The sequence below is a fragment of the Enterobacter cloacae complex sp. ECC445 genome (genome assembly GCF_021892025.1).
Classification (GTDB): Bacteria; Pseudomonadota; Gammaproteobacteria; order Enterobacterales; family Enterobacteriaceae; genus Enterobacter; species Enterobacter chengduensis.
This window is the reverse complement of sequence record NZ_JAKLRZ010000005.1, coordinates 55602-113007: the sequence shown is the minus strand read 5'-3', so window position 1 is coordinate 113007 and position 57406 is coordinate 55602. Positions and strand designations below refer to the sequence as shown.

The window sequence follows — 57406 nt, the reverse complement described above, 5'->3', positions numbered from 1 at the left end:
TATTTGAATCTCTCTGAATGAAAGCCCTCGCCGGACGGTGAGGGCATCGTATCATCCCAGGTCCGCCATCAGCACTTTTGAACGACGCTGATAGTTGTACATCTCTTTCTTCGTTTCAGGCAGAGAATCGATATCCACCGGCGTGAACCCGCGCTCCTGGAACCAGTGAATGCTGCGCGTCGTCAGCACGAACAGCTTGCTCAGCCCCATCTGGCGCGCCTGTGCCGCTACGCGCTCCAGCAGCATTTCGCCGCGGGAAGAGCTGCGGTAATCAGGATGCACCGCCACGCAGGCCATTTCACCAATCTTCTCTTCCGGGAAGGGATAGAGCGCGGCGCAGGCGATGGTCAGGTTATCGCGCTGAATAATGGTGAATTTGTCGATCTCCATCTCCAGCTGCTCGCGCGAGCGACGCACCAGAATGCCCTGCTGTTCCAGCGGGCGGATCAGCTCCAGAATACCGCCGATGTCGTTGATGGTGGCGCGGCGGATCTGCTCCGCGCTCTCCATCACAATCTGCGTACCGATACCGTCGCGGGAGAACAGCTCCTGCAGCAGGGCGCCGTCTTCCTGATAGCTGATCAGGTGGCTACGGCGTACGCCGCTGCGGCAGGCCTTCACCGCGCCACGCAGAAAACGCACGGTGCCGGAGTGGTAATCCCCTTCGGCTTCCAGCGCCTCCACGCGAGCCTGGGCTTCATTCGGGAAGAGTTCCGGCACAATCACACCTTCATCGTTTACGACGCCCTGGGAGGAGCAAAACCCAATCATTTTTTCTGCCTTCAGCTTGATCGCCAGCTGCGTGGCAATCTCTTCTGACGTCAGGTTAAAGCTTTCGCCGGTGACGGAAACGGCAACCGGGCCCATCAGCACGATGGCGCCGCTGTCCAGCTGGCGGTGTATGGCCTCTTCATCAATGCGACGAATGCGGCCGCTGTGGCAGTAATCCACGCCGTCGTCCACGCCCAGCGGCTGGGCAATGATAAAGTTGCCGCTCACGACGTTGATATGCGCCCCCTGCAGCGGCGTATTGTTCAGGCTCATGGAGAGGCGAGCGGTAATATCCAGCTGCAGCAGACCCGCCGCCTGTTTTACCAGCTCCAGGGTTTTCGCATCGGTGACGCGGGTATGCTTATGGTAGATAGGCTCGTGGTGATGAGCGGCCAGGTTGGCGTCGATCTGCGGACGCGCGCCATACACCACCACCAGGCGGATACCGAGGCTGTGCAGCAGGCCAATGTCATTGACGATGCTGGAAAAATTTTCATGCTCAATGGCTTCGCCGCCAAGCATGATGACAAACGTTTTTCCCCGATGGGCGTTGATATAGGGAACAGAATGGCGGAATCCCTGGACCAGTTCGGTTCTACGTTCCTTCACCATGGCACAACCCTTAATGAATGTTTATTCGTAATTTCTGTATTTTTATTCGATTGTGGCCGCGTGTGCAAGCGCAAATTTTCCGCGACCCACAGAAATTGATAAGTAATCCGTGCGTTAGCGTATGATTGTTTACCCTTTTATAGATGACAGTTTATGCGTCATTCGTTAAAGTTTTCGGTCAATCTGGACATTTTGTATATCAGTCAGTGTTCTTGCTCGGGAGAAGCATGTCGGGATCCAATTCAGCAATAAGCCGCCGCCGTTTGTTAAAAGGGGCCGGGGCAATGTGGTTGCTTAGCGTCAGTCAGGTCGGTCTTGCCGCCACCAGCCAGGTCGTGGCGGTGCGCGTCTGGCCGTCGTCGACCTATACGCGCGTGACGGTAGAATCCAATCGCGTGCTGAAATATAAGCAATTTGCCCTCAGTAACCCTGAACGCGTGGTGGTGGATCTCGAAGGCGTTAACCTCAACTCCGTGCTGAAGGGAATGGCGGCGCAGATCCGCGGTGACGATCCGTTTATTAAGTCGGCGCGCGTCGGGCAGTTCGATCCGCAAACCGTGCGCATGGTGTTTGAGCTTAAGCAGAACGTAAAGCCGCAGCTGTTTGCCCTCGCGCCCGTTGCGACGTTTAAAGAGCGTCTGGTGATGGATCTCTATCCGGCCAATGCGACGGATATTCAGGATCCGCTTCTTGCCCTGCTGGAGGACTACAACAAGGGCGATCTTCAGCGTCAGGTGCCGCCTGCGCAAAGTGGTCCGCAGCCCGGAAAAGCAGGGCGGGATCGTCCGATTGTGATCATGCTCGATCCCGGTCACGGCGGCGAAGACTCCGGCGCGGTGGGGAAATACCGCACGCGTGAAAAAGACGTGGTGCTGCAAATCGCCCGTCGCCTGAAGGCGTTGATTGATAAAGAGGGCAATATGCGCGCCTATATGACGCGCAATGAGGATATCTTTATTCCGCTGAAGGTCCGGGTGGCGAAAGCGCAGAAGCAGCGCGCCGATTTATTCGTCTCGATCCATGCGGATGCCTTTACCAGCCGCCAGCCAAGCGGCTCGTCGGTATTTGCGCTCTCAACCAAAGGCGCGACCAGTACCGCCGCCAGATACCTCGCGGATACCCAGAACGCCTCGGACCTGATCGGTGGCGTAAGCAAAAGCGGCGACCGCTACGTCGACCACACCATGTTTGATATGGTGCAGTCGCTGACCATCAACGACAGCCTGAAGTTTGGTAAAGCGGTGCTGGGCAAGCTCGGCAACATCAATAAGCTGCATAAAAACAGCGTTGAGCAGGCCGGGTTTGCGGTGCTGAAGGCGCCGGATATCCCGTCCATCCTGGTTGAAACCGCGTTTATCAGTAACGTGGAAGAGGAGCGTAAGCTCAAGACCGCTAAATTCCAGCAGGAAGTGGCGGAGTCGATTCTGGCGGGGATACGGGCGTATTTCTCTGACGGGGCGACGCTGGCGCGACGCGGGTAAATCTTTTTGCCGGGTCATTGCCCGGCACATTCACAAACGACAGATACAAAAAAACACCCTTGAGGGTGTTTAGTGTTTTCAGAAGTGTTGGTTGCGGGGGCCGGATTTGAACCGACGACCTTCGGGTTATGAGCCCGACGAGCTACCAGGCTGCTCCACCCCGCGTCACCGTACTGCTTTTACTTCTTCACATTGTGTTGGTTGCGGGGGCCGGATTTGAACCGACGACCTTCGGGTTATGAGCCCGACGAGCTACCAGGCTGCTCCACCCCGCGTCACCGTACTGCTTTTACTTCTTCACATTGTGTTGGTTGCGGGGGCCGGATTTGAACCGACGACCTTCGGGTTATGAGCCCGACGAGCTACCAGGCTGCTCCACCCCGCGTCCGTGGATGCGCACTATACTCGGATAGGTTTGTGATGCAACCCCTTTTTCACATAAATCATGATTTTGTATGCAAATTGAACGACATGGCCCTGTTTGGGCTATTTTTTGCGCAAAATTTGCCAAAGGGCATGCGATCGCATTTCATTAGCCCTGGCGGTTTGTTATCTTCATCACGCGGAAATGGGCAACTTAAAGACGAGATAGAATGAAAGGACGTTGGGCGAAGTATCTGATGGCGGGCGCAATGGTAGCGATTCTTGCGGCCTGTTCTTCCAAACCGACCGATCGCGGTCAACAGTATAAAGACGGGAAGTTATCCCAGCCTTTCTCTTTAGTTAATCAGCCTGATGCCGTCGGCGCACCGATTAATGCCGGTGATTTCTCCGAGCAGGTCTACCAGATCCGCAACGCGTCGCCGCGTCTGTATGGCTCCCAGAGTAGCGTCTATAACGCGGTCCAGGACTGGCTGAAAGCGGGCGGCGATACGCGCAATATGCGCCAGTTTGGTATTGACGCCTGGCAGATGGAAGGGGCCGATAACTACGGCAACGTCCAGTTTACCGGCTATTACACCCCGGTTATCCAGGCGCGACACTCGCGTCAGGGCGAGTTCCAGTATCCTATCTACCGCATGCCGCCGAAACGCGGTCGTCTGCCGTCTCGTGCCGAGATCTACGCCGGGGCGCTGAGCGAAAACTACGTTCTGGCCTACAGCAACTCCCTGATGGATAACTTCATCATGGACGTTCAGGGCAGCGGCTACATTGATTTTGGCGACGGCTCACCGCTTAACTTCTTTAGTTATTCCGGTAAAAACGGCCACGCCTACCGCAGTATTGGCAAGGTGCTAATCGACCGCGGCGAAGTGAAGAAAGAAGACATGTCGATGCAGGCGATCCGCGAGTGGGGCGAGAAGCACAGCGAAGCCGAGGTGCGTGAGCTGCTTGAGCAGAACCCGTCGTTCGTCTTCTTCAAACCGCAAAACTTTGCGCCGGTGAAAGGGGCGAGTGCGGTACCGCTGATTGGCCGCGCGTCGGTGGCATCGGATCGTTCTATTATCCCTGCGGGTACCACGCTGCTGGCGGAAGTGCCTCTGCTGGACAACAACGGCAAGTTTAACGGCCAGTACGAGCTGCGTCTGATGGTGGCGCTGGACGTCGGTGGGGCGATTAAAGGCCAGCACTTCGATATCTATCAGGGTATCGGTCCTGACGCGGGCCATCGCGCGGGCTGGTATAACCACTACGGACGCGTGTGGGTACTGAAGGCGGCACCGGGTGCCGGAAACGTATTCAGCGGCTGATTGTGGTATTCTGAGCGCAATACGGATTACTGTTCAGGGTGAGGAAAACCTCACCCTTTTTACATCTGAGGTTTTATGTCTGTGGTAATCAGCGACGCCTGGCGCCAGCGCTTTGGCGGTACGGCACGTTTATATGGTGAAAAAGCCCTGCAGCTGTTTGCGGATGCGCACGTCTGCGTCGTGGGCATTGGTGGTGTCGGGTCGTGGGCGGCTGAGGCGCTGGCGAGAACCGGTATTGGCGCAATCACGCTGATTGACATGGATGACGTCTGCGTCACCAATACCAACCGTCAGATCCATGCCCTGCGCGATAGCGTCGGCCTGGCGAAGTCTGAGGTCATGGCGGAGCGCATCCGCCTGATCAACCCGGAATGTCAGGTTACGGTGATCGACGACTTTGTGACGGCAGATAACGTCGCGGAGTACATGAGCAAAGGCTACAGCTACGTGATTGACGCCATCGACAGCGTGCGGCCAAAAGCGGCGCTGATCGCATACTGCCGTCGCTACAAGGTGCCGCTGGTCACGACGGGCGGCGCGGGCGGGCAAATCGATCCGACGCAGATCCAGGTGGCCGATCTGGCGAAAACCATTCAGGATCCGCTGGCGGCCAAGCTGCGCGAACGCCTGAAAAGCGACTTCAACGTGGTGAAGAACAGTAAAGGCAAGCTGGGCGTCGAGTGCGTGTTCTCGACCGAAGCGCTGGTCTACCCGCAGGCGGATGGCTCTGTGTGTGCAATGAAGAGTACGGCGGAAGGGCCAAAACGAATGGATTGCGCCTCCGGGTTTGGGGCGGCCACCATGGTGACCGCCTCCTTTGGCTTTGTGGCGGTATCTCACGCCCTGAAGAAGATGATGGCGAAGGCGGAACGTCAGGCCTGAGCCTGCCGTGCGGCGTCCAGTACCGCTTCGCTAAGCGCGATCAGCCCCTGACCGCGCGAGGCGCTGAGCTGCGCGCGCAGCCCAAGCTCGTCAAATAACGCCAGCGGCGAATGCGCCAGCAGCTCCGCCGCGCTTTTCCCTTCAACCGCGGTCAACAATACGGCCAGCAGGCCCCGGACGATGCGGCCTTCGCTGTCGCCGAAGAAGTGAATCTTCTCCCCGGATACGCTAAACCCGAGCCAGACGCGGTTTTCACAGCCCGCGATTTCTCTCGCCTGCGCTTTGAGATCGTCTGAAAGGGCAGGGAGCTGTTTACCCAGCAGGATCAGCTGGCGATATTTATCTTCCCACTGCGAGAGCGGGGCGAAGGTCTGTTTTAAGGTCTCTTCCGTGATGACCGTGCCAAACGGATGTCCGGCTAAAGCAGCGTGAGTCATTAATCCACCAGTATTTCAAGGGCGCGGTCAACGGCGCTCACCAGCGCGTCAACGTCGCTTTGGTTATTGTACGGCGCAAACGAGGCGCGCAGCGTGCCGCTCACGCCGAGCGCCGCCAGCAGCGGCTGGGCGCAGTGCTGTCCGGCACGCAGGGCGATGCCATACCCGGCCAGCAGCGTCACCATGTCGCTATGGTGCACGCCCGCAAAATCAAAGGCGAGCAGGCTGGAGTCCTGAACGCGGAACGAGCGAAAGCCGGGGCGTTTTTTAAGTTCTTCCTCTGCCAGCGTCGCCAGCCCCCGGCTCCAGCTTTCAGCCTGAACAATGTCTGTCTCAGCCAGCCACTCCAGCGCCGCGCTCAGGCCAATCACCCCCGCCACGTTCGGCGTACCGGCTTCCAGGCGATAGGGGACATCCTGCGTTTTGAAGCCATCGAACGACACTTCGGTAATCATTTTGCCGCCACCGAGCCATGGCGTCATTTTTGCCAGCAGTTCCGGCTTACCGTACAGCGCCCCTATGCCGGTTGGCCCGTAGAGCTTATGTCCTGAGAAGGCATAGAAGTCGATATCCAGCGCCTGCACGTCGGCGGGGAAGTGCACCACGCCCTGCGCGCCGTCAACCATCACCACCATCCCGCTGGCATGGGCTATACGAATAGCCTGAACCAGATCCGGGCAACCTCCCGTGACGTTCGACATCTGTCCGAGCGCCAGAATGCGGCTGCGGGGGGTAATCAGCTCGGGTAAACGCGCCACGTCGGGCAGCAGGTCTGCACCCAGCGGGAGCTTCACCACGCGCGCACCCGTTTGTTCGGCCACCATCAGCCACGGCACCAGGTTGGCGTGATGCTCCGCTTCGCTGACGACGATCTCATCGCCCGGCTGCAGCAGCGGGCGCGCGTAGCACTGGGCCACCATATTGATGGCCTCGGTCGTGCCGCGCGTCCAGACGATGTTTTTCCCGCTTTCGGCGTTGATCAGCTGCGCCACCCGATCGCGTGCGGCTTCATAGCGCGCGGTTAACCGCTGCGCTTCGGCGAACTGGCTGCGATGCACGTTCCCGGCGCTCAGGCCGTAGAACTGCTGGGTAGCCTCAATCACCGCCTGCGGCTTCAGGGCGGTGGCGGCGCTATCCAGGTAAATACCGGCATCTGCCAGCGACGGAAACTGTGCGCGGAACTGCGCGGGACTGAAAGCGTTCATGGGATTCCTCATGTCAATACAGCGATCGTCGCGCAATTTACGCGGCAGGGCAAGGAGGTTGATATCTATCAGAATTGTCTGTTTATCCTTACGACCTCAAAAAAGCAGGTTATGCTAAATAGTGTTAGGCGGATGTTTTAGCCTGTTATAAATCGAGGTTTGAATAGCATTAATTGCTAAAGGAGAATAATCATGAATAAGACAGCTGCAATCATTTCTGCCTGTGCGTTTACTTTTGCCCTGAGCGCCTGTTCTGGTAACAACTACGTGATGCACACTAACGATGGTCGTTCTATCGTTTCGGAAGGGAAACCGACTACCGATAATGATACCGGGATGATTTCGTATAAAGATGCTAACGGGAACAAGCAGCAGATCAACCGCACGGACGTGAAAGAGATGAAAGAGATCGCGCGTTAACAGATCGTAAGCGAAAAAAAAGCACCGCAAATTGGCGGTGCTACATTAATCACTATGGACAGACAGGGTAAATGTACAGGAAGTGAAAAATTGGTAGCGTTGCTACCGTGGTCTGAATCGCAGACCAATTGCAAACACAACAACACAACATCACAACCGTAAGCCAAAAGCCCTTCAGAACACGCATTCCGAAAAAAGCTCTTCGTTCCGGCTCAGGAAGTGCCGCCACTATAGGTATTTGCTGGTAGTTCCTCAACGGACAAATTATAATGGCTCAGATAAAAAAAACTAATAGGTTAAACGTTGTTTCCTGTTTGTTAAAATCCGTTAACATCTAAGCCAGATAACCATGTCAAAGCGATTGCCACCCCTCAATGCATTACGTGTTTTTGATGCAGCAGCACGTCACCTGAGCTTTACCCGCGCAGCAGATGAGCTTTTTGTGACACAGGCCGCAGTAAGTCACCAAATCAAGTCTCTGGAGGATTTTCTGGGCCTTAAGCTGTTTCGTCGACGCAACCGTTCGTTGCTGTTGACCGAAGAGGGGCAGAGCTATTTTCAGGATATTAAAGAGATTTTTTCCCAGCTTACGGAAGCCACGCGTAAGCTACAGGCTCGCAGTGCAAAAGGTGCTCTGACCGTCAGTTTATTGCCCAGTTTTGCCATTCAATGGCTGGTTCCCAGACTCTCAAGCTTTAACTCAGCTTATCCGGGGATCGACGTTCGAATCCAGGCGGTCGACCGTCAGGAGGACAAGCTTGCCGATGATGTCGACGTCGCCATTTTTTATGGTCGCGGTAACTGGCCGGGCTTGCGCGTTGAAAAATTATACGCAGAATATCTCCTGCCGGTCTGTTCTCCTCTGCTGTTAACGGGAGATAAGGCGCTGAAGTCACCCGCTGACCTGGCTCAGCATACGCTTTTGCATGATGCCTCTCGCCGCGACTGGCAAACTTATACCCGTCAATTAGGTCTTACACATATAAACGTGCAGCAGGGACCCATTTTTAGCCACAGTGCAATGGTGTTACAGGCTGCCATTCACGGGCAGGGCGTGGCGTTGGCGAACAACGTCATGGCGCAGTCCGAAATTGAGGCAGGCCGCCTGGTTTGCCCTTTTAATGATGTTCTGGTCAGCAAGAATGCATTTTATCTGGTTTGTCATGACAGTCAGGCAGAACTGGGTAAAATAGCCGCCTTCCGGCAGTGGATACTGGCGAAAGCGGCAACCGAGCAAGAAAAATTCCGCTTCAGGTATGAACAATAACGTTTGTGTGCCGGGCACGCATCAATTCAGGACGTAAACATGACCAGCCGATTCATGCTGATTTTTGCCGCGGTAAGTGGCTTTATTTTTGTCGCACTGGGCGCCTTTGGCGCACATGTATTAAGCAAGTCTTTGGGCGCAGTAGAGATGGGCTGGATCCAGACCGGCCTTGAGTATCAGGCATTCCATACGCTGGCTATTTTTGGGCTGGCGGTGGCGATGCAGCGCCGTATCAGTATCTGGTTTTACTGGAGCAGCGTGTTTATGGCGCTGGGTACCGTGTTGTTTAGCGGTAGCCTGTACTGCCTTGCGCTCTCGCATTTGCGCCTGTGGGCGTTCGTTACACCTGTCGGCGGCTTCAGCTTCCTGGCGGGGTGGGTATTAATGTTTATCGGAGCTATCCGTCTGAAACGCAAGGGCGTTGTTCATGAATAAGGTTGTTTTATATTGTCGCCCGGGGTTTGAGAAAGAGTGCGCCGCGGAAATTACCGATAAAGCGGCGAAGCGCGAGGTCTTCGGCTTTGCCCGCGTAAAAGAGAACGCGGGCTATGTGGTCTTCGAGTGCTATCAGCCTGAAGATGCAGACAGGCTGGCGCGCGAGCTGCCGTTCAGTTCGCTGATCTTTGCTCGCCAGATGTTTGTCGCGGGTGAGCTGCTGAAGGATCTGCCACCGGAAGACCGCATCACGCCCATCGTCGGCATGCTGCAGGGCGTGGTGGAGAAGGGCGGCGATCTGCGCGTTGAGGTAGCGGATACCAACGAAAGTAAAGAGCTGATGAAGTTCTGCCGTAAGTTCACCGTGCCGCTGCGCGCGGCGCTGCGTGATGCGGGCGTGCTGACGAACTACGAAACGCCGAAGCGTCCGGTGGTGCATATCTTCTTCATCGCGCCGGGCTGCTGCTATACGGGCTATTCGTACACCACCAACAACTCTCCTTTCTTTATGGGCATCCCGCGTTTGCGCTTCCCGGCCGATGCGCCAAGCCGTTCCACGCTGAAGCTGGAAGAGGCGTTCCACGTCTTCATTCCGGCGGACGAGTGGGACGAGCGTCTGGCAAACGGCATGTACGCCGTCGACCTTGGCGCGTGCCCGGGCGGCTGGACCTATCAGCTGGTGAAACGCAACATGTGGGTATCGTCCGTTGATAATGGCCCAATGGCGCAAAGCCTGATGGACACCGGGCAGGTTACCTGGCTGCGCGAGGACGGCTTCCGCTATCGTCCGAACCGTAACAACATCTCCTGGATGGTGTGCGACATGGTCGAAAAGCCGGCAAAAGTGGCCGCGCTGATGGCCTCCTGGCTGGTGAACGGCTGGTGCCGTGAGACCATTTTCAATCTCAAGCTGCCGATGAAAAAGCGCTATGAGGAGGTGTCGCAGAACCTGGCGTACATTCAGGAGCAGATGGATGAACACGGGATTAACGTGGAGATCCAGGCGCGTCAGCTGTATCACGACCGCGAAGAGGTGACGGTGCATATTCGTCGCTGGTGGGCAGCGGTGGGCGGGCGTCGCGACGAGCGATAGTGCGCTGATTGCCCCTCACCCCGGCCCTCTCCCCAAAGGGGCGAGCGGGAAAAGACCGCACCGAGAGCTCCCTCTCCCCTATGGGGAGAGGGTTAGGGTGAGGGGGTATTAACGTTCTAGACGCAGCTGCTGCAAATTCCCGTCCAGCCGTAAATCCGTCTGTAGCGTTGCGATTTCACGGCAGATAAACGCCATCTCTTTATGCGCCTCCAGCTTTTTGCGCCACTTTTCCGGCACCTCATCGAGACGGGCGTAAATTCCTTCCAGATTCTGAAAATCGGTCAGCAGCTGCGCGGCGCTCTTCGGTCCAATACCGGCGACGCCCGGAACCTTTGAACTGCTGATGCCCGCCAGCCCCCAGTAATCCGGCAGCTGCTCAGGCGATACGCCAAACTCGCTGGCGATGAACGGCGCGTCCAGCCAGCGTTTTTGAAAGTAGTCGCGGATGCGGATAGTCGGGGAGAGCAGCTGGCAGTAGCCTTTGTCCGTTGAAACGATCGTGGCCTGATGCCCGGCTCCCGCCACCTTTACGGCCAGGGTGGCTGCAAGATCGTCAGCTTCATTTCCCTGCGCGCCCCAGCAGGGGACGCCCCGCTGTTCAAATGCGGCGCGCAGCATGGGTAATTCGGCGTGAAGGTCGTCCGGCATCGGCGCGCGTCCGGCTTTGTAGTCCGGCAGACGCTGGTGTCGCCAGCCCGTGTTGCGGGCTTCGTCATCAAATACCGCGACCGCGTGGGTAGGCTCACTGTGGCGGATAAGCTGTTCCAGCGCGTGCAGGCAGGTGTCTTTACAAGGCGTCCCCTGTACCGCATGGATACGGCGAATCAGGTTAAGAGCATCGACGATAAGTAAATGAACGGCCACAGATAATCTCCCTTCTATCTCATGCGTGAAGGGTAACACTGTCAGCAGCGTGAAACTATGAATGGTGGGGAAAACAGGAAGAAGCCTCGCAAAACGAGGCTTCCTGAGTGGCTTAATCGCAGGTCACGATCTTCATCGCCAGGCCGCCGCGAGAGGTTTCACGGTATTTGGCGTTCATATCTTTACCGGTTTCGTACATGGTTTCGATAACCTTATCGAGACAGACGCGCGGTTCGCTGGTGCGGCGCAGCGCCATGCGTGCCGCGTTCACCGCCTTCACGGAGGCAATCGCGTTACGCTCGATGCACGGTACCTGTACCTGCCCGGCAACGGGGTCGCAGGTCAGCCCCAGGTTATGCTCCATGCCGATTTCCGCCGCAATGCACACCTGCGTCGGGCTGGCACCCAACAGTTCGGCCAGGCCCGCCGCCGCCATGGAGCAGGCCACGCCGACTTCGCCCTGACAGCCTACTTCCGCACCGGAAATCGACGCGTTCATCTTATACAGCGAACCAATCGCGCTTGCGACCAGCAGGTAGCGCGCCAGAGAGTTAGCGTTCACTTCACGGATAAACTTGTCGTAGTAGGCCAGCACCGCCGGAACGATACCGCAGGCGCCGTTAGTCGGCGCGGTGACCACGCGGCCTCCGGCGGCGTTCTCTTCGTTCACCGCCAGGGCGAACATGTTGATCCAGTCTACGACGGCCATCGGGTCGGTAGTCGTTTTATCGGTGCTCACCAGCATACGGCGCAGCGCCGCCGCACGACGCGGGACGCGAAGCTTGCCCGGCAGAACGCCTTCGGTGGTGATCCCGCGCTCAATGCCGCCGCGCATCACTTCCCAGACGCTGGTGAAGTGCTGTTCAAGCTCTTCTTTGCTGTGGAGCGCCAGCTCGTTTTTCATCATCAGGCCGGAGAGGGAAAGGCCCGTCTCCTGGCAGTGACGCTGAAGATCCGCCGCCGTTTTGTACGGATACGGCACCTCGACAGACGAGGTGCTGGTTTGACCAAAGTGGTCTTCGTCGACGATAAAACCGCCGCCGATAGAGTAATACGTCTGGCTGTATACCGCTTTGTCGCCGGCCAGCGCGGTAATGCGCATGCCGTTTTCGTGCAGCGACAGGTTGTCCGCATGGAAATTCATGCAATGGTCAACCGGGAATTCCACTTCATGTTCGCCGTTTGCCAGCAGCAGGCGTCCGTGGGTGTTCACATCCTGGATGAAGCCAGGGATCGCATCAATATCAACGGTATCCGGCAGGTTTCCCGCCAGGCCCATGATAATGGCGATATCGGTATGGTGGCCTTTCCCGGTCAGAGAAAGGGAACCGTATACATCGACAACCACGCGGGTAACGTCGTGCAGGATGCCGCGTGCAATCAAGTCGTCCGTGAACTGCTTACCGGCTTTCATTGGTCCGACGGTGTGAGAGCTGGAAGGTCCAATACCGATTTTGAAGATATCGAATACGCTAATCATGATGCGTCCATTGCTTTCAGTCAGAGGGGAGGAGTGGGGGGGGCGGGGCCGGCGCAGGAGGTATTAGCTGAACAGCGAGTAGAAAATAGCGGAGATGGCAATCAGGCCCATAATCACAACAAACGCGTTGCTGATATGGCCGCTGTATTTACGCATCGCAGGCACTTTCTGAATCGCGTACATCGGCATCAGGAACAGAATCATCGCGATGACCGGGCCGCCCAGGGTTTCAATCATGCCCAGGATGCTTGGGTTCAGCGTAGCGACCGCCCAGGTGGTGAGCAGCATGAACAGGGCAGTGATTTTGTTCAGCTTGTTGATTTCAATGCTCTTGCCTTTACCGCGCAGAGATTTAATCACCATACCGTTGAAGCCTTCGCGCGCGCCGAGGTAGTGGCCCAGGAAGGATTTGGTGATGGCGATAATCGCGATGATAGGCGCCATCCACGCAATGACAGGTGCGTTAAAGTGGTTCGCCAGGTAAGACAGAATAGAGATGTTCTGCTCTTTCGCTGCCGCCAGGTCCGCCGGGGAGAGGCTCAGCACGCAGCTGAAGACGAAGAACATCACGGTCAGCACCATCATGATGTGTGCGCGTGCCAGGATGCTGGAGCACTTCTTCTCTGCGCCATTACCGTACTCTTCACGTTTCGCCACGGCGAAAGAGGAGATGATTGGGGAGTGGTTGAAAGAGAACACCATCACCGGAATTGCCAGCCAGAGGGTCATCAGCAGGCCGTTACCGGTAGCCGATGCGCTGCTCAGGGAGAGGGTTTCCAGCGCTGCGCCGTTCCACTGTGGGATCAGGTAGCAGGCCAGCACCATCAGTGCAATCACGAACGGGAAGACCAGTACGCTCATCGCTTTCACAATCATCTGCTCACCGAAGCGCACGATGGTCATCATGCCCACAATCAGGATCAGCGACAGGATCGCACGCGGAGGCGGCGTCATGTGCAGCTGGTGCATCATGAAGCTTTCAACGGTGTTGGTGATCGCCACGCTGTAGACCAGCAGAATAGGGTAAATCGCGAAGAAGTAGAGCAGAGTGATCAGTTTACCCGCGCCAACGCCGAAATGCTCTTCAACGACTTCCGTGATGTCTTCGCCCGGGTTTTTACCGGACAGCACGAAGCGGGTCAGGCCGCGGTGTGCAAAGAAGGTCATCGGGAAAGCGATGATAGCCATAATGATCAGCGGGATCAGGCCGCCGACGCCTGCGTTGATAGGAAGAAACAGTACACCAGCGCCGATTGCCGTGCCGTAAAGGCCAAGCATCCACATGGTATCCGTTTTGCGCCAACCACTTCGGGATTCAATCGAAGCAACGGTGCTGGTTTGAGTGGTTTCCATCTATATCTCCTGGAGGAAGCGAATTGTCAGGTTTTTAGTCAAATCCGATGAAAAAGTGCCTGACGGTAATATGAAATTCGTTCAGTGACGGTTTTTTAATAATTTTTGCCCGTAACTATTGGCGGGCGGAAAGATACATTCTAGTTATGAATCTATCAGTGATCGCGATCTCAAATGCAATAATCCACTTATGATGTGGGCATCTTTAGACCATTTATCTGTTAAAAAAACATCAAAGAGAATTTACGGGCGCGAAGGCTACCACCAACGACATGTGTGCCGAAAGTCTGACCCGTGATATAGGTGTCTTTAGCTGTAAAAAAATGGGTTTTTAGGATTTTCTGGCGAGTAATTTGGATTAAGGCTGATAACTTACGGTTGTAAAAAAGAGGTAATCGTTTGCGTTTGTGGAGAGTTTGAAAAAGAGATAAGTAATGCCTATGAATTGCTTCGGTAAAAAAAAACCGGGACGCGTTACGGGGCGACCCGGTTTTGATGAGACGCTGCTAAGCGTTATGTGCAGATTTCATAGCAAGGAATGTAGGCGGAGCCCGGCAGCTTCATGCGGTGCTGAGCAACGAAGCCCTGCAGCATGTCGTCCATGCGGCGCATCATCTCCGGGTCGCCGTGGATCTTGTACGGACCATGCTGTTCAATGGCGCGGATGCCCATCTCTTTCACGTTGCCCGCCACAATCCCGGAGAAGGCGCGACGCAGATCGGCCGCGAGGACTTCTACCGGCTGGTCCGGGTAGAGCTTCAGGTTAGCCATATTCTCATGCGTTGGCTCAAACGGGATCTGCAGGTCCGGCGCGATGCGGATTGACCAGTTAAAGCTGTAGGCATCTCCGGTGTCACGGCGGTTCTCTTTCACCAGCGGCATCGCTTTTTTCATCTGGCGCGCCACTTCTGCGGCATCGTCAATGATGATGCGATAGTGACGACGCGCGGCTTCACCCAGGGTGTGTACGATAAACTCGTCCAGCACGCGGAAGTAGTCGGCGCTCTCTTTTGGCCCGGTCAGGATCAGCGGCAGAACCTGATCTTTGTTTGCCGGGTTCATCAGAATACCCAGCAGATAGAGCAGCTCTTCCGCGGTGCCCACGCCGCCCGGGAAGATGATAATGCCGTGGGCGATACGGACAAACGCCTCAAGGCGTTTCTCGATATCCGGCATGATGATCAGCTCGTTAACCAGCGGGTTAGGCGGCTCAGCGGCGATGATGGACGGCTCGGTCATGCCGATAAACCGCCCCTCTTTGTAACGCTGCTGCGCGTGTCCCACCGCCGCACCCTTCATCGGCGCTTCCATCGCCCCTGGACCGCAGCCGGTACAGATGTTCAGCTCGCGCAGGCCAAGCTGCGTTCCCACACGGCGGGCATAGAGATATTCGGTTTCGTTAATGGAGTGGCCGCCCCAGCAGACGACCATGTTCGGCGCTTCGCCAACGTGCAGGGCACGGGCGTTACGCAAAATAGAGAATACCAGGTTGGTGATATGGACCGAGCTTTCCAGGTCGAGATGCTGGAAACGGCCTGCGTTGTGGATCTGTCCGTTAACAAACAGGATGTCACGCAGCACGGCAAACAGGTTAGCCTGAAGTGAACGAATGATGCGCCCGTCGACAAAGGCCTCTTCCGGCGGGTTGATGACTTCAAGCTTCACGCCGCGCTCGCGGCGCAGCACGTTGATATCAAAGCTTTCGAAGCGGGACAGCAGTTCTTTACTGTTATCTGTCAGGCTTCCGGAGTTCAGAACGGCAAGTGAACAGTTACGAAACAGTTGATAAAGATCGCTGCTGGCCGTGCGCTTAAGCATGTCCACTTCCAGCTGCGACAACATATCCATTGAGCCAAGCGGGCTAATATGTGTAATCAAGTGAGCTCCTTACGGGACGATTATCGTCTTTCCCTGTTGATTACAATAGCCCTGCCGCGTGACGTTTCACAACCTAAAGCGCGGAAGATACCGCGCATATTGTGAAAATATTTATCTTACTGGCGCACCAGCCGTCCCGTTGCGGGCACAAAATCGGTATTGGTGCGCCACGGGTTAATGTCCAGCCCGCCGCGGCGGGTATAGCGTGCGTAAACGCTTAGCTTCTCTGGCTGGCAGAAACGCTGAATATCGCTAAAAATGCGCTCCACGCACTGCTCGTGGAATTCGTTGTGATGGCGGAACGACACGAGGTAGCGCAGCAATTTTTCCCGGTCAATTTTCGGGCCGCGATACTGGATCTGCACCGAGCCCCAGTCCGGCTGGTGGGTGATCAGGCAGTTGGATTTCAGCAGATGGCTGACCAGCGTTTCTTCGACCACCTTTCCGCTCGCCGCGTTCTCGAGGTAGTCCGCGCTGAATTCATAATTCTCCACCTCGATATCCTGATCGTCGATGCAGGTTCCGTTGAAGTGGGCGACTGGCTGTCCTTCAAGCTCGTTCAGGCGATACAGTGAAACGCCCACTTTTCCCTGCGCGCAGGCGCTTAAATCACGTTCCAGTGTGAGCTGAACATCGTCCCAGCTGTTGAATTTTGTCTGGTTAAAGCTGTTGAGATAGAGCTTAAAGCTTTTGGACTCGACGAGATTCACGCTGGCGTAGTCCAGCTCAACGTGGCCCACCGCCACCTGCGGCAGGCCGCGCGCGTTGAGCCACGAGAGTTCGTACAGCGTCCAGATATCGCCGCCGACAAACGGCAGCGCGTCCGCGTGCAGGCCCAAAGGATCGCGATTCAGACTGCGCGGCACGCCCTGCAGAAGGCTTGCATCGTAGGTATCGCGGTAATCGGTGGATTTACCGAGCGTTAAGCCGGTTAACGCCTGATGATTTTCGTAAGACATGTTTCATAGCCACTTTACAGGTACACTTATGCCCTGAGTTTATCCTGTCTGACAAGAAGAGAGAAATCGGTGGACATCGAAACGGCAAATGCCCTCACTACCTTCACGACCCGCTATTGCGATGCCTGGCATGAAAAGCAGGGTTCGTGGCCGCAAAGTGCTGATTTATATGGCGTACCCTCACCGTGCATTATCTCTTCGCTTGAGGATTACGTTACCTGGCAGCCAAAACCTTTCAGCGGCGAGCAAAATGTAAATGCGGTTGAACGGGCAATGGACATCGTGGTACAACCAGCGGTTCACGCGTTTTACACCACGCAGTTCGCAGGGGATATGCCCGCGCGCTTTGCTGATATTACGCTGACGCTGTTGCAGACCTGGAGCGAAGACGATCTGCAGCGTGTTCAGGAAAACCTGATTGGTCATCTGGTCACGCAAAAACGCCTTAAGCTTTCTCCGACGCTCTTTATTGCCACGCTGGACAGTGAACTGGACGTTATCTCCGTCTGTAACCTGTCAGGTGAAGTGGTTAAAGAGACTATCGGCACCCGCAATCGCGAAATGCTCGCCCCCTCTCTTGCGGATTTCCTTACCCGACTTGAGCCACTTCTGTAATCCATGATGCTATAGCGCGTGTGAGAGATCTCTTACAAGGTTTGTGAGAGATCGCTGGAACATTCAGTATTACCTCAATGACTTCAGATTAATATCACTCTATTTTTCAACGTATTACTCGTTTATCGTACTGTATTTAGGGATATCTCACATCTTACAACCCTGACAGGGTGGGTTGTAAGACGAGGCGGAATAGCGGATTCTATCTCCGTCGACAGGACGCCGACACGAGAAACGAACATCAGGATGATGGCGTTTCTTACTCAGGACACGTCAGGATGGCGCTGCAGGAAGGCTTCAGGATGAAGCAAAGTGGATAACGCAGGATGCGTAAGGGACACCTCCAGGAAGGAGAACGAGAGCCGGTCAGGATGGTCGGTGGGTCAGGAAGGCCAGGACGTTTCAGGATGAAACAAACACGTCAGGACGATGTGTGCAGGATGAATCGGTTTACGGATGACCAGGCCTTCGGGCTTCAGGAAAAGTTGTCACGGATGAGCAGGGAGCACGAATTGTAGCTGGAATGCTGCGAAACGAACCGGGAGCACTGTTTTTACAGTGCTCCCTTTTTTTATTTCTGCCTTCCGCAATGCTATGCTGCGCGCCGTTCATTTTTTCAGTTGAGGTTACTATGACGCAACACGATAGCGTTCGTGCGCAGTTGCACGCCATCGAAGCCCTTTTGCGCCAACATCAGCTGTGGCAGGAGACCGCGCCGCAGCCAGAGGCGTTCGCGAGCACCCAGCCCTTCTGCCTGGATACGCTGGCCCCGTTTGAGTGGCTGCAGTGGGTGTTAATTCCGCGCCTGCACGCCCTGCTTGAGGGCGGTCACCCGCTGCCGCAGGCCTTTGCCGTTTCTCCCTATTATGAAATGGCGCTTGAGGCGACGCACCCCGCGCGCGACGTGATGCTGGTCGAACTGGAAAAGCTGGATGCCCTGTTTGCCGGTGATGATGCATGACGCTTGAGATCCTCTATCAGGACGAGTGGCTGGTGGCGGTAAACAAACCGTCAGGCTGGCTGGTACACCGCAGCTGGCTGGATCGCGACGAGAAAGTGGTGGTGATGCAGACCGTGCGCGACCAGATTGGTCAGCACGTTTTTACCGCCCACCGTCTCGACAGGCCGACTTCCGGCGTGCTGCTGATGGGGCTTTCCAGCGAGGCGGGCCGTCTGCTGTCGCAGCAGTTTGAACAGCATCAGATGCAAAAGCGCTACCACGCGATCGTGCGCGGCTGGCTGACGGAAGCCGCCACGCTCGACTATCCGCTGGTGGAGGAGTTGGACAAAATCGCCGATAAATTTGCCCGCGATGACAAAGGCCCTCAGCCTGCGGTGACGGATTATCGCGGCATGGCCACCACGGAAATGCCGGTGGCAACCAGCAAATTTCCCACCACGCGCTACAGTCTGGTTGAGCTATTGCCCAAAACCGGGCGTAAGCATCAGCTGCGACGCCATCTTGCGCACCTGCGCCATCCGATTATTGGCGACAGCAAGCACGGCGATCTGCGCCAGAACCGCAGCGCGGCCGAACACTTTGGCTGCCATCGTCTGATGCTGCACGCCAGCGAACTGAGCCTTACGCACCCGTTTACCGGCGAGCCGCTGACTATCCGTGCGGGGCTGGACGACGTCTGGATGCAGGCGCTGTCACAGTTTGGCTGGCTGGGACAACTCCCCGAAAATGAAAGGGTTGAGTTTGTCTCGGGCAACGTTCAGGATGAACGGTAAACGCATTCATTATGGGAAAATAGCATGGCTGAAGTAGGCATTTTTGTCGGCACTATGTACGGCAACTCGCTGCTGGTAGCGGAAGAGGCTGAGGCAATACTCGCCCGCGAGGGCCATAAGGCCACGGTCTATGAAGACCCGGAGCTGGCGGACTGGGAAAAGTATAAAGATAAATACATTCTGGTGGTGACCTCAACCACCGGTCAGGGCGATCTGCCGGACAGCATCGTGCCGCTGTTCCAGGGCATAAAAGACCGGCTTGGCTATCAGCCTGACGTGCACTACGGCATCATTGCCCTGGGCGACAGTTCTTATGCCAACTTCTGCGGCGGCGGCAAGCAGTTCGATGCGCTCCTGCAGGAGCAGAGCGCCCAGCGCGTCGGCGAGATGCTGCTGATTGATGCCGGCGAGCATCCGGAGCCGGAAAGCGAATCAAACCCGTGGGTCGAACACTGGGCAACGCTGCTTAAATAACCCTGCGCGATACCAATGGTAGGCCGGGTCAGGCGTAGCCGCCACCCGGCATTACACCCCGCACCAAACGCCATTTCCGTGAACCACCTTCCACTCCTCTGGGCTTATGCCCTAAACAACCTCCCTCACACCCTTTAATACTGTGTTTCTGCACGGTGAGAGAACCTGTCACTCCTTCATATACTTTTCCGGTCACGATAAAACGGCCTCACGCCGTACCAAAACGACAAAAACTAATCTCATTCTGATTACCCTACCGGTGCTGTACAGAATGAACCAGGCGAAAGCTATGTTTCAGGAGTGCAACAATGAGTACATTAAGCCACGCAGCGAGCAGCGCCGAAAAGCGCACCAACGCCCGCTACTGGATAGTGGTGATGCTGTTTATCGTCACGTCCTTTAACTATGGTGACCGCGCTACGCTGTCGATTGCCGGTTCGGAAATGGCAAAAGATATCGGCCTTGACCCCGTGGGCATGGGTTACGTTTTCTCCGCATTCTCATGGGCCTACGTCATCGGGCAAATTCCGGGCGGCTGGCTGCTGGACCGTTTTGGCTCTAAACGCGTCTATTTCTGGTCCATCTTTATCTGGTCCGCGTTTACCCTCCTGCAGGGTTTCGTCGATATCTTCAGCGGCTTCGGCATTATCGTGGCGCTCTTCACGCTGCGCTTCCTGGTGGGGCTAGCGGAAGCGCCGTCCTTCCCGGGCAATAGCCGCATCGTGGCGGCATGGTTCCCGGCGCAGGAGAGGGGAACGGCGGTGGCGATTTTCAACTCCGCTCAGTACTTCGCAACGGTCATCTTCGCGCCCATCATGGGCTGGCTGACGCATGAGGTGGGCTGGTCGCACGTCTTCTTCTTCATGGGCGGGCTGGGGATCGTCATCAGCTTCGTCTGGCTGAAAGTGATCCACGAACCCAACCAGCACCCTGGCGTGAACAAAAAAGAGCTGGAGTACATCGCGGAAGGCGGCGCGCTGATCAATATGGATCAGAAATCTACGGCGGCAAAAGTCCCGTTCAGCCAGAAATGGGCGCAGATCAGGCAGCTCGTCGGCTCGCGCATGATGATCGGGATCTATCTGGGCCAGTACTGCATCAACGCCTTAACCTACTTTTTCATCACCTGGTTCCCGGTCTATCTGGTGCAGGCTCGCGGCATGTCGATTCTGAAAGCGGGATTTGTCGCGTCGGTCCCGGCCATCTGCGGCTTCGTTGGCGGCGTGCTCGGCGGGGTGATTTCCGACTGGCTGATGCGCCGCACGGGCTCGCTGAACATCGCGCGTAAAACGCCGATTGTGCTCGGCATGCTGCTCTCCATGACCATGGTGTTCTGTAACTACGTCAATGCCGAATGGATGATCATCGGCTTTATGGCGATGGCCTTCTTCGGCAAAGGCATTGGCGCGCTGGGCTGGGCGGTGATGGCGGATACGGCGCCGAAAGAGATCAGCGGCCTGAGCGGCGGTCTGTTCAACATGTTCGGCAACATCTCCGGGATTGTGACTCCCATCGCTATTGGCTACATCGTCGGCACGACCGGATCGTTCAACGGCGCGCTGATCTACGTGGGGGTACATGCGCTGGTGGCGGTACTGAGTTACCTGGTGCTGGTGGGAGATATCAAGCGCGTCGAGCTTAAACCCGTTGCGGAGCGTGGATGATGACAACGCAATCAAGCCCAACCGTCACCGAGATGCAGGTCATCCCGGTCGCCGGGCAGGACAGCATGCTGCTCAATATTGGCGGTGCGCATAACGCCTGGTTTACCCGCAATATCATCGTGCTGAAAGACAGCGCAGGGCATACCGGCGTGGGCGAAGCCCCTGGCGGAGAGGTGATTTACCAGACGCTGGTCGACGCCATTCCGCAGGTGGTGGGCCAGGAGACCGCCCGTCTGAACAAGGTGGTTCAGCGGGTGCATAAGGGTAATCAGTTGGCAGACTTTGATACCTTCGGTAAAGGCGCCTGGACGTTCGAACTGCGCGTCAACGCGGTGGCCGCGCTGGAGGCCGCCCTGCTCGATTTACTGGGTAAGGCGCTCCGTGTTCCGGTGTGCGAGCTGCTGGGCCCCGGCAAACAGCGCGATGCGGTCACCGTGCTGGGCTATCTGTTCTACGTGGGCGATCGCAATAAAACCGATCTTCCTTATCTGGCGAGAACCACGGGCGACCACGACTGGTATCACCTGCGCCACCAGGAAGCGCTCTCCCGCGACGCGGTGGTGCGCCTGGCCGAGGCGGCGCAGGATCGCTACGGCTTTAAGGATTTCAAGCTGAAGGGCGGCGTGCTGCCCGGCGAGCAGGAGATTGAAACCGCCAGGGCGCTGAAAAAACGCTTCCCGGATGCGCGAATCACCGTTGACCCTAACGGCGCCTGGCTGCTGGATGAAGCCATAAGCCTGTGCAAAGGTCTGGGAGACGTGCTGACCTACGCAGAAGACCCCTGCGGCGCGGAGCAGGGCTTCTCGGGCCGTGAAGTCATGGCGGAGTTCCGCCGCGCCACCGGGCTACCGGTCGCGACCAATATGATCGCCACCAACTGGCGTGAAATGGGTCACGCGGTCATGCTAAACGCCGTCGATATTCCGCTGGCGGACCCGCACTTCTGGACGCTCTCGGGCGCGGTGCGCGTCGCGCAGCTGTGCGATGACTGGGGGCTGACGTGGGGCTGCCACTCGAACAACCACTTTGATATTTCGCTGGCGATGTTTACCCACGTTGGCGCGGCGGCACCGGGTAACCCGACCGCTATCGACACCCACTGGATTTGGCAGGAGGGCGAAGCCCGCCTGACGAAAAACCCGCTGGAAATCAAAAATGGCAAGATTGCCGTACCGGATGCGCCGGGTCTGGGCGTGGAGATTGACTGGGATCAGATCCATAAAGCCCATGAGGCGTATAAAAAACTACCGGGCGGCGCGCGTAATGACGCGGGCCCGATGCAGTACCTGATTCCCGGCTGGACATTTGACCGTAAGCGCCCTGTTTTTGGACGTCACTGATAAAAGGATTACACGATGAGTACTTTTACTACCCCTGTCGTCACTTCCATGCAGATCGTTCCGGTCGCAGGCCATGACAGCATGTTGATGAACCTGAGCGGCGCGCACGCGCCATTCTTTACCCGCAACATTGTCATTATCAAAGACAACTCCGGCCATACGGGGGTGGGCGAAATTCCGGGCGGGGAGAAGATCCGCCAGACGCTGGAAGATGCCATTCCGCTGGTGGTGGGCAAAACGCTGGGTGAGTACAAAAATGTTCTCAACGCCGTGCGCAACACCTTTGCCGATCGCGATGCCGGCGGTCGTGGCCTGCAGACCTTCGACCTGCGCACCACCATCCACGTGGTGACCGGGATTGAATCCGCGATGCTGGATCTGCTGGGTCAGCATCTGGGGGTTAACGTTGCCTCGCTGCTGGGAGAAGGTCAGCAGCGCAGCGAAGTGGAAATGCTGGGCTATCTGTTCTTTGTCGGCGACCGCAGGCTGACGCCGCTTCCGTATCAGAGCCAGCCGGATGAACAATGCGACTGGTATCGGCTCCGCCACGACGAGGCGATGACCCCGGATGCGGTGGTGCGCCTGGCCGAGGCCGCTTACGAAAAATATGGCTTTAATGATTTCAAACTGAAGGGCGGCGTGCTGGCCGGTGAGGAAGAGGCACAAGCCGTCACCGCGCTGGCAAAACGTTTCCCGCAGGCGCGCGTGACGCTGGATCCGAACGGCGCCTGGTCGCTTGATGAAGCGATCAAAATAGGTAAACAGCTGAAAGGCGTGCTGGCGTATGCGGAAGATCCCTGCGGGGCTGAACAAGGCTTCTCCGGACGCGAAGTGATGGCGGAATTCCGTCGCGCGACGGGGCTGCCGACCGCGACCAATATGATTGCTACCGACTGGCGTCAGATGGGACACACCCTGTCATTACAGTCTGTCGACATTCCGCTGGCGGACCCGCACTTCTGGACGATGCAGGGGTCGGTGCGCGTGGCGCAGATGTGCCATGAGTTTGGCCTGACCTGGGGCTCGCACTCTAACAACCATTTCGATATCTCGCTGGCAATGTTCACGCACGTTGCCGCCGCCGCACCGGGCACCATTACCGCTATCGACACGCACTGGATCTGGCAGGAAGGTAATCAGCGTCTGACCAGGCAGCCGTTTGAGATCAAAGGGGGTATGGTGCAGGTGCCTTCTACCCCGGGACTCGGCGTTGAGCTGGACATGGACCAGGTCATGAAGGCTCATGAGCTGTATCAAAAACACGGTCTGGGCGCGCGCGACGACGCAATGGCGATGCAGTATCTGATCCCAGACTGGACATTCGACAATAAACGCCCGTGCATGGTACGATAAACGCATTGGGACCGCTCCCATGAGTGGTCTTTTACGTGGTGTATGCTTAACGTAACAACTATGCGTAAGGATGGCTTATGAAAATTGTTATCGCACCGGACTCGTATAAGGAAAGTTTGAGTGCGCTTGAGGTTGCGACAGCGATAGAACGTGGTTTTCGCGAGATCTTTCCCGAGGCGGTTTACGTCAAGCTGCCGGTTGCGGACGGTGGCGAAGGGACGGTTGAAGCGATGATCGCGGCCACGCAGGGACGCATTGTGCAGGTTCCTGTGACCGGCCCGCTGGGCGAGCGCGTGGAAGGCTTTTATGGCTTATCCGGCGACGAGCAGAGCGCCTTTATTGAAATGGCGGCGGCAAGCGGCCTGGAGCTGGTCGTCCCGTCGCAGCGTAACCCCCTGAAGACCACCTCCTGGGGAACGGGCGAACTGATTCGTCACGCGCTGGATGCGGGCGTTAAGCATATCATCATTGGCATCGGCGGCAGCGCAACCAATGACGGTGGCGCAGGGATGGTGCAGGCGCTGGGAGCGAAGCTACTCGACGCCAGCGAGCAGCCGCTGGGGCAGGGCGGAGGCGAGTTGGGAAAACTCGCGCGTATCGACCTGAGCGGGCTGGACAGACGTCTGGCGGAGTGCCGGATAGAGGTCGCCTGTGATGTGACCAACCCGCTCACCGGCAAGGATGGCGCGTCAGCCGTGTTTGGTCCGCAAAAGGGGGCCTCTCCTGAGATGATCGTCACTCTGGACAACGCGCTTGCTCATTATGCGCGGATCATTGCCCGGGATCTGGATATGGATGTGCTAAACCTTGCTGGCGGCGGTGCGGCGGGGGGCATGGGCGCGGCGCTGTACGCCTTCTGCGGCGCGCAGTTGCGCCAGGGCATTGAGATTGTGACCGATGCGCTACACCTGGCCGACCAGGTGGCCGATGCGGATCTGGTTATCACCGGCGAAGGCCGCATCGACAGCCAGACGATCCACGGCAAAGTGCCGGTAGGCGTGGCGAAAGTGGCGAAGCGCTTTAACAAACCCGTCATCGGCATTGCAGGAAGCCTGACGGCGGACGTCGGCGTGGTGCACGATCGCGGCATTGATGCGGTGTTTAGCGTGATCTATACCATCTGCTCGCTGGAAGACGCGCTGGAAAATGCCAGCGAAAACGTCAGGATGGCCGCCAGAAATATCGCGGCGGTGCTGAAAGTGGGGCAGGGGATGTAGTTCTCCCTCTCCCCGTGGGAGAGGGGCGGGGTGAGGGCATCAGGCCGCACCCGCAACCGTAGGCCCGGTAAGGCGAAGCCGCCACCGGGCTTTTTATCTCAGTTCCCCAACACCTTCATCGCTTCCCGCGTGACGTTATCCATTTCATCCAGCAGCTCCAGGAACTCCGGCTCAAGCTCCGATTCCGGCGTACCGGCGCGCAGCTGCTGCTCCAGCAGCTGGCAGAGGTTTTTCAGCCGCGGTACGCCGCTGTACCCGCAGCTGCCGTGCAGCTTGTGGATGGCTTCCAGCAGCGCTTCCGGGTTTTCACCCACCAGTTGCTCTTCCACCTTATTACGAATTTCCGGCAGAAACGCGACCAGCATTTGCAGCATGTCCCGTGCCAAATCGGGTTTACCGGCCGCCTGGCGCAGGGCAAGCTGCCAGTCAAAGGTGGCGTTCTGGTTAACGCTGATTTCAACCGGCTCGCTGGACACCGTGTACGTGCCGCCAATATGGCCCGGCTTGTAGCGCAACAGCAGGTTATGCAGTTTCTCTTCATCAATGGGCTTCGCCAGATAGTCATTCATTCCGGCGCTTAGCAGCTTCTCTTTCTGACCGGCCATCGCATGGGCGGTTACCGCAATGACCGGGGTTTGCTGCTGATGCGGCAGCTGGTGGATCAGCTCGCAGGCCCGAATGCCATCCATGCCCGGCATCTGAATATCCATCAGGATTAAATCGAACTGCATCTGCTTAGCCTGTTCAACCGCCTGCGCGCCGCTGGTGCACAGCTCCACATGCTGAACCTGGTCTTCCAGCAATACGCCAATCAGCTTCAGGTTGGCCGGATTATCATCCACCGCCATCACGCTCATCGGCAGCTTTTGCTCATCGTTAATCAGCGGGAGGGCATGCTGGCTAAGACGGCAATATTCCGTGAGGGCGGGCAGCAGGCGGGTCGCGGTGAGCGGTTTCAGCAGACACGCGGCGGCCCCGTCGTTTTTTAACTCTTCAGCATTGAGCTGGGCATGGCAGGGCAGCGCCAGCAGCAGATAGTCCGTCATCGACGCGGCTTTCGCCAGCCGCTCCTGCTGCATGGTCAGTTCGCCGGTGAAGGTGACCGGAATGCCCATCAGCAAAATGTCGTAATGCTCAACGGCAAGGGCTGAGAAGGTCGGGCTGTAGACCACCTCCAGCGGCGTGGTGCTCAGAATATCGAGCGTACACTGCGCGGCCGCCGCGTTCGGTTCGACGTAGGCCAGACGCTTGCCCTTCAGGCAGTCCGTCACCGGGCCATCGGTCAGAACGTTAGGATTGAGATCCAGGTTAATGTGGAACCAGAAGGTAGAACCGCGGTTCGGCTGGCTGTGGAAAGAGATATCCCCGCCCATCTCGTTCACCAGGCGCTGCGTGATCACCAGCCCCAGGCCGGTACCGCCGTGACGGCGGGAGATGCTGGCGTCCGCCTGGCGGAACGCCTGGAACAGACGCGACTGATCCCGCTCCGGAATGCCGATGCCGGTATCGCGGATCTGAACTTCAATCTGGACCTTATTGCTGCTGATCGAGCGTTTCTCTACCAGGACGTCGATATTACCGCTTTCGGTGAATTTAATGGCGTTCCCGACAAGGTTGGTGATGACCTGCTGCAGGCGCAGCGGATCGCCAATGACGTTATCCGGCACGTCGTTCTTAATGTTGAGCGTCAGCTCAAGACCCTTGTCGTGCGACGAGTGCGCGAGCAGGGTTACGACCTCATCCAGCGTGCTGCGCAGCGGGAAGGGAATGCTTTCCAGGATCAGCTTGCCCGCCTCCAGCTTGGAGAAGTCCAGCACGTCGTTGATGATTGCCAGCAGGTTGTTAGCCGAGCGTTCAATAGTGTGCAGATGATCGCGCTGAGTGGGGTTAAGCTCGCTTTTCAGGGTCAGACGGGTGAAGCCGATCACGCCATTGAGCGGCGTGCGCAGCTCGTGCGACATATTGGCCAGGAATTCCGACTTAATACGCGCCGCTTCCTGGGCGCGCTTTTTCGCCAGATCCAGCTCAACGTTCTGGATCTCCATCTGCTCCAGCGTTTCGCGCAGGTCAGACGTCGCCTGGTCAACGTTGTGCTGCATCTCTTCGTGATACGCCGCCAGCGACATTGCCATCGAGTTAATGCCGTTCTTCAGCATATCCAGCTCGCCCAGCATAAAGCCTTCGACCCGGCTGTCAAGCTGCCCCCGGCGGATGCGGTCAACCGTGTTGACCATGTTGCGGATGGGGCCCGTCACGTCACGCATCAGGCGCCAGCCGAAGATCAGCGCAATGCCAATGCAGAACAGCATCATCACGCCGGAGATAAAAATTTCTTTGTACTGCTGAAGCCGGACCGACTTGAGATCCAGCTCCAGCGCCACGTATCCCAGCATGTTGTTGCTGGATTTGGCGTCAGATTGTGCAGATTCGTCGGGAGAATAGCTCTCTGACACGATCGGCGTGCGCAGGATCATGAGATCGCCGCGCCGCAGTACGGTGAGGTGGCGCGGGAAAGGCGTACCGTCGGGGATCTTCAGGGCCGCCGGATCGAGATGAAAATTCGAGGTAACAAACAGGCGGTTATGTTCGTCGTAAACGGAGATGGCGCGCACGATGTCCGAATGCCGCCGGTGAAGCACGCTGATTAACTGACCAATGGATTCGCGGTTTTGCAGGTTCATGCCGTACTCGCTGGAGACAGCGAGCGGTTCGATTATGCTGGCGCCTGCATCTTCCAGCTGTCGCTGCAAATCGTTATAGCGGTGCACCACAAAGAAGATACTCAGCAGCAAACCGATGAGAACGGTGGGGGCGAGGATCAAAATCATCATGCGCGCGCGCAGGCTGTAGTTGGTCATGGCGTTCCGTTATGGGACAATTAAGCTAATTATGTTTATATGAGAAAAATCTCGGCGATGGCGCAATTCTACTCTGCAAAGCGACGCGTGACGACGCGTCAAATCATAACCGTTGAAGCCACGGACCTGGATCCGTTTGGTCAGGGGGTGGCGCGTCACAACGGTAAGGCTCTGTTTATAACAGGTTTGCTGCCAGCAGAACGAGCAGAAATTACGCTGACGGAAGATAAACGCCAGTTCGCCCGCGGGCAGGTTAAGCGTCGCCTCAACGATAGCCCGGAGCGCGTGGCGCCTCGCTGCCCGCATTTTGGCGTGTGCGGGGGCTGCCAGCAACAGCATGCGAGCACAGAATTACAGCAAAAAAGTAAAAGCAGCGCCCTGGCGCGGTTGCTTAAGCATGACGTTAACGAAATCGTTGCCGATGAGCCCTGGGGCTATCGCCGCCGCGCGCGCCTGAGCCTCAGCTATCAGCCAAAAACGGCGCGGCTGGAGATGGGTTTTCGCAAGGCCGGTTCAAGCGATATCGTCGATGTGAGGCAGTGCCCCATTTTGGTGCCCCATCTTGAGGCGTTGCTTCCGCACGTGCGCACCTGCCTCTCCGGGCTGGAGGGCGTTCGCCACCTTGGACACGTCGAACTGGTCATGGCCAACAATGGTCCGCTGATGGTCCTGCGCCATACCGCGCCGCTGTCGAAAAAAGATCGCGAAAAACTGGAACGCTTTTCGCATTCCCACGACCTGGCGCTTTTCCTCGCGCCACAAAGCGAGATACTTGAACAGGTTACCGGTGAGGCGCCCTGGTATGCGTCAAACGGGCTACGCTTAACGTTCAGCCCGCGGGATTTCATTCAGGTGAATGATGGCGTTAACCAGCAGATGGTCGCGAAAGCGATGGCATGGCTGGACGTTCAGCAAAGCGATCGGGTGCTGGATCTGTTCTGCGGAATGGGCAACTTCACGCTGCCGCTGGCGCGAGAAGCGGCCAGCGTCGTCGGCGTGGAAGGCGTTGAGGCGCTGGTAGCGAAAGGGCAGGAGAACGCGCGGCAGAACGGCTTGCAAAATGTGACATTCTTTCATCAAAATCTTGAGGAAGATGTCACGCAACAGCCGTGGGCACAGCAGGGTTTCGACAAAATCCTGCTCGACCCGGCGCGTGCCGGCGCGCCGGGCGTGATGGCACATATTATTAAACTCGCGCCGAAGCGCGTGGTCTATGTTTCCTGTAACCCGGCGACGCTTGCCCGTGACAGCGAGGCATTACTCAACGCGGGTTACCAGATTCAGCGTCTGGCAATGCTGGACATGTTCCCGCACACTGGGCATCTGGAATCAATGGTGTTGTTCGAGCACATCTAATTTGTTTGGCTTGTCGACTTCGACAGGCCCTGGTCCCTAAAGGAGAGGACAATGGTTGCGGTAAGAAGTGCACATCTCAATAAAGCTGGGGAGTTTGACCCACAAAAATGGATCGCAAGTCTGGGAATTTCCAGCCAGCAGTCGTGTGAACGCTTAACCGAAACCTGGGCCTATTGTCTGCGCACCACGCAGGGGCATCCGGATGCCGATCTTCTTCTGTGGCGCGGCGTGGAGATGGTGGAAATCTTATCCATGCTGAACATGGATATCGAAACGCTGCAGGCCGCGCTTCTTTTCCCTCTGGCGGATGCAGACGTGGTCAGCGAAGACGTGCTGCGTGAGAGCGTCGGTAAATCCGTCGTCGCGCTGATCCACGGCGTGCGCGATATGGCGGCCATTCGTCAGCTTAAAGCCGCGCACACCGATTCCGTCTCCTCGGAACAGGTCGATAACGTTCGCCGGATGCTGCTGGCCATGGTGGATGATTTCCGCTGCGTGGTCATCAAGCTGGCCGAGCGTATTGCCCACCTGCGTGAGGTGAAGGATGCGCCGGAAGACGAGCGCGTGCTGGCTGCAAAAGAGTGTACAAACATCTATGCGCCGCTGGCGAACCGCTTGGGGATTGGCCAGCTGAAATGGGAGCTTGAAGATTACTGCTTCCGTTATCTGCACCCGGCGGAATATAAGCGCATTGCCAAACTCCTGCACGAGCGCCGTATCGACCGCGAGCACTATATCGATGAGTTCGTCGGCGGCCTGCGCCAGGCGATGAAAGAAGAGAACGTGCGCGCTGAAGTCTACGGCCGCCCAAAACACATCTACAGCATCTGGCGCAAGATGCAGAAGAAACACCTCGCCTTCGACGAGCTGTTTGACGTGCGCGCCGTGCGCATTGTGGCGGAGCGTCTGCAGGACTGCTACGCCGCGCTGGGGATCGTCCACACGCACTTCCGCCATCTGCCGGATGAGTTCGATGACTATGTCGCCAACCCGAAACCGAACGGATATCAGTCTATTCATACCGTGGTGCTGGGCCCCGGCGGCAAAACGGTTGAGATTCAGATCCGCACCAAACAGATGCATGAAGACGCCGAGCTGGGCGTCGCCGCGCACTGGAAATACAAAGAAGGCACCTCCGGCGGGACGCGTTCTGGTCACGAAGACCGCATCGCCTGGCTGCGCAAGCTGATTGCGTGGCAGGAAGAGATGGCCGACTCCGGCGAGATGCTCGACGAAGTGCGCAGCCAGGTTTTTGACGATCGGGTCTATGTCTTTACCCCGAAAGGCGACGTTGTTGACCTGCCAGCGGGCTCTACGCCGCTCGATTTTGCCTACCACATCCACAGCGATGTGGGGCACCGCTGCATTGGGGCGAAAATTGGCGGGCGTATCGTACCGTTCACCTATCAGCTGCAGATGGGTGACCAGATTGAAATCATTACCCAGAAACAGCCCAACCCGAGCCGCGACTGGCTGAACCCGAACCTGGGTTACGTCACCACCAGCCGAGGGCGCTCGAAAATTCACGCCTGGTTCCGCAAGCAGGATCGTGACAAGAATATCCTTGCCGGTCGTCAAATCCTCGACGACGAGCTGGAACATATCGGGATCAGCCTGAAAGAGGCCGAGAAATTCCTGCTGCCGCGCTATAACTTCAACGAGCTTGACGAGCTGCTGGCGGCCATCGGCGGCGGAGATATCCGCCTGAATCAGATGGTGAACTTCCTGCAGGCGCAGTTCAATAAGCCAAGCGCGGAAGAGCAGGATGCGGCGGCGCTGAAGCAGCTGCAGCAGAAAACCTACGCGCCGCAGCAGCGCAGCAAAGACAACGGCCGCGTGGTGGTCGAGGGCGTGGGCAATCTGATGCACCACATCGCCCGCTGCTGCCAGCCTATTCCGGGCGACGATATCGTCGGATTTATCACCCAGGGACGCGGGATTTCGATTCACCGTTCCGACTGCGACCAGCTTGCCGAGCTTCAGTCCCATGCGCCGGAGCGCATCGTGGAAGCGGTCTGGGGTGAGAGCTATTCCGCTGGCTACTCGCTGGTGGTGCGCGTCACCGCTAACGACCGCAGCGGCCTGCTGCGCGACATCACGACTATTCTCGCCAACGAGAAGGTTAACGTGCTGGGCGTCGCCAGCCGCAGCGATACCCGCGAGCAGCTTGCCACCATCGATATGACTATCGAAATCTACAACCTGCAGGTGCTGGGCCGCGTGCTCGGTAAGCTGAACCAGGTGCCGGATGTGATTGACGCGCGTCGTCTGCACGGCGGATAAATACACTCTTCTGTAGGCCGGGTAAGGCTTTGCCGCCACCCGGCTTGTTTTTTAATGGAAAACACTATGACTCAAATCGACCGCCTGCTCGGCATCATGAAGCGCCTGCGCGACCCCGAAAACGGCTGCCCGTGGGACAAAGAGCAGACTTTCGCGACCATCGCCCCGTACACCCTTGAAGAGACCTATGAGGTGCTCGACGCTATTTCCCGCGAGGATTTCGACGACCTGCGCGGCGAGCTGGGCGACCTGCTGTTCCAGGTGGTGTTCTATGCGCAGATGGCGCAGGAAGAAGGGCGCTTTAACTTTGACGATATCTGCGCTGCCATCAGCGACAAGCTCGAGCGCCGCCATCCCCATATCTTCGGCGATGCCACTGCGGGCAACAGCGCGGAGGTGCTGACCCGCTGGGAGCAGATCAAAAGCGCCGAGCGGGCAGAGAAATCTCAGCACTCCGCGCTGGACGACATTCCGATGAGCCTGCCCGCGCTGATGCGCGCGCATAAAATCCAGAAACGCTGCTCCGCGGTGGGGTTTGACTGGACCTCCCTCGGCCCGGTGCTGGATAAAGTGCACGAAGAGATTGACGAAGTGATGCACGAAGCGCAGCAGGCGGTGGTGGATGAAGCGAAGCTTGAGGAAGAGATGGGTGACCTGCTGTTTGCGACCGTCAACCTTTCTCGCCACCTGGGTGTAAAAGCGGAAACGGCCCTGCAAAAAGCCAACATTAAATTCGAACGACGCTTTCGCGAAGTTGAGCGGATTGTCGCCTCACGAGGCCTGGATATGACCGGAATTGATCTCGAGGCAATGGAAGACGTCTGGCAGGAAGTAAAGCGCCAGGAATCTGATCTCTAACGAGATTTTGCGATCAAGTGCAATTTGTGTGATTTTTTAAATGACAAGCGCTTGATTTGCGTCAAAAACATTTACCCAAAAGGGGCTATTTTCTCACTCCTTATGTTTGTCATGGCCTGGAATGGAGACGGAGAATGAAAGTTTGTGGCGCTCGCCGTGTTCGGGTATACTACTTTCCCGTCCTGGTTATTCCATCGTTTCACCCTAACTTCTCAGGTTCAGCATGACAACGAACTATATTTTTGTGACCGGCGGGGTCGTATCCTCTCTGGGTAAAGGCATTGCCGCAGCCTCCCTCGCAGCCATTCTTGAAGCCCGTGGCCTCAATGTGACCATGATGAAACTGGATCCGTACATCAACGTCGATCCTGGCACCATGAGCCCAACCCAACACGGGGAAGTGTTCGTTACTGAAGACGGCGCTGAAACCGATCTGGATCTTGGCCACTACGAGCGTTTCATCCGCACCAAAATGACCCGTCGCAACAACTTTACGACTGGCCGCATTTACTCCGACGTTCTGCGTAAAGAACGCCGCGGTGACTACCTGGGCGCGACCGTTCAGGTTATCCCACACATCACTAACGCCATCAAAGAGCGCGTCCTTGCCGGTGGCGAAGGGCATGACGTGGTGCTGGTTGAAATCGGCGGTACCGTGGGTGATATCGAATCCCTGCCGTTCCTCGAAGCGATTCGTCAGCTGGCGGTAGACATTGGTCGTGAGCATGCCCTGTTCATGCACCTGACGCTGGTGCCTTACATGGCGGCTGCAGGTGAAGTGAAAACCAAACCGACTCAGCACTCCGTTAAAGAGCTGCTCTCCATCGGTATTCAGCCTGACATCCTGGTTTGCCGCTCCGATCGCGCCATTCCGGCGAACGAACGTGCGAAAATTGCATTGTTCTGTAACGTGCCTGAAAAAGCCGTTATTTCAATGAAAGATGTCGATTCCATTTATAAAATCCCGGGCCTGTTGAAATCGCAGGGCCTGGACGATTATATTTGTAAACGATTCAGCTTGAACTGTCCGGAAGCTAACCTGTCTGAATGGGAACAGGTTATTTACGAAGAAGCCAACCCGGCAGGCGAAGTGACTATCGGCATGGTCGGCAAGTACATTGAGCTGCCGGATGCCTATAAGTCAGTGATCGAAGCGCTGAAACACGGTGGTCTGAAGAACCGCGTCTCCGTGAACATCAAGCTGATTGATTCGCAGGATGTCGAAACGCGTGGCGTGGAAATTCTGAAAGATCTGGATGCTATCCTCATCCCTGGCGGCTTCGGCTACCGCGGTGTTGAAGGCAAGATCGCCACCGCGCGCTATGCGCGTGAAAACAATATTCCATACCTCGGCATCTGTCTGGGTATGCAGGTTGCGCTGATCGAATTTGCGCGCAACGTAGCGGGAATGGAAAACGCGAACTCTACGGAATTTGTGCCAGACTGTAAGTACCCTGTAGTGGCGCTGATTACGGAATGGCGTGACGAAGAAGGCAACGTCGAAGTCCGTACCGAGAAGAGCGATCTGGGTGGCACCATGCGTCTTGGCGCACAGGCCTGCCAGCTGTCCGACGATAGCGTGGTTCGCAAGCTGTATGGCGAGCCGATCATCACCGAGCGCCATCGTCACCGCTATGAAGTCAACAACATGCTGTTGAAACAAATTGAAGCTGCGGGCCTGCGCGTTGCGGGCCGCTCCGGGGATGATCAGTTAGTCGAGATCATTGAAGTGCCAAACCATCCGTGGTTTGTTGCCTGCCAGTTCCACCCGGAATTTACTTCAACGCCGCGTGACGGGCATCCGCTGTTTGCAGGCTTCGTGAAGGCCGCCAGCGAGTACCAGAAGCGTCAGGCGAAGTAAAAAAAGTTAGAACGGCAACGCGTACCTTTGGTACGCGTTGTTTGTCTGGAGTTTTAGTTTAACTTGTACTGAGGAAAATCTAATGTCCAAAATCGTTAAAGTCATCGGTCGTGAAATCATCGACTCCCGTGGTAACCCGACCGTTGAAGCCGAAGTTCATCTGGAAGGTGGTTTCGTCGGTATGGCAGCTGCTCCATCAGGTGCTTCTACAGGTTCCCGCGAAGCGCTGGAACTGCGCGATGGCGACAAATCTCGCTTCCTGGGCAAAGGCGTACTGAAAGCGGTTGGCGCTGTAAACGGTCCTATTGCTCAGGCCATCATTGGCAAAGACGCTAAAGACCAGGCTGGCATCGACAAGATCATGATCGATCTGGACGGTACTGAAAACAAATCTAACTTCGGTGCGAACGCAATCCTGGCGGTTTCCCTGGCGAACGCCAAAGCAGCAGCGGCTGCGAAAGGTATGCCACTGTTCGAGCACATCGCTGAACTGAACGGCACCCCAGGCAAATACTCCATGCCTGTACCAATGATGAACATCATCAACGGTGGTGAGCACGCGGACAACAACGTTGATATTCAGGAATTCATGATTCAGCCAGTTGGCGCGAAATCCCTGAAAGAAGCGGTTCGTATGGGTTCTGAAGTGTTCCACAACCTGGCTAAAGTTCTGAAAGCTAAAGGTATGAACACTGCTGTGGGTGACGAAGGTGGCTATGCGCCAAACCTGGGTTCTAACGCAGAAGCGCTGGCTGTTATCGCTGAAGCGGTAAAAGCTGCGGGCTACGAGCTGGGCAAAGACATCACCCTGGCGATGGACTGTGCAGCATCTGAATTCTACAAAGACGGTAAATACGTTCTGGCTGGCGAAGGCAACAAGGCATTCACCTCCGAAGAGTTCACTCACTTCCTGGAAGACCTGACCAAACAGTACCCAATCGTGTCTATCGAAGACGGTCTGGACGAGTCTGACTGGGATGGCTTCGCATACCAGACTAAAGTACTGGGCGACAAAATCCAGCTGGTGGGTGACGACCTGTTCGTAACCAACACCAAGATCCTGAAAGAAGGTATCGAAAAAGGCATCGTTAACTCCATCCTGATCAAATTCAACCAGATCGGTTCTCTGACCGAAACCCTGGCTGCGATCAAAATGGCGAAAGACGCTGGCTACACTGCGGTTATCTCTCACCGTTCTGGCGAAACTGAAGACGCTACCATTGCCGACCTGGCTGTGGGTACCGCTGCAGGCCAGATCAAAACCGGTTCTATGAGCCGTTCTGACCGTGTTGCTAAATACAACCAGCTGATTCGTATCGAAGAAGCGCTGGGCGAAAAAGCTCCATACAACGGTCGTAAAGAGATCAAAGGCCAGGCATAATTGCCTAAGCCTTGAAATGAAAATGCCAGTCGAAAGACTGGCATTTTTTTTGGCTATTTAAAATCGACCGCCATTTGCTCCGGAATGGTCAGCCCCTGGGTGGTTTGCACGCAGCGGGCGATATAATCCGTAAACCGGGGTGGCTTCGGCATCCCCATGCTCAGCAGCTTATCGTTGCTGAAGCGCACGTTCAGCGTGGCAAACGCACCGTATAACCGCATGGCCTTCAGCATCAGACGCTCGTTGCACGGGCCAAAAATATGCTTCAGCTCGCGGCGCATTCTGACCAGCGTTTCATAGCTGACCTGCGCATACTTATCCCCAACGGGGGCTTTCTCCAGCGCCTGCGCCATGGCCTGATCGATATCCGCAAAGCGAACGCTGTTCTCTTCACCGGCAGAAATGTGTACCACTTCCCCCGGACGCGCGTTGCTGTTCAGCAGCATCAATAGCGCATCGGCGCAATAATCCACCGGAACAACGTCGATCCTGTCTTCCATGGAGCACATAAACTTCTGCAGCATCAGGCCCATGCTAAAGACCCAGAAAATGCTGCTCGACGGCGTGCAGCCGTGGCGGGTATGGCCGACAACGATGGACGGGCGGGCGATGAGCAGCGGCAGGCTCGGACACTCCTGGCGCATCAGCTGTTCGATGGTTGACTTCGAAAACGTGTACTCCACCAGGTGCTCGGCATTCTCTCTGAACTCTGCGCTTTCGGCGACCAGAGAATCCTGCTCAGGCGTGCATGACATTGCGGTGCCGACGTGGAGGAAACGCTGAAGCCCTGCGACCTGCTCCATGCGGCGCGCCAGCGCGAGCGTACCCTCGACGTTGACCTTCCAGATCAGCGGGTTATTACCAAATGAGGCAACGGCCGCGCAGTTGAGGACATGCGTAACCCGATCCAGGCGGGGATCGTTCAGGAAGCCTTCAGGATGGCTAAGGTCGCCAATCAATATATTATCCACGTTCAGGGAGGCCAGTTTGTCCTCGGGAACGTTGAACTTACGCATGTTTTCCAGCACGCGCTCCAGCCCGCTTTGCGGATCGCCGGCACGCGCGAGCAAAAGGAGTTCTACGGATCGATCGTTGGTCAGGATTTTTTCAAGTACTGCACCGCCCAGAAACCCAGTCACGCCTGTAATCATTAACATCTTCATTAATACCGTCTCATTATGATTGATGAGGCGGATTGTAGGCGCGCAAAAGTAAACGGCATTTAAATAATAAATCGCCGGTCCAGACAGCGTCTTAAGCTTATTTTAAGGAAAGGAAATTAGGTGGAAATATTGGACATTACCGGAAGGGTAAAAATTCACTCTATTAAAATTTAAATTTTAACATATTGAAAGTAATGATTTTTACTGGGATTCCCCCTGGTGGGTAACGTAATTCAAAGTGTAATAAATATAATAATTTGTTACACCAAACATTTACCAAATATATGCGTTAAACCTGACTTAACGAAAATCAGACGACATACGTCGCAGGCTAATTTATTTAGCCTGCGACGGTTTTTTTTAAAGTAACAGGGGAAGCGTGGCGCTGGCTGTTTGCTGGCTAACGTCGCCGTAATGACCGTCCAGCGCAATCATGGAGGTGGTCAGCAGCTCGACCAGCAGCATGACTCCAACCTTAGCATTGAGCGCGCCCGCGCTAAGCGGCCCCTCGGGTTTGGCGGCAACCAGCTGCATGTCGCTCAGGGACGCCAGCGGGCTGCGGGGCGTATTGCTGAGCGCCAGAACCTTCACGCCGCGCTTGCGGGCAAGCTTCACTACGTGGAGTAAATCCCGCGTTGAACCGGAACTGGAGATAGCCACGACCAGGGTCTCTTTTGAAAGCGTTGTCGCATTCATGGCCGCGCGGTGCATATCGCTAAACAGCTGGGCAGGCTTACCCAGACGCAACAGCTTATAGTGCAGATATTCCCCGAGGATCGCGCTGGCCGCAACGCCATAAATCTGCACCGACTGCGCCTGATGCAGCGCCAGCGCGGCCTTTTCAAGCAGCGTGCGGTCGAGGAGCCTGGCGGTATCCTGCAAAGCCTGCACGGATTCATCCACCACGCTATCAATCTCATCCCCCGCCTGACGGACGGGCTGGCCCTGCTGAATATCCAGCGCAAGCGCCATTTTAAATTCGTTATAGCCTTTGCAGCCCAGCGTGCGGCAAAGACGCGTCACGCTGGCCTCGCTGGTGTGGCTCTCGCGCGCCAGCTCGGTGATCGTCAGGTAGAGCACTCGGGCTGGATCGCTGAGGACAAACTCACCGAGTTTTTGTTGCGTCGGGCTATACCCGGAAGCCTCCTGGCGTAGCTTCAGCAGCAGGTTTTCATTGTCTGACATGCTCGATCCTTAATGCGTTTCTCTGCGACTAGTGTGGCGGAAAGCGGGGGAGAGATGCCAGTCATTTTGAAAAAGTATGATCGTCGTCCTGGTTATTGATGAAAATTTTCACTATTAAATATTTATATGGTAAAAATTTTCATCCAATAATGGGGAGATGAAAAAATGATGCAAATGTTCAGTGGGGCTTCTTCGGGGGGATGGTTTGAAAAAGCGCAGCGCTTTGGCAAATCCTTTATGTTGCCCATCGCCGTGCTGCCTGCGGCGGGTCTGCTGCTGGGGATAGGCGGCGCGTTATCCAATCCCAATACGCTGGCGGCTTATCCGTTTTTAGACGTGGGCTGGCTGCAGGCCATTTTCACCATCATGAGCAGCGCGGGTTCGATCGTGTTTGCGAACCTCTCGGTGCTGTTTGCGGTGGGGGTTGCCGTCGGGCTGGCAAAAAGCGACAAGGGTACGGCCGGGCTGGCGGCGCTCCTCGCGTTTCTGGTGATGAACGCCACCATCAACGCGCTGCTGATCCTCACCGGCACGCTGGCGCACGAGAACCCGGGCGCCGTGGGGCAGGGCATGACGCTGGGGATCCAGACGCTGGAAACCGGCGTCTTTGGCGGCGTGGTGATTGGGCTGGTGACCTGCGCGCTCCATCACCGGTTTAATAAAATTGCGCTTCCGCAGTTCCTCGGGTTCTTTGGCGGCTCGCGCTTTGTCCCGATTATCAGCTCGCTGGCGGCAATACTCGTTGGGGCAGCAATGACCGTGGTCTGGCCGCATTTTCAGAAGCTGATCTTTGGCCTCGGTGGGCTGGTGGACGCCACCGGCTATCTGGGCACCCTGCTGTACGGCTTCATCTTGCGCATGCTGGGGCCGTTTGGTTTGCACCACATCTTCTATCTGCCGTTCTGGACCACCGCGCTCGGCGGCAGCGAGATCGTCAATGGTCATCTGGTGGAGGGCACGCAGCGGATCTTCTTCGCCCAGCTGGCCGATCCGACCACGCGTCAGTTTTATGAAGGCACGTCGCGCTTCATGTCCGGGCGCTTTATTACGATGATGTTTGGCCTGCTCGGCGCGTGCCTGGCGATGTACCACACCGCCAGGCCTGAAAACAAAAAGCGCGTTGCCGGGCTGCTGCTCTCTGCGGCGTTAACCTCGTTCCTGACCGGGATTACCGAGCCTATCGAGTTCTCCTTCCTGTTTATTGCGCCGGTGCTTTACGTCATTCATGCGCTGTTTGACGGGCTGGCCTTCATGCTTGCGCACATGCTGCATATCACGATCGGACAAACCTTCTCCGGCGGCTTCATCGACTTCGTGCTGTTCGGCATTTTGCAGGGGGAGGCCAAAACCCACTGGATGTTCGTTCCGCTGGTCGGCGTGCCGTGGTTCTTCCTTTACTACTTCACCTTCCGCTACCTGATTAACCGCTTTGATTTCGCCACGCCGGGCCGTGAAAAGGCGGCGATGGTTGATGAAGTGAGCCTCCCGCAAAGCGAGCGCGCTGCGGCGGTGATCGCCGGGTTAGGCGGAAAGGACAATCTGGACGAGGTCGACTGCTGCGCCACGCGCCTTCGCGTTACGGTGAAAGACGGCAGCAAGGTGGATGAAGCGGGGCTGAAAGCCACCGGCGCGCGCGGCGTTATCGTGCGCGGTAACGGGGTTCAGGTCATTTATGGCCCGCACGTCACCATTATCAAAAATGAAGTGGAAGAGAGCTTATCGTAATGAAAACTGTACTGGATAACCTGAAGGGAAAACTGGTCGTCTCCTGTCAGGCGCTGGAACATGAACCGCTGCACAGCCCGTTTATTATGTCGCGGATGGCGCTCGCTGCCGCGCAGGGCGGGGCGGCGGCTATCCGCGCTAACAGCGTGGTGGATATTGTAGCCATTAAGGAGCAGGTCTCTTTGCCGGTTATCGGCATCATCAAGCGTGACTATCCCGGTAGCGACGTGTTCATTACCGCGACGATGAAAGAGGTGGATGAGCTCATGACGGTTGCGCCGGACATGATTGCCCTTGATGCCACGGCGAGGGAGCGTCCCGGTGGGGATTCCCTGGAAGCGCTGGTCACGCGCATCCGCTCGCGCTATCCCGCGGTATTGCTGATGGCGGATATTGCCACGATCGAAGAGGCCGTGACGGCGCAGGCGCTGGGCTTTGACTGCATCGGCACCACGCTTTACGGCTATACGGCCGAAACGGCGGGCCATTCGCTTCCGGAGAACGACTGCGCGTTCCTGAAGGCAGTCCTCGCTGCCGTGACGGTGCCCGTGGTGGCCGAAGGCAACGTCGATACGCCTGAACGCGCGGCCAGATGCCTTGCGCTGGGTGCGCATACGGTTGTTGTCGGCGGCGCAATCACCCGTCCGCAGCAAATCACTGAACGGTTTATGGCGGCGATTGGCGCGCAAAGCACCGATGGAGCATGACCATCCGGCGGGGATCTGCGATACTTATCGTTTATCCCCTTAACTGAGATGACTATGCAGTACCCGATTAACGAGATGTTCCAGACCCTGCAAGGCGAGGGTTACTTTACCGGCGTTCCCGCTATTTTCATTCGCTTACAGGGATGCCCGGTTGGCTGTGCCTGGTGTGATACCAAACATACGTGGGATAAGCTCGCAGATCGGGAAGTGTCGCTGTTTAGCATTCTGGCGAAAACCAAAGAGAGCGATAAGTGGGGCGCGGGCAGTTCAGAAGATCTGCTGGCCATTATTGGTCGTCAGGGCTGGACGGCGCGCCACGTCGTGATCACCGGCGGTGAACCCTGCATCCACGATCTGACGCCGCTGACCGAGCTGCTCGAAAAGAACGGCTACAGCTGCCAGATTGAAACCAGCGGCACCCACGAAGTGCGCTGTTCGCACGCGACCTGGGTGACGGTATCGCCAAAAGTGAATATGCGCGGCGGGTATGACGTGCTGTCTCAGGCGCTGGAGCGCGCGGATGAGATTAAGCACCCGGTAGGGCGCGTGCGCGATATTGAAGCGCTGGATGAACTGCTGGCCACGCTGACGGATGAAAAGCAGCGGGTGATTGCCCTGCAGCCTATCAGCCAGAAAGAGGATGCGACGCGCCTGTGCATTGAAACCTGTATTGCGCGCAACTGGCGTCTGTCGATGCAGACGCACAAGTACCTGAATATTGCCTAAAAAAAAGCCCGGTGGCGCTAGCGCTTACCGGGCCTACGGTTCGAGGCTTTTGTAGGCCGGGTAAGGCGAAGCCGCCAACCGGCAAGCATCACTCCCCGCGATAGATACAGCCAGCGGTACAGGTCTCTTTGATCATAACCGCGCTCAGCAGCGGCACCAGCGGCTTCATCTGATCCCAAATCCATTTTGCCAGCACTTCGCTGGTCGGGTTTTCAAGGCCCGGGATCTCATTCAGGTAGTAGTGATCCAGACGATCGTAGGTCGGCTTAAACGCCGCCTTCAGCTCGGCAAAATCCATGATCCAACCGGTATGCGGATCAACTTCACCGGTGATCTCAAGACGCACCATGAACGAATGCCCGTGCAGACGGCCACATTTGTGTCCGGCAGGAACGTGTGGAAGGTGGTGGGCGGCTTCGAAGGTGAAATCTTTAAACAGTGTGGTGGACATGATCGCTCTCAGTAATGCGGAAAAAACCGCCGCATAGTACCGGAAAGCACAATTTTTAGCATTAACTAAAACGGCTCTGAAGCCTGGCGTCTCGTTAACAGGCGTTTTTAGTTGTTTTTATCGATGTTTTTCAGTGGGTTAATTAATCGTTTTTATCGCTAAGCGTGACAACCAAAACAGGTTAGTCCATTTGGTTATTTATTATTTCCATCCCTTCTTTAATTGTTATTATCCTCGCCGTTAACCTTATCTTCAGTTTGGATTTATTCGCTTAAAGTCCGCTTGGCTACTGGAACATAACGACGCATGACAACACAGGCCCCACCTTCAAATTTGCTTCCCCTGAACCCGGAGCAACTGGCGCGCCTTCAGGCTGCCACCTCTGATTTTTCTCCCACTCAGCTTGCCTGGGTCTCCGGTTATTTCTGGGGAATGCTTAATCAGCAGCCTGGCGCTGTCGCGGGCGCACCGGCAACGGCTGTGGAAATTCCCGCGATTACGCTTATTTCCGCCTCGCAGACGGGCAACGCCCGCCGCGTGGCCGAGCGGCTTCGCGACGACCTGCTCGCTGCCAAGCTGAACGTGAACCTGGTCAACGCCGGGGATTATAAATTCAAGCAAATCGCGTCGGAAAAACTGCTGGTGGTGGTTGCCTCCACGCAGGGTGAAGGTGAACCCGCTGAAGAAGCGGTGGCGCTGCATAAGTTCCTGTTCTCGAAAAAAGCGCCGAAGCTGGACGGTACGGCGTTTACCGTATTTGGCCTGGGCGATACCTCCTATGAATTCTTCTGCCAGTCCGGCAAAGACTTCGACAGCAGGCTGGCGGAGCTGGGCGCAGAGCGCCTGCTGGACCGCGTTGACGCGGATGTCGAATACCAGGCCGCCGCCGATGAATGGCGTGCGCGCATCGTTGAGGTGCTAAAAGCGCGCGTGCCGAAAGAGACGTCGGCGCAGGCCGCGTTCACCGCGACGGGAGCCGTTAACGACATCCACACCAGCCCGTACACCAAAGAGGCGCCGCTGACGGCAAGCCTGTCCGTGAACCAGAAAATTACCGGCCGCGACTCGGAAAAAGACGTCCGCCATATCGAAATCGATCTGGGCGATTCCGGTCTGCGCTACCAGCCTGGCGATGCGCTGGGCGTCTGGTATCAGAACGATCCGGCGCTGGTGAAAGAGCTGGTTGAGCTGCTGTGGCTTAAGGGCGACGAGCCCGTCACCGTTGACGGCAAAACCCAGCCGCTTTCCGACGCCCTGCAGTGGCACTTTGAACTGACGGTCAACACCCCGAACATCGTCGAGAATTATGCCACCCTCACGCGCAGTGAATCCCTGCTGCCGCTGGTGGGCGACAAAGCGAAGCTGCAGCATTACGCCGCGACGACGCCGATTGTCGACATGGTGCGCTTCTCTCCGGCACAGCTGGATGCCGATGCGCTGATCGGCCTGCTGCGTCCGCTGACCCCGCGCCTCTACTCCATTGCTTCATCCCAGGCCGAAGTGGAGAGTGAAGTGCATGTTACCGTCGGCGTGGTGCGCTACGACATCGAAGGCCGCGCCCGTGCGGGTGGGGCATCAAGTTTCCTGTCGGACCGCGTGGAGGAAGAGGGCGAAGTGCGCGTGTTTATCGAGCACAACGACAACTTCCGCCTGCCGGCGAAACCGGAAACCCCGGTGATCATGATCGGCCCGGGCACCGGCATCGCGCCGTTCCGCGCCTTTATGCAGCAGCGCGCGGCAGACGGCGCGCCGGGTAAAAACTGGCTGTTCTTCGGCAATCCGCACTTCACCGAAGATTTCCTCTACCAGGTTGAGTGGCAGCGCTATGTGAAAGAAGGCGTGCTGACCCGCATCGATCTGGCCTGGTCCCGCGACCAGAAAGAAAAAGTATACGTACAAGACAAACTGCGCGAACAGGGCGCAGAGCTGTGGCGCTGGATCAATGACGGTGCCCACATTTATGTCTGCGGCGACGCCAATCGCATGGCGAAAGACGTTGAGCAGGCACTGCTGGAAGTGATTGCCGAATTCGGCGGTATGGATGCCGAAACGGCGGACGAATTTTTAAGTGAGCTGCGCGTTGAGCGCCGTTATCAGCGAGATGTCTACTAATGAGCGAAAAACATCCAGGGCCACTGGTGGTCGAAGGTAAACTGACAGACGCCGAGCGCATGAAGGTAGAGAGCAACTACCTGCGCGGCACCATTGCTGAAGATCTGAATGACGGTCTCACCGGCGGCTTCAAAGGCGACAACTTCCTGCTGATCCGTTTCCACGGTATGTACCAGCAGGACGACCGCGATATCCGCGCCGAGCGCGCCGAACAGAAGCTGGAGCCGCGTCACGCGATGCTGCTGCGCTGCCGCCTGCCGGGCGGGGTGATCACCACTAAACAGTGGCAGGCCATCGACAAGTTCGCGGGTGAAAACACGATTTACGGCAGCATCCGCCTGACCAACCGTCAGACTTTCCAGTTCCACGGCATTCTGAAGAAGAACGTCAAGCCGGTACACCAGATGCTGCACTCCGTCGGGCTGGACGCGCTGGCCACCGCCAACGACATGAACCGTAACGTGCTCTGCACCTCGAACCCGTACGAGTCCGAGCTGCACGCCGAAGCATACGAGTGGGCGAAGAAGATCTCCGAGCACCTGCTGCCGCGCACCCGCGCCTATGCGGAGATCTGGCTCGATCAGGAGAAAGTCGCGACCACCGACGAAGAGCCGATTCTCGGCCAGACCTATCTGCCGCGTAAGTTTAAAACCACGGTCGTGATCCCGCCGCAGAATGATATCGACCTGCACGCCAACGACATGAACTTCGTGGCGATTGCCGAAAACGGCAAGCTGGTCGGCTTTAACCTGCTGGTGGGCGGGGGCCTGTCCATCGAGCACGGTAACAAGAAAACCTACGCCCGCACCGCGAGCGAGTTCGGCTTCCTGCCGCTGGAGCACACGCTGGCCGTGGCGGAAGCGGTGGTGACGACCCAGCGCGACTGGGGCAACCGCACCGACCGTAAAAACGCGAAAACCAAATACACCCTGGAGCGCGTGGGCGTCGAGACGTTCAAAGAAGAAGTTGAGCGTCGCGCGGGCATCAAGTTTGAGCCGATCCGCCCTTACGAATTCACCGGCCGCGGCGATCGCATTGGCTGGGTGAAAGGCATCGACAATAAATGGCACCTGACGCTGTTTATCGAAAACGGCCGTATTCTGGATTATCCGGACCGTCCGCTGAAAACCGGCCTGCTGGAAATCGCGAAGATCCACAAGGGCGAGTTCCGCATTACCGCCAACCAGAACCTGATCGTTGCCGGCGTGCCGGAGAGCCAGAAGGCGAAAATCGAGAAGCTGGCGCGCGATCATGGGTTGATGAACGCGGTGAAGCCGCAGCGTGAAAACTCCATGGCCTGCGTGTCGTTCCCGACCTGCCCGCTGGCGATGGCCGAAGCGGAACGTTTCCTGCCGTCATTTACCGACAAAGTGGAAGCGATTCTGGAAAAACACGGCATTCCGGACGAGCATATTGTTATGCGCGTGACGGGCTGTCCGAACGGCTGCGGCCGCGCGATGCTTGCCGAGCTGGGGCTGGTGGGGAAAGCGCCGGGTCGCTATAACCTGCACCTGGGCGGTAACCGTATCGGCACGCGCATTCCGCGCATGTTCCGCGAGAACATCACCGAGCCGGAAATTCTTGATTCCATCGACGAGCTTGTCGGGCGCTGGGCGAAAGAGCGCGAAGCGGGTGAAGGCTTCGGCGACTTTACGGTGCGTGCGGGCATCATTCGCCCGGTGCTCGATCCCGCAAGGGATTTCTGGGAGTAACCACGAGAGGTAATTATGTCCGTACTCGATCTAAACGCCCTTAATGACCTGCCAAAAGTCGAACGCATTCTGGCACTGGCAGAAACCAACGCCCACCTTGAAAAGCTGGACGCCGAAGGGCGCGTGGCCTGGGCGCTGGAAAACCTGCCGGGAGACTATGTGCTCTCGTCGAGCTTTGGTATTCAGGCGGCGGTCAGCCTGCATCTGGTGAATCAGATCCGTCCGGACATTCCGGTGATCCTCACCGACACCGGCTACCTGTTCCCGGAAACCTACCAGTTTATTGACGAGCTGACGGACAGGCTCGGGCTGAACCTGAAAGTCTACCGCGCGACGGAAAGCGCGGCCTGGCAGGAGGCGCGCTACGGCAAGCTGTGGGAGCAGGGCGTTGAGGGCATTGAGAAATACAATGAGATCAACAAAGTTGAGCCGATGAACCGGGCGCTGAAAGAGCTTAACGCGCAGACGTGGTTTGCGGGCCTGCGCCGCGAGCAGTCCGGCAGCCGGGCCACGCTGCCCGTGCTGGCGGTTCAGCGCGGGGTCTTCAAGGTGCTGCCGATAATCGACTGGGATAACCGGACGGTGTATCAGTACCTGCAAAAACACGGGCTGAAGTACCATCCGCTGTGGGACCAGGGCTACCTGTCGGTGGGCGACACCCACACCACGCGCAAATGGGAACCGGGAATGGCGGAAGAAGAGACGCGATTCTTTGGGCTGAAGCGCGAGTGCGGATTGCACGAAGGGTAATTCCTTAACCTCCCCCTCACCCTAACCCTCTCCCCAAAGGAGAGAGGGGATTGCTCGGAGCCGTCTTTTCTCCCTCGCCCCTTTGGGGAGAGGGCAGGGGCGAGGGGAAAATAAGTACTAGGCTTTTCCCGCTTTCGCCAACTCCTTCACCAGCGGCAGCATCACCTTCACCACGTCCCGGCTGCGGTGTTCAATCCGCTGCGGCAGCGCGCTGTCAATGTGCTGCTGATTATCCAGCATCACGTTGTGCCAGCTTGTCCCGTCCGGGAAGGCTTTCGTTTTCGCCCGCTGCTGATAGCCATCTTTCTTGCCCAGCGCCCAGTTTGTCGCTTCCACGTACAGCACCGGAATGCCTGCCTTATCGAACACTTCGCCGTCGTTGCAGCAGCCGGTGCCTCGCGGATAATCCGGGTTCCCGCCGGGATTGCTGGTGGCATATACGCCATGGCTGCGGGCAATAGCCAGCGCCCGGTCGCGCGTCAGTTTCCGCACGGTACCGGGCGTACTCTGCCCGCTGTTAAAATAGAGCTTGTCGCCGACGATCAGGTTATCGAGATTGATCACCAGCAGCGTATTTTTCTTCTCCTCAGCGCTCATGCGCTTAAGGAGATTCTCTGCACCGAGTTTGCCCTCTTCTTCACCGCTGGTGGCCACAAAACGAATGCCATACCGGGTGGGGATATCTTTCATCCGCTCGGCCAGTTCAAGCATCACGCCCAGGCCTGCAGCGTTGTCGTCCATGCCCTGCAGCGTCAGCCCGCCGAGATTGTTATCCGTGTCGGCATCGCTCATCGGGGCGTAAGTATCAAGGTGCGCCATAATAATAATTTGCTCTTTTGCGCTGCCTTCGTGTGCCGCAATCACCGTACTGCCGGTCACGTTATGCCAGTTTTTCGTTTTATTTCGTGAGGTATAAACGTAGCGGCTGTGAAACGACCGGATATCGCTCTGGTAACCCATGTCGGCAAACTGCTGGCGAAGATAGTCGGCGGAGAGCATTTCCGCAGGCGAGCCGGTCATGCGGCCAGGGAAGACCGTGGCAATATGCCGAGCCTGCATATTGGCGATTTCACCATAAGGTGGGTTTTTTGCCTGAGCGGGAAGAATAAAGCAAACGCCGAGCGCCAGGGCAGCAATACGGTGGCGCATTGCGGAAAACATAGTGAGTCCTTAAAAACAGAGCAAAATAATAACCCGTCTAGTATGAAACTGTGATCGTCCATACACAATTTGAATTGTTCTTAAATGCCCGAAATGTCGCGTGTTAAGCACTTTTTGGTATTAGCATTTTCACGGCGTTATTCCATTGAGTAACTACTCATTCCAATTCGTAATTTCATTCGGTCTAAGCCGCCCCCTATAGTCCCTTTATTCCTCGTTGTTAGTGAGTTGTTGCTTGTGGACTATCTGCCCTTATTTGCTGGGATAAAAGAGAAGCCGGTGCTGGTTGTTGGCACGGGTGAAATCGCCGATCGCAAAATCGCGTTTCTTCATCGCGCAGGGGCGCAGGTGCGGGTAGTTGCAGGAGCGGACTTTGACGAATCACAGATCGACAGCGTCGTGCTGGTGATTGCGGCGACCGAAGACCGCGAACTGAACCGGCGGATCTCCGACGCCGCTCAGGCCCGTTACCGCCTGGTGAACGTGGTGGACGATCAGCCTTTATGCTCGTTTATTTTCCCGTCGATCGTTGACCGTTCGCCGCTGCTGGTGGCGATCTCCTCCGGCGGTACCGCACCGGTGCTGGCGCGCGTGCTGCGGGAAAAAATCGAAGCGCTACTGCCGACCAGCCTCGGGCGCATGGCGGAGAAGGCCAGCTACTGGCGCAACCACCTGAAAACCCGCCTGACCAGCGTGACGGAACGCCGTCGCTTCTGGGAGCGCGTGTTTCGCGGCCGCTTTGCCAGCCTGATGCAGGCCGGCAATGAGACCGCGGCGCAGAAAATTCTCGAAGACGAACTGGATAACCCCGGCAGCACGGGCGGGGAAATCATTCTGGTGGGCGCGGGGCCTGGCGATGCCGGGCTCCTGACGCTGCGCGGCCTGCAGGTGCTGCAGGACGCGGACGTGGTGTTTTACGATCATCTGGTCACCGACGGCGTGCGCGAGCTGATCCGACGCGACGCGGAGCAAATCTGCGTCGGCAAGCGGGCGGGCGAGCACTCTGTGCCGCAGCACGACACCAACCGGATGCTGGTTGACGCCGCCAAAGCCGGTAAAACCGTGGTGCGCCTGAAGGGGGGCGATCCGTTTATTTTCGGTCGCGGCGGCGAAGAGCTGCAGGCGGCAGCCGAAGCGGGCGTACCGTTCCAGGTGGTGCCCGGCATTACGGCGGCCTCTGCGGTAACGGCCTATGCCGGTATCCCGCTGACCCACCGCGATTACGCCCAGAGCGTCACCTTTGTGACCGGCCACTACAAGGCCGACAGCACGCCGTTTGACTGGTCGCATCTCGCCCAGAGCCGCCAGACGCTGGCGATATACATGGGCACCATGAAGGCGGCAGACATCAGCGAACAGCTTATTCAGCACGGTCGCGAGGCGACGACGCCCGTTGCCGTTATTTCTCGCGGCACCCGCGTCGATCAGCACGTTGCGACGGGGACCCTGGAACATCTTGCAACCCTGGCGAAAGACGCCCCGATGCCCGCCCTTATCGTGGTGGGTGAAGTGGTGCAGCTGCACAGCACGCTCGCCTGGTTTCAGCACACAACCGATGCAGAAGGCTTTGGCTCTTCTGTCGTAAATTTGGCTTAAGGAACGGTTATGGACCAAAAACGTCTTACACACCTGCGGCAGCTCGAAGCGGAGAGTATCCATATTATCCGCGAAGTGGCCGCCGAGTTTTCTAACCCGGTGATGATGTACTCCATCGGTAAAGATTCCAGCGTCATGCTGCATCTGGCGCGTAAAGCGTTTTATCCGGGTACGCTGCCGTTCCCGCTGCTGCACGTGGACACCGGCTGGAAATTCCGCGAAATGTACGAATTCCGCGACCGTACCGCGAAAGCCTACGGCTGCGAGCTGCTGGTGCATAAAAACCCGGAAGGGGTGGCGATGGGCATTAACCCGTTCGTGCACGGCAGCGCCAAGCACACCGATATCATGAAAACCGAAGGGCTGAAGCAGGCGCTGAATAAATACGGTTTTGACGCGGCCTTCGGCGGCGCGCGCCGTGACGAAGAGAAATCGCGTGCCAAGGAGCGTATCTACTCCTTCCGCGACCGCTTCCACCGCTGGGATCCGAAAAACCAGCGTCCGGAGCTGTGGCACAACTACAACGGCCAGATTAACAAGGGCGAAAGCATCCGCGTCTTCCCGCTCTCCAACTGGACCGAGCTGGATATCTGGCAGTACATCTATCTGGAAAACATCGAGATCGTTCCGCTGTACCTGGCCGCGGAGCGTCCGGTGCTGGAGCGCGACGGCATGCTGATGATGATCGACGACGATCGCATCGACCTGCAGCCGGGCGAAGTGATTAAAAAACAGATGGTGCGTTTCCGTACTCTCGGCTGCTGGCCGTTGACCGGCGCGGTGGAATCCAGCGCGCAGACGCTGCCGGAGATCATTGAAGAGATGCTGGTGTCCACCACCAGCGAGCGACAGGGGCGCGTGATTGACCGCGACCAGGCAGGCTCCATGGAGCTGAAGAAACGTCAGGGTTATTTCTAAGGAGCCGCCATGAACACCACTATTGCTGAACAAATTGCCAACGAAGGCGGCGTGGAAGCGTACCTGCACGCGCAACAACACAAAAGCCTGCTGCGTTTTCTGACCTGCGGCAGCGTGGATGACGGGAAAAGCACCCTGATTGGCCGCCTCCTGCACGATACGCGCCAGATTTACGAAGATCAGCTCTCTTCTCTGCACAACGACAGCAAGCGTCACGGTACCCAGGGTGAAAAGCTCGACCTGGCCCTGCTGGTGGACGGCCTGCAGGCGGAGCGCGAGCAGGGCATCACCATCGACGTGGCCTACCGCTACTTCTCCACCGAGAAGCGCAAATTTATTATCGCCGACACCCCGGGGCACGAGCAGTACACCCGTAACATGGCGACCGGCGCATCCACCTGCGACCTGGCGATCCTGCTGATGGACGCGCGTAAAGGCGTGCTGGATCAGACCCGTCGTCACAGCTTTATCTCGACGCTGCTGGGGATCAAACACCTGGTGGTGGCGGTTAACAAGATGGATCTGGTGAACTTCAGCGAAGAGACGTTCGAGGAGATCCGCCAGAGCTACCTGACCTTTGCCGAACAGCTGCCGGGCAACCTGGACATTCGCTTTGTGCCGCTCTCGGCGCTGGAAGGGGATAACGTCGCCTCCCAGAGCGCGAACATGCTGTGGTACAGCGGTCCGACGCTGCTGGAGGTGCTGGAAACCGTTGAGATTCAGCGCGTGGTCGACACCCAGCCGATGCGCTTCCCGGTGCAGTACGTGAACCGTCCAAACCTCGATTTCCGCGGCTTCTCGGGCACCCTCGCGTCAGGCTCCGTGAAGGTCGGCCAGCGCGTCAAGGTGCTGCCGTCCGGTGTGGAATCCACCATCGCGCGCATCGTCACCTTCGACGGTGACCTGCAGGAAGCGGGTGCCGGTGAAGCGGTTACGCTGGTGCTTAAAGACGAAATTGATATCAGTCGGGGCGACCTGCTGGTCGACGCGCAGGAAACGCTGGCGGCCGTGCAGGGTGCGTCCGTGGACGTGGTGTGGATGGCGGAACAGCCCCTGACCGCAGGCCAAAGCTACGACATCAAAATTGCGGGCAAGAAAACCCGCGCCCGCGTGGACGGCATTCAGTTCCAGGTGGACATCAACAACCTGACCCACCGTGACGTGAGCGAGCTTCCGCTGAACGGTATTGGTCTGGTCGATCTCACCTTCGACGAACCGCTGGTGCTGGACCCGTATCAGCAGAACCCGGTTACGGGCGGGCTGATTTTTATCGACCGTCTGACTAACGTTACCGTCGGCGCGGGGATGGTTCGTGAACCAAACGAGCAGGCGACCGTTGCATCTGAATTCAGCGCCTTCGAGCTGGAGCTGAACGCGCTGGTGCGTAAACACTTCCCGCACTGGGGCGCGCGCGATCTGCTGGGAGGCAAGTAATGGCCGCTCATGATGAGAACGTCGTCTGGCATCCTCATCCGGTGACCGTCGCGCAGCGTGAGCAACTCCACGGTCACCGTGGGGTGGTGCTGTGGTTTACCGGGCTGTCCGGCTCGGGTAAATCAACGGTGGCGGGCGCGCTGGAAGAGGCGTTGCATCAGCAGGGCGTAAGCACCTACCTGCTGGATGGCGACAACGTGCGTCACGGCCTGTGCAGCGATTTAGGGTTTAGCGACGACGACCGCAAAGAGAACATCCGTCGGGTGGGCGAAGTCGCCAGCCTGATGGCTGACGCCGGGCTGGTGGTGCTGACCGCGTTTATCTCTCCGCACCGCGCCGAGCGCCAGACGGTGCGCGAACGCGTGGGCCAGGGTCGCTTTATCGAGGTGTTTGTCGATACGCCGCTGGAAATTTGTGAAGCGCGCGACCCGAAAGGGCTGTACAAAAAAGCGCGGGCCGGAGAACTGCGCAACTTCACCGGCATTGACGCGGTGTACGAAGCGCCTGAATCGCCTGAAATTCACCTGGAAGGTCAACAATTGGTAACAAATTTAGTAAGCCAATTATTAGACCTGCTCAGACGGGACGATATTATCAGATCCTGAGACGGTATCGTTCGGGAGCTGTCTTCCCGAACGATGAGTCACGGTCACAGGATTAGCTATGCGCAACAGTGAACATTACATCACCACCACCGGGTCGGAACCGCTCGCGACCGACGACGAAACGACCTGGTCATTTCCTGGGGCCATCATCGGGTTCGTCTCATGGTTGCTGGCGCTGGGCATTCCGTTTCTTATCTACGGCGGCAACACGCTGTTCTTCTTTCTCTACACCTGGCCTTTCTTTCTGGCGCTGATGCCCGTGGCGGTTGTCGTCGGCATTGCGCTTCATTCGCTGCTCAATGGTAAGATCCTGTACAGCACCGTGGTCACGATTGTGACGGTGGTTCTGATGTTTGGTCTGTTATTTTTGTGGCTCATGGGCTAACTTCAGCCATAATTCAAACCGTAACCAACTGTGTAACGATATTGTGCAGGACGATTCTGCGGAAAAAATGTGGTACATTTGCCCGCGATGTTGCGGCATCTCTGTTACCCCGGCGTAGTGCTCTGGGGAAGTCTTGGGATGATGATGCCGTTTTTCAGGGGGCAGGATGGGTAAACTAACGCTGCTGTTGCTGGCTTTGCTAATCTGGCTGCAATATTCGCTGTGGTTCGGTAAGAACGGACTGCACGACTACAGCCGGGTGAGCGATGACGTTGCGGCTCAGCAGGCAACAAACGCCAAACTTAAGGCGCGAAACGATCAACTCTTTGCTGAAATTGATGACCTCAATGGCGGGCAAGAGGCGATTGAGGAACGCGCACGCAATGAACTCAGTATGACTAAGCCGGGCGAAACCTTTTATCGTCTGGTACCGGATGCGTCTAAACGCAATCAGGGCTCAGCACAAAACAATCGATAATCAGGCCCAGGATTACGACATGGCAGTAACTTTTTCGGACGTATGCGCCGTGGTGCCGGCCGCAGGTTTTGGCCGGCGCATGCAGACAGAATGTCCCAAGCAATACCTCTCTATTGGCGATAAAACGATCCTCGAGCACGCCGTGGCCGCGCTGTTGGCGCACCCACGGGTGACGCGTGTGATCATCGCTATCAGCCCTGGCGATGCGCGGTTCGCGCAGCTACCGCTGGCAAATCATCCACAGATTACCGTCGTTGACGGTGGCGCCGAGCGCGCCGATTCCGTTTTGGCGGGCATTCAGGCTGCCGGAAACGCACCCTGGGTACTGGTGCATGACGCGGCGCGTCCGTGCCTGCATCAGGACGACCTTGCGCGCCTGCTGGCGCTGAGCGAAACCAGCAAGGTTGGCGGGATTCTTGCCGCGCCGGTGCGCGACACCATGAAGCGTGCCGAGCCGGGCAAACAGGCTATCGCCCACACCGTCGATCGCGTCGATTTATGGCACGCGCTGACGCCCCAGTATTTCCCCCGCGAACTACTCCACGACTGCTTAACGCGAGCGCTTAAAGAAGGTGCGACCATTACGGACGAAGCCTCTGCGCTGGAGTATTGCGGCTTCCACCCAACGCTTGTTGAAGGACGTGCTGATAATATTAAAGTGACGCGTCCGGAAGATTTACAGCTCGCGGAATTCTATCTTACCCGTTCGACCCATCAGGAGAAGGCATAATGCGAATTGGACACGGTTTTGATGTACACGCCTTTGGCGGAGAAGGCCCAATTATCATTGGCGGCGTGCGTATTCCTTATGAAAAAGGACTGCTGGCACATTCTGATGGCGACGTGGCGCTGCATGCGCTGACCGACGCCCTGCTTGGCGCGGCCGCGCTGGGGGATATCGGCAAGCTGTTCCCGGACACCGACCCGGCATTTAAAGGCGCAGACAGCCGCGAGCTGCTGCGCGAAGCGTGGCGCCGCATTCAGGCGAAAGGCTACACCCTCGGCAACGTCGACGTGACGATTATTGCCCAGGCGCCGAAAATGCTGCCGCACATTCCGCAGATGCGCGTGTTTATTGCAGAAGATCTGGGCTGCCATATGGACGACGTGAACGTCAAAGCGACGACGACCGAAAAGCTGGGCTTTACCGGGCGCGGCGAAGGGATTGCCTGTGAAGCCGTGGCGCTGCTGCTGAAGGCGAGCAAATGACGGACTTCGACAACCTGACGTACCTGCACGGCAAACCGCAGGGGAACGGCGTGCTGAAAGCCAGCCCTGAAGATTTCCTCGTGGTCGAGGATCTGGGCTTTGAGCCGGATGGCGAAGGCGAACATATCCTGGTGCGTATTCTGAAAAATGGCTGCAATACCCGCTTTGTGGCCGACGCGCTGGCAAAATTCCTTAAAATTCATGCCCGCGAAGTGAGCTTTGCCGGGCAAAAAGATAAACATGCCGTCACGGAACAGTGGCTCTGCGCGCGCGTTCCCGGCAATACGATGCCTGATTTAAGCAAATTTGAGCTTGAGGGCTGTAAGGTGCTGGAGTTTGCCCGCCACAAGCGCAAGCTGCGACTGGGCGCGTTGAAAGGTAACGCGTTTACCCTCGTGCTGCGCGAAGTGACAAACCGTGACGACGTTGAAAAACGGCTAAACGCTATCAATGAACGCGGCGTGCCGAACTACTTTGGCGCACAGCGCTTTGGCATTGGCGGCAGCAACATGCAGGGCGCGCTGCGCTGGGCGCAAAGCGATGCGCCGGTGCGTGACAGGAATAAACGCAGTTTTTGGTTGTCGGCGGCCCGCAGCGCGTTGTTTAATCAGATTGTGAGCGAAAGGCTGAAAAAACCGGACGCGAATCAAGTTGTTGTTGGCGATGCGCTACAATTAGCGGGACGCGGAAGCTGGTTTGTGGCAACGGCCGAAGAGATGGCCGATGTGCAGTCGCGCGTGGACGCAAAAGCGCTGATGATTACCGCCGCGCTGCCCGGTACGGGCGACTGGGGAACGCAGGGCGACGCTCTCGCCGCCGAGCAGTCAGCCGTAGCGGATGCGCCAGAACTGCAATCCTTGCTGGTGCGGGAAAAAGTCGACGCGGCACGCCGCGCGATGCTGCTCTACCCGCAGCAGCTAAGCTGGAACTGGTGGGATGACGTAACCGTCGAGTTACGCTTCTGGCTGCCGGCAGGTAGCTTTGCCACCAGCGTTGTCAGGGAACTTATCAACACCTCGGGTGATTATGCGAATATTGCTGAGTAACGATGACGGGATTCACGCGCCGGGCATTCAGACCCTGGCAAAACACCTCCGCGAATTTGCGGATGTGCAGGTCGTGGCGCCCGATCGTAACCGCAGTGGAGCGTCTAACTCTCTGACGCTGGAGTCGTCGCTTCGCACCTTTACCTTTGAAAATGGCGATATTGCCGTGCAGATGGGTACGCCAACCGACTGCGTTTTTCTGGGCGTGAACGCGCTGATGCGACCGCGTCCGGATATCGTCGTCTCCGGCATTAACGCCGGGCCTAACCTGGGCGACGACGTGATTTATTCCGGTACCGTGGCGGCCGCAATGGAAGGTCGCCATCTGGGGTTCCCGGCGCTGGCGGTTTCATTAAACGGCCACACGCACTACGACACCGCCGCCGCGGTGACCTGTTCGATCCTGCGGGCGCTCGGCCGCGAGCCGCTGCGTACCGGGCGCATCCTCAACATCAACGTGCCGGATCTCCCGCTGGATGACATTAAAGGCATCCGCGTCACGCGCTGCGGGAGCCGGCATCCGGCCGATCAGGTGATCCCGCAGCAGGATCCGCGCGGCAACACGCTTTACTGGATCGGCCCTCCTGGCGATAAATGCGATGCGGGTCCGGATACCGACTTTGCCGCCGTGGATGAAGGCTATGTTTCGGTTACCCCGCTGCACGTAGATTTAACCGCGTATAGCGCGCATGATGTGGTGTCTGGCTGGCTGGAACGCGCAGGAGTGAACGCGCAATGGTAAGCAAACGTGTACAAACTCTTCTGGAACAACTTCGCGCACAGGGGATCCGCGACGAGCACGTGCTTGAAGCGCTTGCCCAGGTTCCGCGTGAGAAATTTGTAGACGAGGCGTTTGAGCACAAAGCGTGGGAAAACGTGGCGCTGCCCATCGGGCAGGGCCAGACGATTTCGCAGCCTTACATGGTGGCGCGCATGACCGAGCTGCTGGAGCTGACGCCCGACTCCCGCGTGCTGGAGATCGGCACCGGCTCGGGGTATCAAACCGCAATCCTGGCGCATCTGGTTCATCACGTCTGCTCCGTTGAGCGGATAAAAGGGTTACAGTGGCAGGCGCGTCGCCGCCTGAAACAACTGGATTTACATAATGTTTCGACACGACACGGTGATGGATGGCAGGGTTGGAAGGCTCGGGCCCCGTTTGACGCGATCATCGTGACGGCGGCCCCGCCTGAAATTCCAGCAGCCCTGTTGTCGCAGCTGGATGAAGGGGGCATTCTTGTTCTGCCCGTCGGAGATGAGCAGCAGCTTTTGAAGCGCGTTCGTCGGCGCGGCGGCGAGTTTATTATCGACACCGTGGAAGCCGTGCGCTTTGTGCCTCTGGTGAAGGGGGAGTTGGCCTGAGACTCGGATTTATCCAGGGTTATTAAGGCAAATTCAGCGTATGGTGTGGCGCGAAAGATTCGTGCCATCACGGTAAATTTTAAGTCACTGGTAGTTAACACATTCCTGGGGGATAAATGAGCGCGGGAAGCCCTAAATTCACCATCAGCCGTGTTGCGGCATTATCACTGGTTTCACTCTGGCTGGCAGGCTGTACAAGTTCTAACAACGCGCCTGCGCCGGTCAGTTCCGTCGGTGGAAACAGCGGCTCCGGTAACACGTCCAGCGGAATGTTAATCACGCCGCCGCCTAAAATGGGTACCGCTGCGCCGCAGCAAACACCACAGATTCAGCCTGTGCAACATTCTGTTACACAGCCAATGCAGGTTCAGCCAGTTGAACAACCTGTTCAGACCCAAAATGGCCGCATAGTCTATAACCGCCAGTATGGGAACATTCCGAAAGGCAGCTACACCGGCGGCAGCACCTATACCGTGAAACGCGGCGATACGCTGTTCTACATTGCGTGGATCACCGGGAACGATTTCCGCGACCTCGCACAGCGCAATAACGTCCAGGCCCCATACGGTCTGGAAGTCGGGCAAACGCTCCAGGTAGGCAACGCGACGGGCACGCCGCTGACGCCTGGCAACACCGTTTCAGCGGCCGACGTAACGGCTCAAAATAACAGCGTTAAGCCTGCACAAAAATCCACCACGGTGGTTGCTTCACAACCTGTAATTACGTATTCTGAGGACTCAGGTGATCAGACTGCTAACAAAATGTTGCCGAATAATAAAGGGACTGCGACTACTGTCACAGCACCGGTAACGGCACCTGTGGTTAGCTCTACTGAACCGACTGCCAGCAGTATGACCTC

52 protein-coding genes and 3 tRNA genes (2 of these 55 only partly in view) are annotated in these 57406 nt (G+C 57.2%); 39 read left to right on the top strand and 16 right to left on the bottom strand.

What is annotated here, in order from left to right; all coding sequences use genetic code 11:
• Window positions 1–17, top strand: the final stretch of a protein-coding gene (recD, locus tag L6R44_RS06660) for an exodeoxyribonuclease V subunit alpha (RefSeq protein ID WP_237423638.1). The gene continues 1804 nt to the left of window position 1, outside the view; the window shows 17 of its 1821 coding nt (coding positions 1805–1821); the start codon falls outside the window, past its left edge; its stop codon occupies window positions 15–17.
• Between the two features lie 34 nt (window positions 18–51).
• On the opposite strand, the gene argA is transcribed toward recD, so the two are convergent.
• Complete coding sequence (gene argA, locus L6R44_RS06655; RefSeq protein WP_014885072.1) at window positions 52–1383, bottom strand: amino-acid N-acetyltransferase; 1332 nt, start codon at window positions 1381–1383, stop codon at window positions 52–54.
• Window positions 1384–1610: 227 nt separating this feature from the next.
• On the opposite strand from argA, the gene amiC reads away from it, so the two are divergent.
• On the top strand, window positions 1611–2864 hold the full coding sequence (amiC, locus tag L6R44_RS06650) for an N-acetylmuramoyl-L-alanine amidase AmiC (RefSeq protein ID WP_023309036.1): 1254 nt from the start codon (window positions 1611–1613) through the stop codon (window positions 2862–2864).
• 88 nt (window positions 2865–2952) lie between these two features.
• Here the strand turns inward: amiC and L6R44_RS06645 are convergent.
• The 3 genes from L6R44_RS06645 to L6R44_RS06635 all read right to left on the bottom strand — a co-directional run bounded on the left by L6R44_RS06645 (window position 2953) and on the right by L6R44_RS06635 (window position 3249).
• Window positions 2953–3029, bottom strand: a tRNA-Met gene (locus tag L6R44_RS06645).
• 33 nt (window positions 3030–3062) lie between these two features.
• A tRNA-Met gene (locus L6R44_RS06640) sits at window positions 3063–3139 on the bottom strand.
• 33 nt (window positions 3140–3172) lie between these two features.
• Window positions 3173–3249, bottom strand: a tRNA-Met gene (locus L6R44_RS06635).
• 208 nt (window positions 3250–3457) lie between these two features.
• On the opposite strand from L6R44_RS06635, the gene mltA reads away from it, so the two are divergent.
• Entirely contained in the window at window positions 3458–4555 is a 1098-nt protein-coding gene (mltA, locus tag L6R44_RS06630; protein ID WP_045332000.1) for a murein transglycosylase A, read from the top strand.
• A 75-nt stretch (window positions 4556–4630) separates the two neighbouring features.
• The gene (tcdA, locus tag L6R44_RS06625) at window positions 4631–5437 is read left to right on the top strand and encodes a tRNA cyclic N6-threonylcarbamoyladenosine(37) synthase TcdA (RefSeq protein WP_237423637.1); all 807 of its coding nucleotides are present in this window, start codon (window positions 4631–4633) and stop codon (window positions 5435–5437) included.
• On the opposite strand, the gene csdE is transcribed toward tcdA, so the two are convergent.
• The gene (csdE, locus tag L6R44_RS06620; RefSeq protein WP_237423636.1) at window positions 5428–5874 is read right to left on the bottom strand and encodes a cysteine desulfurase sulfur acceptor subunit CsdE; all 447 of its coding nucleotides are present in this window, start codon (window positions 5872–5874) and stop codon (window positions 5428–5430) included. The genes tcdA and csdE overlap by 10 nt on opposite strands.
• The gene (csdA, locus tag L6R44_RS06615; RefSeq protein WP_237423635.1) at window positions 5874–7079 is read right to left on the bottom strand and encodes a cysteine desulfurase CsdA; all 1206 of its coding nucleotides are present in this window, start codon (window positions 7077–7079) and stop codon (window positions 5874–5876) included. Before csdA ends, csdE begins: the two co-directional genes overlap by 1 nt.
• A 192-nt stretch (window positions 7080–7271) precedes the next feature.
• Between csdA and L6R44_RS06610 the strand changes: the two genes are divergently transcribed.
• The 4 genes from L6R44_RS06610 to rlmM all read left to right on the top strand — a co-directional run bounded on the left by L6R44_RS06610 (window position 7272) and on the right by rlmM (window position 10294).
• Window positions 7272–7499, top strand: coding sequence for a YgdI/YgdR family lipoprotein (locus L6R44_RS06610; protein WP_045331989.1), 228 nt, complete (start codon window positions 7272–7274; stop codon window positions 7497–7499).
• Between the two features lie 349 nt (window positions 7500–7848).
• Window positions 7849–8766 carry a glycine cleavage system transcriptional regulator GcvA gene (gene gcvA / locus L6R44_RS06605; RefSeq protein WP_032643156.1) on the top strand — a complete coding sequence of 306 codons (918 nt, stop codon included), beginning with the start codon at window positions 7849–7851 and terminating at the stop codon, window positions 8764–8766.
• Window positions 8767–8805: 39 nt separating this feature from the next.
• Entirely contained in the window at window positions 8806–9201 is a 396-nt protein-coding gene (locus L6R44_RS06600; protein WP_023309031.1) for a DUF423 domain-containing protein, read from the top strand.
• A complete protein-coding gene (gene rlmM, locus L6R44_RS06595) occupies window positions 9194–10294 on the top strand; it encodes a 23S rRNA (cytidine(2498)-2'-O)-methyltransferase RlmM (protein WP_032643154.1) in 1101 nt (366 codons plus the stop codon). Before L6R44_RS06600 ends, rlmM begins: the two co-directional genes overlap by 8 nt.
• A gap of 108 nt (window positions 10295–10402) precedes the next feature.
• On the opposite strand, the gene xni is transcribed toward rlmM, so the two are convergent.
• The 5 genes from xni to queF form a co-directional block, all read right to left on the bottom strand.
• Window positions 10403–11158: a flap endonuclease Xni gene (gene xni, locus L6R44_RS06590; protein WP_237423634.1), complete on the bottom strand. Its 756-nt coding sequence runs from the start codon at window positions 11156–11158 to the stop codon at window positions 10403–10405.
• A 112-nt stretch (window positions 11159–11270) separates the two neighbouring features.
• Window positions 11271–12638: an L-serine ammonia-lyase gene (locus L6R44_RS06585; RefSeq protein ID WP_032643150.1), complete on the bottom strand. Its 1368-nt coding sequence runs from the start codon at window positions 12636–12638 to the stop codon at window positions 11271–11273.
• Window positions 12639–12701: 63 nt separating this feature from the next.
• Window positions 12702–13991: an HAAAP family serine/threonine permease gene (locus tag L6R44_RS06580; protein WP_237423633.1), complete on the bottom strand. Its 1290-nt coding sequence runs from the start codon at window positions 13989–13991 to the stop codon at window positions 12702–12704.
• Window positions 13992–14504: 513 nt separating this feature from the next.
• A complete protein-coding gene (gene ppnN, locus L6R44_RS06575; protein ID WP_032643146.1) occupies window positions 14505–15869 on the bottom strand; it encodes a nucleotide 5'-monophosphate nucleosidase PpnN in 1365 nt (454 codons plus the stop codon).
• 116 nt (window positions 15870–15985) lie between these two features.
• Window positions 15986–16828 (bottom strand): NADPH-dependent 7-cyano-7-deazaguanine reductase QueF, encoded by an 843-nt coding sequence (gene queF, locus L6R44_RS06570; protein WP_237423632.1) that lies wholly within the window; start codon window positions 16826–16828, stop codon window positions 15986–15988.
• Window positions 16829–16897: 69 nt separating this feature from the next.
• Here queF and syd point away from each other — a divergent pair, with 69 nt between their 5' ends.
• From syd to L6R44_RS06530, 8 genes are all read left to right on the top strand, one after another.
• Complete coding sequence (gene syd, locus L6R44_RS06565; protein ID WP_237423631.1) at window positions 16898–17443, top strand: SecY-interacting protein; 546 nt, start codon at window positions 16898–16900, stop codon at window positions 17441–17443.
• A 631-nt stretch (window positions 17444–18074) separates the two neighbouring features.
• Window positions 18075–18404, top strand: coding sequence for a YqcC family protein (locus tag L6R44_RS06560; protein ID WP_237423630.1), 330 nt, complete (start codon window positions 18075–18077; stop codon window positions 18402–18404).
• Window positions 18401–19177 (top strand): tRNA pseudouridine(65) synthase TruC, encoded by a 777-nt coding sequence (truC, locus tag L6R44_RS06555; protein WP_023309023.1) that lies wholly within the window; start codon window positions 18401–18403, stop codon window positions 19175–19177. Before L6R44_RS06560 ends, truC begins: the two co-directional genes overlap by 4 nt.
• A 24-nt stretch (window positions 19178–19201) precedes the next feature.
• Window positions 19202–19651, top strand: coding sequence for a flavodoxin (locus L6R44_RS06550; RefSeq protein ID WP_237423629.1), 450 nt, complete (start codon window positions 19202–19204; stop codon window positions 19649–19651).
• Between the two features lie 308 nt (window positions 19652–19959).
• Window positions 19960–21315, top strand: coding sequence for a galactarate/glucarate/glycerate transporter GudP (gudP, locus tag L6R44_RS06545; RefSeq protein ID WP_032643134.1), 1356 nt, complete (start codon window positions 19960–19962; stop codon window positions 21313–21315).
• The gene (locus tag L6R44_RS06540) at window positions 21315–22655 is read left to right on the top strand and encodes a glucarate dehydratase family protein (protein WP_237423731.1); all 1341 of its coding nucleotides are present in this window, start codon (window positions 21315–21317) and stop codon (window positions 22653–22655) included. Before gudP ends, L6R44_RS06540 begins: the two co-directional genes overlap by 1 nt.
• A gap of 15 nt (window positions 22656–22670) precedes the next feature.
• On the top strand, window positions 22671–24008 hold the full coding sequence (gene gudD, locus L6R44_RS06535) for a glucarate dehydratase (RefSeq protein ID WP_237423628.1): 1338 nt from the start codon (window positions 22671–22673) through the stop codon (window positions 24006–24008).
• Window positions 24009–24085: 77 nt separating this feature from the next.
• Window positions 24086–25225 carry a glycerate kinase gene (locus L6R44_RS06530; protein WP_237423627.1) on the top strand — a complete coding sequence of 380 codons (1140 nt, stop codon included), beginning with the start codon at window positions 24086–24088 and terminating at the stop codon, window positions 25223–25225.
• 98 nt (window positions 25226–25323) lie between these two features.
• On the opposite strand, the gene barA is transcribed toward L6R44_RS06530, so the two are convergent.
• Complete coding sequence (barA, locus tag L6R44_RS06525) at window positions 25324–28083, bottom strand: two-component sensor histidine kinase BarA (protein ID WP_032643128.1); 2760 nt, start codon at window positions 28081–28083, stop codon at window positions 25324–25326.
• Between the two features lie 57 nt (window positions 28084–28140).
• Between barA and rlmD the strand changes: the two genes are divergently transcribed.
• The 5 genes from rlmD to eno all read left to right on the top strand — a co-directional run bounded on the left by rlmD (window position 28141) and on the right by eno (window position 35822).
• Entirely contained in the window at window positions 28141–29439 is a 1299-nt protein-coding gene (gene rlmD / locus L6R44_RS06520) for a 23S rRNA (uracil(1939)-C(5))-methyltransferase RlmD (protein WP_237423626.1), read from the top strand.
• 51 nt (window positions 29440–29490) lie between these two features.
• Window positions 29491–31722, top strand: a complete 2232-nt coding sequence (gene relA / locus L6R44_RS06515) for a GTP diphosphokinase (RefSeq protein WP_237423625.1) — start codon at window positions 29491–29493, stop codon at window positions 31720–31722.
• A gap of 66 nt (window positions 31723–31788) precedes the next feature.
• Window positions 31789–32580, top strand: coding sequence for a nucleoside triphosphate pyrophosphohydrolase (gene mazG / locus L6R44_RS06510; protein ID WP_032643125.1), 792 nt, complete (start codon window positions 31789–31791; stop codon window positions 32578–32580).
• A 223-nt stretch (window positions 32581–32803) separates the two neighbouring features.
• On the top strand, window positions 32804–34441 hold the full coding sequence (pyrG, locus tag L6R44_RS06505) for a glutamine hydrolyzing CTP synthase (RefSeq protein ID WP_032643123.1): 1638 nt from the start codon (window positions 32804–32806) through the stop codon (window positions 34439–34441).
• 82 nt (window positions 34442–34523) lie between these two features.
• Entirely contained in the window at window positions 34524–35822 is a 1299-nt protein-coding gene (eno, locus tag L6R44_RS06500) for a phosphopyruvate hydratase (protein WP_045330584.1), read from the top strand.
• Window positions 35823–35875: 53 nt separating this feature from the next.
• Here the strand turns inward: eno and L6R44_RS06495 are convergent, their stop codons facing one another.
• Both L6R44_RS06495 and L6R44_RS06490 read right to left on the bottom strand, forming a co-directional pair.
• Window positions 35876–36985: an SDR family oxidoreductase gene (locus L6R44_RS06495; protein WP_237423624.1), complete on the bottom strand. Its 1110-nt coding sequence runs from the start codon at window positions 36983–36985 to the stop codon at window positions 35876–35878.
• Window positions 36986–37345: 360 nt separating this feature from the next.
• Window positions 37346–38170 carry a MurR/RpiR family transcriptional regulator gene (locus tag L6R44_RS06490; RefSeq protein ID WP_032643119.1) on the bottom strand — a complete coding sequence of 275 codons (825 nt, stop codon included), beginning with the start codon at window positions 38168–38170 and terminating at the stop codon, window positions 37346–37348.
• Between the two features lie 165 nt (window positions 38171–38335).
• On the opposite strand from L6R44_RS06490, the gene L6R44_RS06485 reads away from it, so the two are divergent.
• Genes L6R44_RS06485 through queE form a run of 3 tightly spaced genes read left to right on the top strand, consistent with a single transcriptional unit; the run spans window position 38336 to window position 41328 of the window.
• Window positions 38336–39895 (top strand): PTS transporter subunit EIIC, encoded by a 1560-nt coding sequence (locus L6R44_RS06485; RefSeq protein ID WP_237423623.1) that lies wholly within the window; start codon window positions 38336–38338, stop codon window positions 39893–39895.
• Window positions 39895–40602, top strand: a complete 708-nt coding sequence (locus L6R44_RS06480; protein WP_237423622.1) for an N-acetylmannosamine-6-phosphate 2-epimerase — start codon at window positions 39895–39897, stop codon at window positions 40600–40602. Before L6R44_RS06485 ends, L6R44_RS06480 begins: the two co-directional genes overlap by 1 nt.
• Before the next feature lie 54 nt (window positions 40603–40656).
• Entirely contained in the window at window positions 40657–41328 is a 672-nt protein-coding gene (gene queE / locus L6R44_RS06475) for a 7-carboxy-7-deazaguanine synthase QueE (protein ID WP_032643113.1), read from the top strand.
• 88 nt (window positions 41329–41416) lie between these two features.
• Here queE and queD read toward each other — a convergent pair whose 3' ends face one another.
• Window positions 41417–41779, bottom strand: a complete 363-nt coding sequence (gene queD, locus L6R44_RS06470; protein WP_032643111.1) for a 6-carboxytetrahydropterin synthase QueD — start codon at window positions 41777–41779, stop codon at window positions 41417–41419.
• A gap of 306 nt (window positions 41780–42085) precedes the next feature.
• Between queD and cysJ the strand changes: the two genes are divergently transcribed.
• The 3 genes from cysJ to cysH are packed head-to-tail and all read left to right on the top strand — an operon-like array spanning window position 42086 to window position 46353.
• A complete protein-coding gene (gene cysJ, locus L6R44_RS06465; protein WP_237423621.1) occupies window positions 42086–43891 on the top strand; it encodes an NADPH-dependent assimilatory sulfite reductase flavoprotein subunit in 1806 nt (601 codons plus the stop codon).
• Window positions 43891–45603 (top strand): assimilatory sulfite reductase (NADPH) hemoprotein subunit, encoded by a 1713-nt coding sequence (gene cysI / locus L6R44_RS06460; RefSeq protein WP_237423620.1) that lies wholly within the window; start codon window positions 43891–43893, stop codon window positions 45601–45603. Before cysJ ends, cysI begins: the two co-directional genes overlap by 1 nt.
• A gap of 15 nt (window positions 45604–45618) precedes the next feature.
• Window positions 45619–46353: a phosphoadenosine phosphosulfate reductase gene (gene cysH / locus L6R44_RS06455; RefSeq protein ID WP_032643105.1), complete on the top strand. Its 735-nt coding sequence runs from the start codon at window positions 45619–45621 to the stop codon at window positions 46351–46353.
• Between the two features lie 117 nt (window positions 46354–46470).
• Here the strand turns inward: cysH and L6R44_RS06450 are convergent, their stop codons facing one another.
• Entirely contained in the window at window positions 46471–47514 is a 1044-nt protein-coding gene (locus tag L6R44_RS06450; protein WP_032643103.1) for an aminopeptidase, read from the bottom strand.
• A 246-nt stretch (window positions 47515–47760) separates the two neighbouring features.
• Between L6R44_RS06450 and cysG the strand changes: the two genes are divergently transcribed.
• From cysG to nlpD, 12 genes are all read left to right on the top strand, one after another.
• On the top strand, window positions 47761–49110 hold the full coding sequence (cysG, locus tag L6R44_RS06445) for a siroheme synthase CysG (RefSeq protein ID WP_237423730.1): 1350 nt from the start codon (window positions 47761–47763) through the stop codon (window positions 49108–49110).
• Window positions 49111–49119: 9 nt separating this feature from the next.
• The gene (gene cysD, locus L6R44_RS06440) at window positions 49120–50028 is read left to right on the top strand and encodes a sulfate adenylyltransferase subunit CysD (protein ID WP_006811770.1); all 909 of its coding nucleotides are present in this window, start codon (window positions 49120–49122) and stop codon (window positions 50026–50028) included.
• Window positions 50029–50037: 9 nt separating this feature from the next.
• A complete protein-coding gene (gene cysN / locus L6R44_RS06435) occupies window positions 50038–51462 on the top strand; it encodes a sulfate adenylyltransferase subunit CysN (protein ID WP_237423619.1) in 1425 nt (474 codons plus the stop codon).
• A complete protein-coding gene (gene cysC, locus L6R44_RS06430) occupies window positions 51462–52067 on the top strand; it encodes an adenylyl-sulfate kinase (RefSeq protein ID WP_237423618.1) in 606 nt (201 codons plus the stop codon). The genes cysN and cysC overlap by 1 nt, the downstream gene beginning before the upstream one ends.
• Window positions 52068–52125: 58 nt before the next feature.
• Window positions 52126–52452: a DUF3561 family protein gene (locus L6R44_RS06425; RefSeq protein WP_032643095.1), complete on the top strand. Its 327-nt coding sequence runs from the start codon at window positions 52126–52128 to the stop codon at window positions 52450–52452.
• A 166-nt stretch (window positions 52453–52618) separates the two neighbouring features.
• Window positions 52619–52930 (top strand): cell division protein FtsB, encoded by a 312-nt coding sequence (gene ftsB / locus L6R44_RS06420; RefSeq protein WP_008499609.1) that lies wholly within the window; start codon window positions 52619–52621, stop codon window positions 52928–52930.
• A 19-nt stretch (window positions 52931–52949) separates the two neighbouring features.
• Entirely contained in the window at window positions 52950–53660 is a 711-nt protein-coding gene (gene ispD / locus L6R44_RS06415; RefSeq protein WP_237423617.1) for a 2-C-methyl-D-erythritol 4-phosphate cytidylyltransferase, read from the top strand.
• Window positions 53660–54139, top strand: coding sequence for a 2-C-methyl-D-erythritol 2,4-cyclodiphosphate synthase (gene ispF / locus L6R44_RS06410; protein WP_029741541.1), 480 nt, complete (start codon window positions 53660–53662; stop codon window positions 54137–54139). The genes ispD and ispF overlap by 1 nt, the downstream gene beginning before the upstream one ends.
• Complete coding sequence (gene truD, locus L6R44_RS06405) at window positions 54136–55185, top strand: tRNA pseudouridine(13) synthase TruD (protein ID WP_237423616.1); 1050 nt, start codon at window positions 54136–54138, stop codon at window positions 55183–55185. Before ispF ends, truD begins: the two co-directional genes overlap by 4 nt.
• The gene (gene surE, locus L6R44_RS06400) at window positions 55166–55927 is read left to right on the top strand and encodes a 5'/3'-nucleotidase SurE (protein ID WP_032643089.1); all 762 of its coding nucleotides are present in this window, start codon (window positions 55166–55168) and stop codon (window positions 55925–55927) included. Before truD ends, surE begins: the two co-directional genes overlap by 20 nt.
• Complete coding sequence (locus L6R44_RS06395) at window positions 55921–56547, top strand: protein-L-isoaspartate(D-aspartate) O-methyltransferase (RefSeq protein ID WP_032643087.1); 627 nt, start codon at window positions 55921–55923, stop codon at window positions 56545–56547. Before surE ends, L6R44_RS06395 begins: the two co-directional genes overlap by 7 nt.
• 116 nt (window positions 56548–56663) lie before the next feature.
• On the top strand, window positions 56664–57406 hold the 5' portion of the coding sequence (nlpD, locus tag L6R44_RS06390; protein WP_237423615.1) for a murein hydrolase activator NlpD. It continues 382 nt past the right edge of the window; the window shows 743 of its 1125 coding nt (coding positions 1–743); the start codon lies at window positions 56664–56666; its stop codon lies off the right edge, out of view.

Coding starts and splice junctions, on each gene's coding strand:
- csdE (WP_237423636.1), bottom strand. CDS start 5,874: ATGACTCACGCTGCTTTAGCCGGACATCCGTTTGGCACGGTCATCACG.
- argA (WP_014885072.1), bottom strand. CDS start 1,383: ATGGTGAAGGAACGTAGAACCGAACTGGTCCAGGGATTCCGCCATTCT.
- L6R44_RS06490 (WP_032643119.1), bottom strand. CDS start 38,170: ATGTCAGACAATGAAAACCTGCTGCTGAAGCTACGCCAGGAGGCTTCC.
- tcdA (WP_237423637.1), top strand. CDS start 4,631: ATGTCTGTGGTAATCAGCGACGCCTGGCGCCAGCGCTTTGGCGGTACG.
- L6R44_RS06530 (WP_237423627.1), top strand. CDS start 24,086: ATGAAAATTGTTATCGCACCGGACTCGTATAAGGAAAGTTTGAGTGCG.
- L6R44_RS06395 (WP_032643087.1), top strand. CDS start 55,921: ATGGTAAGCAAACGTGTACAAACTCTTCTGGAACAACTTCGCGCACAG.
- L6R44_RS06495 (WP_237423624.1), bottom strand. CDS start 36,985: ATGAAGATGTTAATGATTACAGGCGTGACTGGGTTTCTGGGCGGTGCA.
- truC (WP_023309023.1), top strand. CDS start 18,401: ATGACGCTTGAGATCCTCTATCAGGACGAGTGGCTGGTGGCGGTAAAC.
- L6R44_RS06585 (WP_032643150.1), bottom strand. CDS start 12,638: ATGATTAGCGTATTCGATATCTTCAAAATCGGTATTGGACCTTCCAGC.
- L6R44_RS06600 (WP_023309031.1), top strand. CDS start 8,806: ATGACCAGCCGATTCATGCTGATTTTTGCCGCGGTAAGTGGCTTTATT.
- surE (WP_032643089.1), top strand. CDS start 55,166: ATGCGAATATTGCTGAGTAACGATGACGGGATTCACGCGCCGGGCATT.
- cysH (WP_032643105.1), top strand. CDS start 45,619: ATGTCCGTACTCGATCTAAACGCCCTTAATGACCTGCCAAAAGTCGAA.
- csdA (WP_237423635.1), bottom strand. CDS start 7,079: ATGAACGCTTTCAGTCCCGCGCAGTTCCGCGCACAGTTTCCGTCGCTG.
- ispD (WP_237423617.1), top strand. CDS start 52,950: ATGGCAGTAACTTTTTCGGACGTATGCGCCGTGGTGCCGGCCGCAGGT.
- L6R44_RS06560 (WP_237423630.1), top strand. CDS start 18,075: ATGACGCAACACGATAGCGTTCGTGCGCAGTTGCACGCCATCGAAGCC.
- L6R44_RS06480 (WP_237423622.1), top strand. CDS start 39,895: ATGAAAACTGTACTGGATAACCTGAAGGGAAAACTGGTCGTCTCCTGT.
- pyrG (WP_032643123.1), top strand. CDS start 32,804: ATGACAACGAACTATATTTTTGTGACCGGCGGGGTCGTATCCTCTCTG.
- L6R44_RS06540 (WP_237423731.1), top strand. CDS start 21,315: ATGACAACGCAATCAAGCCCAACCGTCACCGAGATGCAGGTCATCCCG.
- L6R44_RS06610 (WP_045331989.1), top strand. CDS start 7,272: ATGAATAAGACAGCTGCAATCATTTCTGCCTGTGCGTTTACTTTTGCC.
- truD (WP_237423616.1), top strand. CDS start 54,136: ATGACGGACTTCGACAACCTGACGTACCTGCACGGCAAACCGCAGGGG.
- barA (WP_032643128.1), bottom strand. CDS start 28,083: ATGACCAACTACAGCCTGCGCGCGCGCATGATGATTTTGATCCTCGCC.
- rlmD (WP_237423626.1), top strand. CDS start 28,141: ATGGCGCAATTCTACTCTGCAAAGCGACGCGTGACGACGCGTCAAATC.
- cysN (WP_237423619.1), top strand. CDS start 50,038: ATGAACACCACTATTGCTGAACAAATTGCCAACGAAGGCGGCGTGGAA.
- gcvA (WP_032643156.1), top strand. CDS start 7,849: ATGTCAAAGCGATTGCCACCCCTCAATGCATTACGTGTTTTTGATGCA.
- cysD (WP_006811770.1), top strand. CDS start 49,120: ATGGACCAAAAACGTCTTACACACCTGCGGCAGCTCGAAGCGGAGAGT.
- L6R44_RS06485 (WP_237423623.1), top strand. CDS start 38,336: ATGATGCAAATGTTCAGTGGGGCTTCTTCGGGGGGATGGTTTGAAAAA.
- queE (WP_032643113.1), top strand. CDS start 40,657: ATGCAGTACCCGATTAACGAGATGTTCCAGACCCTGCAAGGCGAGGGT.
- cysI (WP_237423620.1), top strand. CDS start 43,891: ATGAGCGAAAAACATCCAGGGCCACTGGTGGTCGAAGGTAAACTGACA.
- L6R44_RS06550 (WP_237423629.1), top strand. CDS start 19,202: ATGGCTGAAGTAGGCATTTTTGTCGGCACTATGTACGGCAACTCGCTG.
- eno (WP_045330584.1), top strand. CDS start 34,524: ATGTCCAAAATCGTTAAAGTCATCGGTCGTGAAATCATCGACTCCCGT.
- L6R44_RS06580 (WP_237423633.1), bottom strand. CDS start 13,991: ATGGAAACCACTCAAACCAGCACCGTTGCTTCGATTGAATCCCGAAGT.
- gudD (WP_237423628.1), top strand. CDS start 22,671: ATGAGTACTTTTACTACCCCTGTCGTCACTTCCATGCAGATCGTTCCG.
- cysJ (WP_237423621.1), top strand. CDS start 42,086: ATGACAACACAGGCCCCACCTTCAAATTTGCTTCCCCTGAACCCGGAG.
- rlmM (WP_032643154.1), top strand. CDS start 9,194: ATGAATAAGGTTGTTTTATATTGTCGCCCGGGGTTTGAGAAAGAGTGC.
- L6R44_RS06450 (WP_032643103.1), bottom strand. CDS start 47,514: ATGTTTTCCGCAATGCGCCACCGTATTGCTGCCCTGGCGCTCGGCGTT.
- mltA (WP_045332000.1), top strand. CDS start 3,458: ATGAAAGGACGTTGGGCGAAGTATCTGATGGCGGGCGCAATGGTAGCG.
- queD (WP_032643111.1), bottom strand. CDS start 41,779: ATGTCCACCACACTGTTTAAAGATTTCACCTTCGAAGCCGCCCACCAC.
- relA (WP_237423625.1), top strand. CDS start 29,491: ATGGTTGCGGTAAGAAGTGCACATCTCAATAAAGCTGGGGAGTTTGAC.
- amiC (WP_023309036.1), top strand. CDS start 1,611: ATGTCGGGATCCAATTCAGCAATAAGCCGCCGCCGTTTGTTAAAAGGG.
- ispF (WP_029741541.1), top strand. CDS start 53,660: ATGCGAATTGGACACGGTTTTGATGTACACGCCTTTGGCGGAGAAGGC.
- ftsB (WP_008499609.1), top strand. CDS start 52,619: ATGGGTAAACTAACGCTGCTGTTGCTGGCTTTGCTAATCTGGCTGCAA.
- cysC (WP_237423618.1), top strand. CDS start 51,462: ATGGCCGCTCATGATGAGAACGTCGTCTGGCATCCTCATCCGGTGACC.
- mazG (WP_032643125.1), top strand. CDS start 31,789: ATGACTCAAATCGACCGCCTGCTCGGCATCATGAAGCGCCTGCGCGAC.
- gudP (WP_032643134.1), top strand. CDS start 19,960: ATGAGTACATTAAGCCACGCAGCGAGCAGCGCCGAAAAGCGCACCAAC.
- L6R44_RS06425 (WP_032643095.1), top strand. CDS start 52,126: ATGCGCAACAGTGAACATTACATCACCACCACCGGGTCGGAACCGCTC.
- queF (WP_237423632.1), bottom strand. CDS start 16,828: ATGTCTTACGAAAATCATCAGGCGTTAACCGGCTTAACGCTCGGTAAA.